The sequence below is a fragment of the Oceanobacter antarcticus genome, from assembly GCF_044962685.1.
In the GTDB taxonomy this organism is placed as follows: Bacteria; Pseudomonadota; Gammaproteobacteria; order Pseudomonadales; family Oceanobacteraceae; genus Oceanobacter; species Oceanobacter antarcticus.
Genome location: NZ_JBBKTX010000008.1, coordinates 57,672 through 115,342, shown reverse-complemented (window position 1 = coordinate 115,342; position 57,671 = coordinate 57,672). Strand labels below are relative to the sequence as shown.

At 55.3% G+C, this 57,671-nt stretch carries 51 protein-coding genes, 1 tRNA gene, 1 pseudogene and 1 riboswitch (1 of these 54 only partly in view); of the genes and pseudogenes, 32 read left to right on the top strand and 21 right to left on the bottom strand.

Going from position 1 to position 57,671, the window contains the following annotated elements; translation table 11 throughout:
* Positions 1-24: 24 nt before the first annotated feature.
* The 3 genes and pseudogenes from WG929_RS08270 to WG929_RS08260 form a co-directional block, all read right to left on the bottom strand.
* A pseudogene (locus WG929_RS08270) lies at positions 25-153 on the bottom strand (IS630 family transposase); the annotation flags it as partial.
* Positions 154-359: 206 nt separating this feature from the next.
* The gene (locus tag WG929_RS08265; RefSeq protein ID WP_416205674.1) at positions 360-1,718 is read right to left on the bottom strand and encodes an ATP-binding protein; all 1,359 of its coding nucleotides are present in this window, start codon (positions 1,716-1,718) and stop codon (positions 360-362) included.
* Positions 1,715-2,440 carry a response regulator gene (locus WG929_RS08260; protein WP_416205673.1) on the bottom strand — a complete coding sequence of 242 codons (726 nt, stop codon included), beginning with the start codon at positions 2,438-2,440 and terminating at the stop codon, positions 1,715-1,717. The genes WG929_RS08265 and WG929_RS08260 overlap by 4 nt, the downstream gene beginning before the upstream one ends.
* Positions 2,441-2,679: 239 nt before the next feature.
* On the opposite strand from WG929_RS08260, the gene WG929_RS08255 reads away from it, so the two are divergent.
* Genes WG929_RS08255 through WG929_RS08240 form a run of 4 tightly spaced genes read left to right on the top strand, consistent with a single transcriptional unit; the run spans position 2,680 to position 5,937 of the window.
* Positions 2,680-2,964, top strand: a complete 285-nt coding sequence (locus tag WG929_RS08255) for an EF-hand domain-containing protein (protein ID WP_416205672.1) — start codon at positions 2,680-2,682, stop codon at positions 2,962-2,964.
* 14 nt (positions 2,965-2,978) lie between these two features.
* Positions 2,979-4,022: an efflux RND transporter periplasmic adaptor subunit gene (locus WG929_RS08250; RefSeq protein WP_416205671.1), complete on the top strand. Its 1,044-nt coding sequence runs from the start codon at positions 2,979-2,981 to the stop codon at positions 4,020-4,022.
* Complete coding sequence (locus WG929_RS08245) at positions 4,019-5,158, top strand: ABC transporter permease (protein ID WP_416205670.1); 1,140 nt, start codon at positions 4,019-4,021, stop codon at positions 5,156-5,158. Before WG929_RS08250 ends, WG929_RS08245 begins: the two co-directional genes overlap by 4 nt.
* Entirely contained in the window at positions 5,155-5,937 is a 783-nt protein-coding gene (locus WG929_RS08240; RefSeq protein WP_416205669.1) for an ABC transporter ATP-binding protein, read from the top strand. The genes WG929_RS08245 and WG929_RS08240 overlap by 4 nt, the downstream gene beginning before the upstream one ends.
* Positions 5,938-6,435: 498 nt before the next feature.
* Here WG929_RS08240 and WG929_RS08235 read toward each other — a convergent pair.
* Positions 6,436-6,520: transfer RNA gene (locus WG929_RS08235), tRNA-Leu, on the bottom strand.
* Positions 6,521-6,657: 137 nt separating this feature from the next.
* Between WG929_RS08235 and WG929_RS08230 the strand changes: the two genes are divergently transcribed.
* From WG929_RS08230 to WG929_RS08215, 4 genes are all read left to right on the top strand, one after another.
* Positions 6,658-7,674, top strand: a complete 1,017-nt coding sequence (locus tag WG929_RS08230) for an AI-2E family transporter (protein WP_416205668.1) — start codon at positions 6,658-6,660, stop codon at positions 7,672-7,674.
* Between the two features lie 106 nt (positions 7,675-7,780).
* A complete protein-coding gene (locus tag WG929_RS08225; RefSeq protein ID WP_416205667.1) occupies positions 7,781-8,476 on the top strand; it encodes a response regulator in 696 nt (231 codons plus the stop codon).
* A gap of 3 nt (positions 8,477-8,479) precedes the next feature.
* Positions 8,480-9,856, top strand: a complete 1,377-nt coding sequence (locus tag WG929_RS08220) for a sensor histidine kinase (RefSeq protein ID WP_416205666.1) — start codon at positions 8,480-8,482, stop codon at positions 9,854-9,856.
* A 211-nt stretch (positions 9,857-10,067) separates the two neighbouring features.
* Positions 10,068-11,330: a malic enzyme-like NAD(P)-binding protein gene (locus tag WG929_RS08215; protein WP_416205665.1), complete on the top strand. Its 1,263-nt coding sequence runs from the start codon at positions 10,068-10,070 to the stop codon at positions 11,328-11,330.
* Positions 11,331-11,432: 102 nt separating this feature from the next.
* Here WG929_RS08215 and htpX read toward each other — a convergent pair whose 3' ends face one another.
* A complete protein-coding gene (gene htpX / locus WG929_RS08210) occupies positions 11,433-12,314 on the bottom strand; it encodes a protease HtpX (RefSeq protein ID WP_416205664.1) in 882 nt (293 codons plus the stop codon).
* Positions 12,315-12,469: 155 nt separating this feature from the next.
* Positions 12,470-12,575: riboswitch (TPP riboswitch) on the top strand.
* 114 nt (positions 12,576-12,689) lie between these two features.
* Between htpX and WG929_RS08205 the strand changes: the two genes are divergently transcribed.
* The 4 genes from WG929_RS08205 (at position 12,690) to WG929_RS08190 (ending at position 16,764) form a co-directional block, all read left to right on the top strand.
* Complete coding sequence (locus tag WG929_RS08205) at positions 12,690-14,834, top strand: TonB-dependent receptor (protein WP_416205663.1); 2,145 nt, start codon at positions 12,690-12,692, stop codon at positions 14,832-14,834.
* Positions 14,835-14,900: 66 nt separating this feature from the next.
* Positions 14,901-15,170: a hypothetical protein gene (locus WG929_RS08200; RefSeq protein WP_369856053.1), complete on the top strand. Its 270-nt coding sequence runs from the start codon at positions 14,901-14,903 to the stop codon at positions 15,168-15,170.
* A 32-nt stretch (positions 15,171-15,202) separates the two neighbouring features.
* The gene (gene pnuC / locus WG929_RS08195) at positions 15,203-15,874 is read left to right on the top strand and encodes a nicotinamide riboside transporter PnuC (protein ID WP_416205662.1); all 672 of its coding nucleotides are present in this window, start codon (positions 15,203-15,205) and stop codon (positions 15,872-15,874) included.
* A 2-nt stretch (positions 15,875-15,876) separates the two neighbouring features.
* Positions 15,877-16,764, top strand: a complete 888-nt coding sequence (locus WG929_RS08190; protein WP_416205661.1) for a phosphotransferase — start codon at positions 15,877-15,879, stop codon at positions 16,762-16,764.
* Here the strand turns inward: WG929_RS08190 and WG929_RS08185 are convergent.
* Entirely contained in the window at positions 16,727-17,755 is a 1,029-nt protein-coding gene (locus tag WG929_RS08185) for a homoserine kinase (protein WP_416205660.1), read from the bottom strand. The genes WG929_RS08190 and WG929_RS08185 overlap by 38 nt on opposite strands.
* Positions 17,756-17,778: 23 nt before the next feature.
* Entirely contained in the window at positions 17,779-18,081 is a 303-nt protein-coding gene (locus tag WG929_RS08180) for a DUF2782 domain-containing protein (RefSeq protein ID WP_416205659.1), read from the bottom strand.
* Between the two features lie 103 nt (positions 18,082-18,184).
* Between WG929_RS08180 and polA the strand changes: the two genes are divergently transcribed.
* Positions 18,185-20,983, top strand: coding sequence for a DNA polymerase I (gene polA, locus WG929_RS08175; protein ID WP_416205658.1), 2,799 nt, complete (start codon positions 18,185-18,187; stop codon positions 20,981-20,983).
* 224 nt (positions 20,984-21,207) lie between these two features.
* On the opposite strand, the gene yihA is transcribed toward polA, so the two are convergent.
* Complete coding sequence (yihA, locus tag WG929_RS08170) at positions 21,208-21,897, bottom strand: ribosome biogenesis GTP-binding protein YihA/YsxC (protein WP_416205657.1); 690 nt, start codon at positions 21,895-21,897, stop codon at positions 21,208-21,210.
* Between the two features lie 170 nt (positions 21,898-22,067).
* Here yihA and WG929_RS08165 point away from each other — a divergent pair, with 170 nt between their 5' ends.
* The 15 genes from WG929_RS08165 to WG929_RS08095 all read left to right on the top strand — a co-directional run bounded on the left by WG929_RS08165 (position 22,068) and on the right by WG929_RS08095 (position 38,264).
* Positions 22,068-22,376: a c-type cytochrome gene (locus WG929_RS08165; protein ID WP_416205656.1), complete on the top strand. Its 309-nt coding sequence runs from the start codon at positions 22,068-22,070 to the stop codon at positions 22,374-22,376.
* Between the two features lie 60 nt (positions 22,377-22,436).
* Entirely contained in the window at positions 22,437-23,063 is a 627-nt protein-coding gene (locus WG929_RS08160; protein ID WP_416205655.1) for a c-type cytochrome, read from the top strand.
* Positions 23,064-23,242: 179 nt separating this feature from the next.
* Complete coding sequence (locus WG929_RS08155) at positions 23,243-23,875, top strand: thiol:disulfide interchange protein DsbA/DsbL (RefSeq protein ID WP_416205654.1); 633 nt, start codon at positions 23,243-23,245, stop codon at positions 23,873-23,875.
* Positions 23,876-24,130: 255 nt separating this feature from the next.
* Positions 24,131-25,954, top strand: coding sequence for a glutamine--fructose-6-phosphate transaminase (isomerizing) (gene glmS, locus WG929_RS08150; protein ID WP_416205653.1), 1,824 nt, complete (start codon positions 24,131-24,133; stop codon positions 25,952-25,954).
* Positions 25,955-26,290: 336 nt separating this feature from the next.
* Positions 26,291-26,554 (top strand): hypothetical protein, encoded by a 264-nt coding sequence (locus WG929_RS08145; RefSeq protein WP_416205652.1) that lies wholly within the window; start codon positions 26,291-26,293, stop codon positions 26,552-26,554.
* Complete coding sequence (locus tag WG929_RS08140) at positions 26,548-26,958, top strand: hypothetical protein (protein WP_416205651.1); 411 nt, start codon at positions 26,548-26,550, stop codon at positions 26,956-26,958. Before WG929_RS08145 ends, WG929_RS08140 begins: the two co-directional genes overlap by 7 nt.
* Entirely contained in the window at positions 26,945-27,574 is a 630-nt protein-coding gene (locus tag WG929_RS08135) for a restriction endonuclease subunit S (RefSeq protein WP_416205650.1), read from the top strand. The genes WG929_RS08140 and WG929_RS08135 overlap by 14 nt, the downstream gene beginning before the upstream one ends.
* Before the next feature lie 2 nt (positions 27,575-27,576).
* Entirely contained in the window at positions 27,577-29,130 is a 1,554-nt protein-coding gene (locus tag WG929_RS08130) for a type I restriction-modification system subunit M (RefSeq protein ID WP_416205649.1), read from the top strand.
* A 12-nt stretch (positions 29,131-29,142) separates the two neighbouring features.
* Positions 29,143-30,003: a DNA damage-inducible protein D gene (gene dinD / locus WG929_RS08125; RefSeq protein WP_416205648.1), complete on the top strand. Its 861-nt coding sequence runs from the start codon at positions 29,143-29,145 to the stop codon at positions 30,001-30,003.
* 80 nt (positions 30,004-30,083) lie between these two features.
* Positions 30,084-31,322: a restriction endonuclease subunit S gene (locus WG929_RS08120; protein WP_416205647.1), complete on the top strand. Its 1,239-nt coding sequence runs from the start codon at positions 30,084-30,086 to the stop codon at positions 31,320-31,322.
* Positions 31,316-32,611, top strand: coding sequence for an AAA family ATPase (locus WG929_RS08115; protein ID WP_416205646.1), 1,296 nt, complete (start codon positions 31,316-31,318; stop codon positions 32,609-32,611). The genes WG929_RS08120 and WG929_RS08115 overlap by 7 nt, the downstream gene beginning before the upstream one ends.
* Positions 32,608-33,093, top strand: a complete 486-nt coding sequence (locus WG929_RS08110; RefSeq protein ID WP_416205645.1) for a hypothetical protein — start codon at positions 32,608-32,610, stop codon at positions 33,091-33,093. Before WG929_RS08115 ends, WG929_RS08110 begins: the two co-directional genes overlap by 4 nt.
* Before the next feature lie 13 nt (positions 33,094-33,106).
* The gene (locus WG929_RS08105; protein ID WP_416205644.1) at positions 33,107-34,111 is read left to right on the top strand and encodes a virulence RhuM family protein; all 1,005 of its coding nucleotides are present in this window, start codon (positions 33,107-33,109) and stop codon (positions 34,109-34,111) included.
* Complete coding sequence (locus WG929_RS08100; RefSeq protein WP_416205643.1) at positions 34,108-37,428, top strand: type I restriction endonuclease subunit R; 3,321 nt, start codon at positions 34,108-34,110, stop codon at positions 37,426-37,428. The genes WG929_RS08105 and WG929_RS08100 overlap by 4 nt, the downstream gene beginning before the upstream one ends.
* 83 nt (positions 37,429-37,511) lie before the next feature.
* Positions 37,512-38,264, top strand: a complete 753-nt coding sequence (locus WG929_RS08095; RefSeq protein ID WP_416205642.1) for a M48 family metallopeptidase — start codon at positions 37,512-37,514, stop codon at positions 38,262-38,264.
* 171 nt (positions 38,265-38,435) lie between these two features.
* Here WG929_RS08095 and WG929_RS08090 read toward each other — a convergent pair whose 3' ends face one another.
* The 3 genes from WG929_RS08090 to WG929_RS08080 form a co-directional block, all read right to left on the bottom strand.
* Complete coding sequence (locus WG929_RS08090) at positions 38,436-38,672, bottom strand: thioredoxin family protein (protein ID WP_416205641.1); 237 nt, start codon at positions 38,670-38,672, stop codon at positions 38,436-38,438.
* A gap of 12 nt (positions 38,673-38,684) precedes the next feature.
* The gene (locus tag WG929_RS08085; RefSeq protein WP_416205640.1) at positions 38,685-39,680 is read right to left on the bottom strand and encodes a permease; all 996 of its coding nucleotides are present in this window, start codon (positions 39,678-39,680) and stop codon (positions 38,685-38,687) included.
* Positions 39,681-39,821: 141 nt separating this feature from the next.
* Positions 39,822-40,367, bottom strand: coding sequence for a sigma-70 family RNA polymerase sigma factor (locus WG929_RS08080; protein WP_416205639.1), 546 nt, complete (start codon positions 40,365-40,367; stop codon positions 39,822-39,824).
* Between the two features lie 286 nt (positions 40,368-40,653).
* Here WG929_RS08080 and WG929_RS08075 point away from each other — a divergent pair, with 286 nt between their 5' ends.
* Positions 40,654-41,211, top strand: coding sequence for a LysE family translocator (locus WG929_RS08075; protein WP_416205638.1), 558 nt, complete (start codon positions 40,654-40,656; stop codon positions 41,209-41,211).
* Positions 41,212-41,214: 3 nt separating this feature from the next.
* Here WG929_RS08075 and WG929_RS08070 read toward each other — a convergent pair whose 3' ends face one another.
* Together WG929_RS08070 and WG929_RS08065 are read right to left on the bottom strand one after the other, a co-directional pair.
* Positions 41,215-42,276, bottom strand: coding sequence for an alkene reductase (locus tag WG929_RS08070; protein WP_416205637.1), 1,062 nt, complete (start codon positions 42,274-42,276; stop codon positions 41,215-41,217).
* Positions 42,277-42,505: 229 nt separating this feature from the next.
* Entirely contained in the window at positions 42,506-43,975 is a 1,470-nt protein-coding gene (locus tag WG929_RS08065; protein ID WP_416205636.1) for an MFS transporter, read from the bottom strand.
* A gap of 696 nt (positions 43,976-44,671) precedes the next feature.
* Between WG929_RS08065 and WG929_RS08060 the strand changes: the two genes are divergently transcribed.
* Positions 44,672-45,724, top strand: coding sequence for an NAD(P)-dependent alcohol dehydrogenase (locus WG929_RS08060; protein ID WP_416205635.1), 1,053 nt, complete (start codon positions 44,672-44,674; stop codon positions 45,722-45,724).
* A gap of 195 nt (positions 45,725-45,919) precedes the next feature.
* On the opposite strand, the gene WG929_RS08055 is transcribed toward WG929_RS08060, so the two are convergent.
* The 7 genes from WG929_RS08055 to WG929_RS08025 all read right to left on the bottom strand — a co-directional run bounded on the left by WG929_RS08055 (position 45,920) and on the right by WG929_RS08025 (position 53,294).
* The gene (locus WG929_RS08055) at positions 45,920-46,819 is read right to left on the bottom strand and encodes a LysR family transcriptional regulator (RefSeq protein ID WP_416205634.1); all 900 of its coding nucleotides are present in this window, start codon (positions 46,817-46,819) and stop codon (positions 45,920-45,922) included.
* 78 nt (positions 46,820-46,897) lie between these two features.
* Positions 46,898-47,539 (bottom strand): nucleotidyltransferase family protein, encoded by a 642-nt coding sequence (locus WG929_RS08050; protein ID WP_416205633.1) that lies wholly within the window; start codon positions 47,537-47,539, stop codon positions 46,898-46,900.
* A complete protein-coding gene (locus tag WG929_RS08045) occupies positions 47,526-48,587 on the bottom strand; it encodes an XdhC family protein (RefSeq protein ID WP_416205632.1) in 1,062 nt (353 codons plus the stop codon). The genes WG929_RS08050 and WG929_RS08045 overlap by 14 nt, the downstream gene beginning before the upstream one ends.
* Entirely contained in the window at positions 48,574-50,976 is a 2,403-nt protein-coding gene (locus tag WG929_RS08040) for a xanthine dehydrogenase family protein molybdopterin-binding subunit (RefSeq protein ID WP_416205631.1), read from the bottom strand. The genes WG929_RS08045 and WG929_RS08040 overlap by 14 nt, the downstream gene beginning before the upstream one ends.
* A complete protein-coding gene (locus WG929_RS08035; protein WP_416205630.1) occupies positions 50,973-51,440 on the bottom strand; it encodes a (2Fe-2S)-binding protein in 468 nt (155 codons plus the stop codon). The genes WG929_RS08040 and WG929_RS08035 overlap by 4 nt, the downstream gene beginning before the upstream one ends.
* Before the next feature lie 289 nt (positions 51,441-51,729).
* Positions 51,730-52,857, bottom strand: a complete 1,128-nt coding sequence (locus tag WG929_RS08030; protein ID WP_416205629.1) for an asparaginase domain-containing protein — start codon at positions 52,855-52,857, stop codon at positions 51,730-51,732.
* The gene (locus WG929_RS08025) at positions 52,854-53,294 is read right to left on the bottom strand and encodes a winged helix-turn-helix transcriptional regulator (RefSeq protein WP_416205628.1); all 441 of its coding nucleotides are present in this window, start codon (positions 53,292-53,294) and stop codon (positions 52,854-52,856) included. The genes WG929_RS08030 and WG929_RS08025 overlap by 4 nt, the downstream gene beginning before the upstream one ends.
* A gap of 107 nt (positions 53,295-53,401) precedes the next feature.
* On the opposite strand from WG929_RS08025, the gene WG929_RS08020 reads away from it, so the two are divergent.
* Positions 53,402-54,259, top strand: coding sequence for an SDR family oxidoreductase (locus tag WG929_RS08020; protein ID WP_416205627.1), 858 nt, complete (start codon positions 53,402-53,404; stop codon positions 54,257-54,259).
* Between the two features lie 122 nt (positions 54,260-54,381).
* Here WG929_RS08020 and WG929_RS08015 read toward each other — a convergent pair whose 3' ends face one another.
* On the bottom strand, positions 54,382-57,078 hold the full coding sequence (locus tag WG929_RS08015) for a S8 family peptidase (RefSeq protein ID WP_416205626.1): 2,697 nt from the start codon (positions 57,076-57,078) through the stop codon (positions 54,382-54,384).
* A gap of 232 nt (positions 57,079-57,310) precedes the next feature.
* Between WG929_RS08015 and WG929_RS08010 the strand changes: the two genes are divergently transcribed.
* Positions 57,311-57,671, top strand: the start of a protein-coding gene (locus tag WG929_RS08010; protein ID WP_416205625.1) for a YifB family Mg chelatase-like AAA ATPase. 1,163 nt of this gene lie beyond the right edge of the window; the window shows 361 of its 1,524 coding nt (coding positions 1-361); it begins with the start codon at positions 57,311-57,313; its stop codon lies off the right edge, out of view.

Here is a 57,671-nt window from a genome sequence, read left to right as displayed (position 1 = left end):
TAAGGTGGTTGACTAGTGGTTGCGTTAGCGGGTTTGGTTGGCAATGTTTTTGATCACTGCGGTGACTTTGTCATCATAAATGCTGCGAGGGCGTCCACTGCGCTGGGCATCCGTTAAGCCAGCAACGCGATACTGTTCAAAACGACGCCGCCATTTGCTGACGGTTTCTGTGGTAACGCACGGCTACTCGTTTTCCTTTTCTGACAGGCCTTCAGTGCTTAAAGCACTGTGAAAGTTAATTGAGAATGCCCCATGGCAATTATCAAACCGGGCTTGCTGACGCTCTGACAGTCGGCGGTAATAGATTTTTATTTGCCGATGGCCACACAGATTCAGAGGGGTCAGTGATAGAAAAGCGGTTATTTCCCTGCTGTATGGCTGTCATTATCGTTTCTGTTGTTGAATGTGGCGCTGGCTGCCAGAGGCAGCCAGAGACGGGCACAGAGGCCGCCGCCCGGGGCGGGTTGCAGTAACAGTTGGCCATTGTGCAGCCGGGCGATACGCTCGGCGATGGCCAGACCCAGGCCGGTGCCGGGGACACCGCTGCGGGCGGCTTCACCGCGTACAAAGGGCTGGCACAGGCGTTTGGCATCTGCTGCAGCAATGCCGGGCCCGCGGTCGCGCACTTCGATCCATACTCCGCCATCACCAAGCCCTGTGTGCAGGGACACCGGCGCTTGTCCGTGTCGCCAGGCGTTGATTAACAGGTTGCCAACGGCACGCCGCAAGGCTCGTGGCCGTCCCGGCACAACCGGTACTGGTGCCAGGTCGAGTGTAACGGCTTGTGACGGGTCGGTCAGGTTGGCGGCGACGGTTTGACCCAATTCGTGCAGTAGCAGCGGCTGCTCCGGTTCGGCACTGCCGGGGTTGGCAAAGTCGAGGAACTGGCCCACGGCCTCGTCAATCTGGTCGATACCCCGCACCATACCATCGCGCAGTTCGGCTTCCGTATCCTCTGGCAACAGCTCCACATATAAGCGCAGTTTGGTTAGTGGTGTACGCAGGTCGTGGGAGATGCCTGCCAGCATCAGGCTGCGCTCCTGTTCGGCGCTCGACAGGCTGCAGACCAGCAGGTTGAAGCTGCGGCCGAGGGTGGCAATTTCCAGCGGGCCGTTCTCGGGCAGTGGGGAGGGGCGTTCGTCACGCACCACGGCTTCGGCGGCGGCCACCACTCTGGCCAGAGGCCGGTGCAGGCGGCGCTGCAGCCACAGCGCGCTGGCCAGCGCCAGCAGTACGCCAAGGCTGGTCATGGTCACCAGAGCTCCACGGGGGCTGCGATCGGGGATTACTTCCGACAATATGATCGGATAGGTCTGTCCGCTAATCGGCATACTGACCAGCAGGTTGCCGGGGCGGTTATTCCAGGACTGAACCGTCATCTGCTGGTTGGTCAGGCGCGCGCTCAGAGCGGTCAGGATTTCGGCGTCCAGCTGTTGGCGCAACGGCATCCAGAGGGCGTCTGGCAAGGTCGTCCGCTGCGTTGCCGTCAGGGCATTCCGGTTGAATCGGGTGACAAAGGCCTGGCGCTGGGCCTCCGGCAGTTCGGCAAGGCCAGCCTGCATTGCTTCCAGCTGGCGAGCCGTCAGTTCGGCCAGGTGCTCGGCGCGTGGCAGAAACACCAGGCGGTTTATGAGGATGACGCCCAGCAGCTGTCCGATCAGTACCACGCCTGTCAGCATCAGGGCATGACGCCCCACCAGGGTACGAGGCCAGTTCATCCGGGGCGACCTTCGCCGTCGGGAACAAATACATACCCCAGGCCCCAGACTGTCTGGATAAAACGCGGGGCGGAAGGTTCTGTTTCGATGAGTTTGCGCAGACGCATGATCTGGGAATCGATGGCGCGGTCGGTCACTACATGATCACGACCATCGGCCAGCTCGATCAGACGATCCCGTCCCAGTGGCCGACGAGGGTGCAGGGCCAGAGTTCGGAGTAACCGAAACTCACCGCTGGTCAGAGGGACGACCTCACCGTTCCGTTCCAGACGATGCCCTTCCAGATACAGGGTGTAAGGGCCGAAGTGCAGTACGGTGTCTTGTGTCGGGCCGATATGCGCGCCCAGTACTTGCTGGCGACGCACCAGCGCCTGGATACGTGCCAGCAGTTCGCGTGGATGAAAAGGTTTCACCAGATAGTCGTCTGCGCCCATTTCCAGACCGACCACCCGGTCTACCGGATCTCCACGGGCTGTCAACATCAGGATGGGAATGTTCTCGCCTTCGTGGCGCAGGCGTCGGCACAGGCTCAGACCATCTTCGCCAGGCATCATCAAATCCAGCACCAGTACGTCGAAGCGTTCGCGCGCCAGCAATGCAGGCACGGTTGCAGCACCGGGTTCGGCCCGCACCTGGCAGCCCTGATCGCTGAGGTAGCGTCGCAGTAGGCCGCGCAGTTCGGCCTCGTCGTCCACCACCAGTATCTTGATTGGATCAGTCATGGGCATCTTCATCGTAACCGTCATGATGGAATTCTAGAGAGCGGCTCTGGCGGGAACCAGCCGCAAATGTGGCAAATGATGGCAGCGCCCCAGCTCTGCCACAAGTCGCCACACACACCTCACCAATCGCCATGGTGGCACCATATTACGTGCCTACCATGAATGGCGTAACGGTCTGGAACGGCAAGTTGATGGGCAATCTGCATCATTCCGGCCGACTTCACACAAGGAGATTACCAATGACTCGACGTCTTTTCCCATTATCTCTGGGTTTGCTGCTGGCCTCCGTGGCGACCACTACCCAGGCCATGGAGGACTCCCGCCTGCAGCGCATACAGGAAGAGCTGCAGCAGCGTTTTACCAAAGCGGATACTAATCATGACGGTTTGCTCAGTCGTGAGGAAGCCAAGGACGGTATGCCCAGGGTTTACAAGCGTTACGACGACATTGATAGCCAGCAGAGCGGCTCTCTGAGTCTGGAAGATATTACCCGCTACCTGGTGCAACAGCGCGACAAACACTGAACGGGAGGATGATCTTGAGTGGCAGGAGCGAGGGCGGCGTGTGGCCGCAACGGCCAATCGGCGGGTTGATGGCCAGTCTGCTGCTGATCGCCGGACTGGTACTGTTGCTGTATGCAGGTCTGGGCCGTCAGCGTGTCGCTGAACCCTCGGTATCGACCAGCAGTCCGGCACCAACCCCGGCGGCCTTGCCCTTTCGGGGAGCTGGTGAGCTGGTGGCCAGGGAGGAGGTGACTCTGGTCAGCCGCAGCAGCTTGCGGGTGACATCGGTGTTGGCCGATGTGGGTGACCAGGTTGTGCGTGGCCAGGTACTGCTGGCGCTTGATGCTGCAGAGCTGGAGGCCAATCTGGCTGCTGCTCGGGCTGGATGGGATAACGCCCGTGAAGCAGAGGTTGTGGCACGGCTGGCACTGCAGCGTGCCACCGTCTTGCATCAGCAGACCCGGCTCGATAGCGAGCGGGCGGAGCAGTTGTCACGGCTGTCTCCGGGTGCGCTGGCTGTCAGTGAACTGGACGCCCGTCAGACCGCTGCCCGCACGGCGGCTCTGGATGCCCGCGCCGGACAGTCGCAATGGCGCGCTGCCGAAGCGGCCCTGACTCAGGCAGAGGCCAACTGGCAGGCAGCCAGTGCCCGTCTGGAGGAAGCCACTGTGCGAGCCCCTTTTGATGGTGTGGTCACCACACGCGCTTGCAGTGTTGGTGATGTGATTGCACCGGGCCAGCCCGGACTGACACTGGTGGCGATGGACTCGCTGCGGGTTCAGGCCCGGTTTGATGAGTCGCTGCTGAGCCTGATCCGGCCAGGTGATACGGCCAGAGTGTGGTTGAAGTCGCAGCCATTGACCCCGATTGTGGCGCAGGTTGTGCGCCTGAATCGGGCGGTGGATAACGACACACGAGAGTTTTCGGTTGATCTGCAGTTGGTGTCATTACCACCAAACTGGGCACTGGGTGAGCGGGCCATGGTGGAAATGCAACCCGTCCTTGCCGGGTCGCCGGAGGGGTGCTCCGGGCCATCCTGTGCAGGCATGCCGACTCTGGCGGCGGAGGTGGCTCCGTGAACCTGGCTGTCAAGGACATTCGAGCCAACCTGGCGCGATTCCTGTTAACGGGGCTGGGTGTTGGCCTGACCCTGCTGGCAGCGATGTCAATGACAGGGCTTTATCACGGAATTGTGAGTGACGCGCTGGCCATTATCGATGATTCCGGTGCCGACCTGTGGGTGATTCAGGCTGGCACCGAAGGGCCATTCGCCGAAGGCTCTTCGATTGACCGCCGTACACTGGCACGCACGCTGTCAGTGCCGGGGGTACGGACGGCACGTCAGTTTACACTGCAGTCGCGGCGTTTTGATATTCATGGCAACACCGTGCGTGGCTCGCTGATCGGGCTGGATTTTCCGGCCGATCGCGGCGAGTGGATTCCGCTGCTGGCCGGACGCCCGCTGGCAGCCGGACGCGGCGAGGCCATCGCCGATGAATCCACAGGTCTGCGCCTCGGTGATGAGCTGCGTCTGGACGGTACTCGCTGTGTGGTCGTTGGTCTGGCACGTCATTATCTGGATTCCAGCGGCAATCCGGTGGTGGCGCTGGGCATCAACGATGCTCTGGACGTTCAGACTCACCGTCCGGCGGATGCGGTGGCGATTGCCCGCGCTGCCAGGCGGTCGCTGCCAAGTGGCCGCGGTGCCAATGTCGCCGCTATCATGCTGGAGCTGGAGGACTCTGCCGATGTCGCGGAGGTACGTCGCACCATTGACCGCTGGGGCGATGTAACGGTTTTGAGTGCCGAGGAGCAACGCACCGTGTTTCTCTACGGGCGGCTGGGTCGTTTGCGCGGACAGATCCTGATGTTCACTGCGGTACTGTTGCTGGTGAGTGCGGTGGTGATTGCGGTGACCATCTACACCATGACACTGGAGAAGCAACACGAGATTGCCCTGCTGAAACTGATTGGCAGCCCTAACGGACCGATTGTCTCCATGATCCTGCAGCAGGCGCTGGCATTGGGCGCACTGGGCTACGGTATCGCGGTGCTGCTGGGGCCGCTGATCTGGCCCTTGTTTCCACGGCGGTTGGTACAGCCACCGCAGGATTTTCTGATGTTCGCGGCCATTGTGCTGGTGCTTTGTGGTGTGGGGGCGTTGCTGGGTATCTGGAAGGCCATGCAGGTCGAGGCTCGGGAGGTGTTGTCATGACGGCTGTTTTACCGCTTCCGGAACCGGTATTGGTAGTTCCCGCGCTGGAGTTGCGCGGGGTGAGCAAGGTGTATGGTAGCGGAGACATGGCCGTGGCTGCCCTGTCGCAGGTTAACGTGCAACTGCAGGCCGGTCAGATGGCGGGTTTGCTGGGACCCAGTGGAGCAGGGAAGTCAACGTTATTGATGATGGCAGGTCTGCTGGATGAACCGACCGAGGGTGAAGTGTGGCTGCATGGCCAACTGGCCAGCGGTGCCCGCGCCACGATTGGCGACCACCGGGCCTTTCGCCGCGCCTGCATTGGTTTTGTGTTCCAGAAACCCAACCTGATTCCCTTCCTGACCGGCCTTGAAAACGTCCTGCTGGCGCTGGACATCAACGGCCAGCGGGGAGCGCCTGCCAGCGCCCGGGCGATGGAACTGCTGAACTATCTGGAAGTCGCCCATCGGCGTGACAACCTGCCCAGTCAGCTCTCTGGCGGTGAACAGCAGCGAATCGCCATCGCTCGCGCACTGGCCAACCGCCCGCCACTGCTGCTGGCCGACGAACCCACCGCCGCACTCGACAGTCAGCGTGGCCGTCAGGTCATGACCCTGTTCCAGCGTGTGGCCAAAGATACCGGGGCAGCGGTGCTGGTGGTCACCCACGACCACCGCAGCCTCGATCTTTTTGACCGCATATTTGAAATGGATGACGGCTGTCTGACGGAACGTCCCGGCGGATCATCCCGCACTGGAACAGAAGCCGGTGCAATGGAATGGAATGCAACCTTCCCGTGAGAGACTCCAGTTATGAGTGGCGCTCACACAAAGGGTTTTGGATCATCGTTATAAATCGTCAAATATTCCCGGATAGACGCTTCCAGCTCACGGATACTCCGATGAGAGTTTCATTTGGCGGCGGCGTAGCCACTTCTGTAACGCTATTTTTCCTGATCAGTGATTGTTAATACTTTGATAGGGCGTCCCATAACAGGGATAGGGCGTCCCATAACAGGCTCCTTGCGTATTTGGCATACTAACAGATAGGCCATGGAAACTCCAATTAATTCGATTATCTTTTGTTAAAAGGCACTTGGAGACATTTCTCGAACTTCTTTGGATTTTCTGGCAAACCCGCATAGGATCTGGGCGTCTGACAGACTGGAAGACAAAAGGGCAGTGCTTAAATTGGTGTTTTCAGAGCCGTTAGCGTACGACCGGGAGAAAGGTTCTCGAACACCCCAATTTCCCTACCTTTCAAGGGGTTAGGGGAGGTTTTAGAGCAAAAAGAAAAGATGGTGCGGAAGGAGAGACTCGAACTCTCACACCTTGCGGCGCTGGAACCTAAATCCAGTGCGTCTACCAATTTCGCCACTTCCGCAAAACAGCCGCAGATAATACAGAACTCTCAAGCGGTTGCCAAGCACAGCGCACGGCCGTATCAGGATGGATGCGTCCCGGCGCTGGCTGGTGTAAGTTGGCAGTATTCAGCCTCCATAGACGTTCAGGGAAGGATTTATGTCGACCAATAGCCATGTGACCAGCAATTTGTTAGTGACACTGGCGGCGGCCATTATTGTTATCGCCGGTGTCCGTAGTGCAGCCGATATGATGGTGCCCTTTTTGCTGGCTGTTTTTATTGCGGTGCTCAGTGCGCCGATCATGCACTGGCTCTCGCGCCGTGGTATCCCGGATGTGCTGGCGGTCTTGATGATGATGCTGGGTTTTCTGATTATTGGTTCCGGGTTGACGCTGTTTCTTGGTGGCACGGTGAATGCGTTTTATCAGGACATACCGCTGTACGAAACAAAATTGCAAAATCTGATGCAAGGGGTTGTGACCTGGCTGAATGCTCAGGGCGTTGAGGTGCCTGCCAATCTGCTACGTGAATACGTGGATCCTGGCGTTGTCATGAGTATGGTCGCCAGTGTGTTTAACGGCCTTGGCGGTGTCTTGACCAATGCCTTTCTGATTTTATTTACTGTGGTGTTTATCTTGCTGGAAGCGTCGGGCATGCCGGAAAAACTGAAGCGTGCTTTTGGCGAGCAAACCAGCGCCTTTGCCCATTTTGAGCGCTTCAGTGATCTGGTACAGCGCTACCTGGCAATCAAGACTCTGATGAGCTTGGGCACTGGCGTCAGTATTGGTCTGGTGCTGTGGGTGATCGGTGTCGATTATGCGCCGGTATGGGCGTTGGTCGCCTTCTTGCTGAATTATATTCCCAACATCGGCTCTATTATTGCGGCGGTTCCGGCAGTGCTGATTGCCTTGATTCAGCTGGGGCCTGGCTCGGCGTTGGCGACGGCCATTACCTACGTGGTGGTGAATACGCTGTTTGGTAATGTACTGGAGCCGCGCATGATGGGCCGGACGCTGGGATTGTCGACCCTGGTGGTGTTCCTGTCGTTGGTTTTTTGGGGATGGGTGCTGGGGCCTGTCGGGATGCTGTTGTCGATTCCCCTGACCATGGTCGTCAAGATTGCACTGGAAACCCGCCCACAAACCCGCTGGATGGCGACCTTGCTGGATCATTGAGCGTTTTGGTGTTGGCTCTGTCAAGATCCAACACCTGTTGCAAAAAACCGTAAACCCGTTAGAGCGCAATCCATGGACTATCTAGACTGAGAGCGGGAGGAACCGAATGAAATCAATATTGCTGATCGACGACGATACCGAGCTGGGCGAACTACTGCAGGAATACCTGGCGCTGGAAGGATTTGAACTAACCCCCGTGCATAATGGAGAAAGTGGTCTGGAGCAGGCGTTGAAAGGTCACTACGACCTGATATTACTGGACGTTATGCTGCCCAAAATTAATGGGTTTGAGGTCTTGCGCCGTATTCGTGCCGAGTCGCAGGTGCCAGTGATTATGCTGACGGCGCGGGGAGAAAGTGTTGATCGGGTGCTGGGTCTGGAGCATGGCGCAGACGACTACATTGCCAAGCCCTACCATCACCATGAGCTGGTGGCTCGTATAAGGGCACTGTTCCGTCGTATCGACATGACGGGCGACAGCACCACGACGGCTGCAGAAGGCGCGATCCAGGTCGGCACTCTGGTATTAACACCGAGTGATCGTGGCGTCTGCCTGGATGGCGAAAACCTGGTGCTGACTGGTGCAGAATTTGGTGTGCTGCAATGCATGATGGAACACGCGGGCGAGCTGGTGAGTAAGGATACTTTGTCTATGTCAGCACTGGGTCGTTCGCTGATGGCTTACGACCGTTCGATTGATATGCACGTCAGCAACTTGCGTAAAAAACTCGGCCGCCGTGAGGACGGCAATGACTGGATCAAGACAGTGCGCAGTCGTGGCTATTTGCTGGTGAAATCCTGAGCCATGGCCAGATACCCCGCTGTCACTCGGGTAAGCTGGTATCGCTCACTGTATTTCAAGGTGTTTGTCTGGTTCTGGCTGGTCATTTTCCTCGCCATGGGGCTGGCGGTGACTACCAGTGACTGGGTCGATAATGACTTTATGAGGACGGCGGATCTGGCCGATTCCCGTTTGCTGTTGAGCTTGATGGAACGTCAACCGCCAATTGTCGCCGAGGGACGGATGCTCTGGCGTGAGCTGCAGCCGGGCTGGAATCTGGTATCGGTTCCCGTCGACCGGGTGGATGAATTACCCCACGACCTTGAAGAGTTTGCCGACCGCGCCGGTGATCTCGGGGTATCGCTGTATGGCCAGAACGATGGCTGGCTGATGCTTGGGCCGGTACAAAGTGGTGATTATCTTTATATTGGCGTGTCTCGCCAGGCCTGGGAAAATTTTCTGGACGATAATCGCCGCTGGGTCATACCGCTGGTCATTGTGGTGGTAGTGACGCTGCTGTGTTTTTTACTGGTATGGAACCTGACCTTGCCAATGCGACGCTTGCAGCGGGTCGTGCGGCAAATGGCTGAGGGTAACTTTGATGTGACCGCGCTTGCTGCCGATATCAGCCGCAAGGATGAAATCGGGGTGCTGGTGGCGGAGGTTGCGAGTATGGCCGGTGCAACCCAGGGTTTGTTGCACAGCCATCGGCAACTGTTGCATGACGTCTCCCATGAGCTGCGTTCACCACTGACCCGTCTGCAGATAGCGCTGGGTATCGCCCGTAAAAAAGATCAGCAGGGGGTGGTTGCCGCAGAACACAACCGGATTGAACGGGCTGCCTTCCAGGTGGAGAACCTGATCAGTCAGATCCTCGATCTGGCTCGTTTGTCACAACTGAGTTCCGGGCAATTACAGCTGGAAACACGGAGTCCCTGCCAACAACTGGATATCTGGTTACAGGATGCTGAGCTGGAGCTGGCAGCCCGATACATTGTCGTGCGTCGAGACTATGCCGGGGCACCACAGCAGTGCTGTTGGGACTGGGTGCTGATCGAACGGGCTGTCGATAATCTGCTGCGTAACGCCATCCGTTATTCTCCGGACGCCGGGCGCTTGACGATTCGTGTGATGGAGGTTGACCAGCGGGTGGATATATCGGTCACGGACCAAGGGCCGGGTGTTCCCGACGACATGCTGGAACGTATCTTTTCTCCTTTTACCCAGGTTGATCACGCTCGCAGTCCTGGTGCTGCTGATATGGGCTATGGGTTAGGACTGGCGTTGGTCAGGCGGGTCGTGGAGTTGCACGGCGGCAAAGTGATTGCTGAGAATGTTTATCCGGGGTTGCGGGTGGTTCTGCAGCTGCCGACGGTCAATATCCCTACAACTTTTGTCTGAATGCATTGGTCTGAAATTGCTGCATGTCAGGACAGATAAAATCAACGCAAAAGAACTGCAGCCGCTGAGCCTATTTCAAGGATATAGTGGAAAAACCTCAGGCTTTTTGCTATTAAAGACGCCCCTTTCGCGGATGTTGTCTTGTCAGGCAATAGCGTTACGCGTCGAGCCCAGGGATATTTACAATACAAAAAACGACTGGATGAGCACTATGTCAGAAGATCTCAAGCAAGCAGCTCTGGATTATCATCAATTTCCCAAGCCCGGCAAGATCAGTGTCGAACTGACCAAGCCTGCCGCAACTTCTCGCGATTTGTCGCTGGCGTATAGCCCTGGTGTGGCTGAGCCGGTCAAAGAAATCGCTGCCGATCCAGAAAACGCTTATAAATATACCGCCAAGGGCAACCTGGTCGCCGTGATTACAGACGGGACCGCCATTCTGGGACTGGGCAATCTGGGGCCGTTGGCATCCAAGCCGGTTATGGAAGGCAAATCCTTGTTGTTCAAGCGTTTCGCCGGTGTTGATTCGATCGATCTGGAAGTGGAAAGCGAGAGCCCACAAGCCTTCATCGATACTGTACGCCGCATTGCAATCACCTTTGGTGGTATCAATCTGGAAGACATCAAGGCACCAGAGTGTTTCGAAATTGAACGCACCCTGATCGAGCAATGTGATATTCCGGTATTCCACGATGACCAGCACGGTACAGCAATCGTCACGGTTGCTGGTGCCATGAACGCACTGGAAGTTGTCGGCAAGAAAATCGAAGACGCCAAAATGTGCGTATTGGGTGCCGGTGCCGCTGCAATTTCGTGCTCCAAACTGATGATCCTGGCGGGCATGAAGCCTGAAAACATCTTTATGTGTGACCGTAAAGGTGTGATTCACAGTGGTCGTGATGACCTGAACCAGTACAAGGCCATGTTTGCTGTCGAAACTGACAAGCGTACGGTGGATGATGCACTGGACGGCGCTGATATTTTCCTGGGACTGTCTGGTCCCAATATGGTGACTGGCGAACAGATCAAGGCGATGGCGGCCAACCCGATCATCTTTGCCTGTGCTAACCCAACTCCAGAAATCATGCCGGAAATCGTGGCGGAAGCACGTCCTGATGCCATCATGGCAACCGGTCGTTCTGACTACCCGAACCAGGTAAACAACGTACTGGGCTTCCCGTTCATTTTCCGTGGTGCTCTGGACGTCCGTGCCAAGCGTATCAACGAAGAAATGAAACTGGCTGCAGCCAAGGCGTTGGCTGGTCTGGCGAAAGAGCCGGTTACCCAGGAAGTTCTGGATGCCTACGGTCTGGAATCGCTGTCTTTTGGCCGTGAGTACATTATTCCAAAGGCGGTTGATACTCGTCTGCTGGGTGTTGTCTCTCTCGCGGTTGCACAGTCCGCGATCGATACCGGTGCCGCCACTGGCCCACTGCCTGCCAACTATCCGCTGAAGTCTATCGCTGATATCTGATCAGTCGACTGATGTTCGGTATAAAAAAACCGCTAACTCGCGAGAGTGGCGGTTTTTTTTATGGTTGCTGTTTGGCTGCTGTTTGGCTGCTGTTACTGGCTATCAGACACCGTAACGCTGACGCAGGGCCTGGATGCGATCACCCAATGGAGGGTGAGAGGCAGCCAGAGCCGATAACTTGCCTTCGCCACCAATACCAAACGCCACCAGTTCACCATTCAGTTCGGACGGCTGGTCATAACTTTCTTGCAGTCGCGCCAACGCATTAATCATCGATAGCGGGCTGACCAGCTCGGCACCGGCGATATCGGCGCGATATTCACGACGACGACTGAACCAGGCAACGATAAACGAAGCCAGAATGCCGAGGATAATTTCCGACACCAAGGTAGCGATAAAAAAGCCGATACCAGGGCCGTTCTCGTTTTTCAGAATGGCCTTGTCGACAAAGTTGCCGATGATACGGGCGAAGAACATCACAAAGGCGTTGACCACCCCCTGTATCAGCGCCAGCGTGACCATGTCGCCGTTGGCGACGTGGCCGATTTCGTGGCCCAGTACGGCTTTGACTTCGTCCTTGCTCATCCGCTGCAGCAGACCGGTTGATACCGCCACCAGCGCATTGTTACGGTTCCAGCCGGTGGCAAAGGCATTGGGCTGATGAGAGGCAAAAATACCGACTTCCGGCATGCCGATACCGGCTTTTTCTGCCAGTTCCTGCACTGTGCTGACCAGCCATTGCTCGCCAGAGTTATGCGGTGAGTCGATCACCTGAACGTTCATGCTGCGTTTGGCCATCCACTTGGAGATCAGCAAGGACACCAGTGAACCGGCCATACCAAAGACCAGACAGAACACCAGCAGGTTGCCGAAATCCAGCCCTTGTTGGGTAACATAGCTGCCGACTCCCAGAATCGACAGGGTGATACTGGCAACCAGAATCACGGCCAGGTTAGTGGCCAGAAACAGGATAATGCGCAACATGATATTCCTCCTGTGGAATGAGTTGGGCGCAAAGATTGAACTCGCTATATGACCACAAGATTGAGGCAATTACGGCGTATTTCAAGCAAAAGAGTTGGGAAAGCGGATGAAACCCGGTCTCGCGATTGGTATCCGACTGAATATACGTATAATGGCCAAGTCCCAGGGGGTGGCTCCAAGAGCCTGAGAATTGCCAGTCGGCATAAACTCCTAGAACCTGATCCGGTTAGTACCGGCGTAGGAATGGGCGAGTGCCTCGGGTTATTCACCAGCATATCGACAGTCTTCTTGTTGCTGATCTGATCAGCGACCTACGCACTATCCTGTACACCAAGCCGGGTCTCCTTTTTGAATTATTTAAGAGGACAGACCCAGATGTCATTCCGCAAAACTCCGTTATCTCTGGCCGTGTTGACGATGGCAGTTGCCATACCAGCGCATGCCGACAGTGTCAGTCAGGTGCCAACCGAAGAAGTGATCGTGACGGCTGATTTTCGTCAGTCCGATGTGCAGTCCATTGCCGAAGCCGCTACCGTGGTTGGCGCGGCCGCCATCGAACAGCGTGCCGCCGATCATCTGGAAAGCCTGCTGGCGCTGGCTCCGAACGTCAACTTCGCTTCCGGCGCTTCCCGTGGTCGTTATTTCCAGATTCGCGGTATTGGTGAGCGCTCCCAGTTTATCGATCCGGTGAACCCATCGGTGGGGTTGCGGGTGGATGGCATCGATATGACCGGACTGGGCGGTGGCGCGGGTTTGTTTGATGTGCAGCAAGTCGAAGTGCTGCGTGGCCCACAAGGCACCCGCTTTGGTGCCAATGCGCTGGCGGGCATGATCAATATCGAAAGTAATGATCCGACCGCAGACTTTGAAGGCATGGTGTCGGGCAAGATGGGAAACTACAACACCAAGGCTCTGGGTGTGGTGGTATCTGGCGAAGTAGGGCCGGGCCTGAACATGCGCTTGTCTGCGCATCAGAACCGCTCCGATGGCTACATCCACAACGCCTATTCCGGCCGGGACGACACCAATAATATTGATGAACAACTGCTGCGCCTGAAAGGTAATCTGGAGCTGGACGAGCGTAACACGCTGGCCTTCACCGGGTTGTATATCGACGTTGACAATGGCTATGACGGCTTCTCGCTCGACAACACCCGCACCACCTATTCCAACTATCCTGGTCAGGACAAACAAAACACCCGCGCCGCCGCGCTGACCTGGACATCGGAAGTATCTGCTGCCTTCGACTTGCGGGTACACGCTTCCGGCAGCAACAGCAAAACCGACTACGGCTTTGATGAAGACTGGGCGTACGGTGAATACGACGATTCCACGGGAACCTGTGTTACGCCGGGCACCTGTCTGGCCAATCAGGAGGGTGCCTGGGGCTATAGCTCGACCGACCAGTACTTGCGTGAGTATCGCCGTCGCGAGCTGGACGTGCGGTTGACGTCGACCGCCGCCGGTCGTTTGTTTGCAGACTCCACCGACTGGGCAGTCGGTGTGTATTCCATGACCCGTGCAGAAGATATGACACGCTTCTATACCTGGAATGCCGACACCTTCTATAGCGACCTGCATACAGAGTCCAAGGCTGTCTACGGTGAATTATCGGTGCAGGCCAGCAATGACCTGACCATTACCACAGGCCTGCGCCGCGAACAGTGGCATACGGACTACGACGACAGCAACGCCATTGCCAACGACCGCACGGAAGACTTGTGGGGTGGCAAGATTGCACTGGAGTATCTGCTCAATGATAACCAGCTGGCTTATGCCTCATTGGCACGAGGCTACAAGGCGGGTGGGGTGAATACCGACCCGGACATCAGCGAAGACAACCGCACCTTCGATACCGAATTCAACAACGCGCTGGAAGCGGGGCTGAAATCCAGCTTGCTGAATGATGCCCTGCAAACCCGTGTGGCGGCGTTTTTTATTCAGCGCAAAAACCAGCAGGTCAAGAGCTCCTATGCCGTTTCCAATGGCGCGGGTCAAGGCTTTACCTTTCAGGATTATCTGGCTAATGCCGCCGAGGGTCAGAACTACGGGCTGGAACTGGAAACCGAATGGGCACTGACAGAACAGCTGAACTGGATGTTCAGTGGCGGCTGGCTGCAAACCAAATTTATCGACTACCAGTACGACACCGCCGCTGGCAACGTCAGCATGAACGGTCGTGAGCAAGCCCAGGCCCCGGCCTACAGCTTTGCCAACAGCCTGACGTATGCCGTGGGTAACGGCCTGACGCTGGTACTGGAAAACGAAGCCAAGGACAGCTTCTACTTTTCCGACAGCCACTATGAAGAATCCAGAGCCTACGTTATGTGGCATGCCCGCGTGGCCTACGACGGCAGCAACTATCAACTGGCGTTGTACGGTCGCAACCTGACGGATGTGGATCAGGAGGTGCGTGGTTTCCACTTCGGCAACGACCCCCGTGATGGCTACGCCAACGAACGCTGGGTGCAGTACGGTGACCCGCGTTTAATCGGCGTGGAAGGTAAATTCTACTTTTGATCAAACCCCGTTCAGACCGGCCACTGGTGACTGGTCTGAAGCTAACCCTAACTCCAGGAGCAGGTTATGGAACTCTCAGTTGATATCAGCGCATACCCCTTGGCCGATGACTACATCCCGGCCATCAAGATGTTTATCGAGCGCCTGCAAGGCACCGCTGGCCTGACCGTGGTGTGCAACACCATGAGCACTCAGATATTTGGTGAGTACGATCTGGTCATGAACACCATCGCTACCGAAATGAAACACTCGTTCGCAACCTATGGCAAAGCCATTTTTGTCTACAAAATGATTCCCGGCGTGAACCTGGATCCGGCGCTCAAGCCACACGGCTGAAGACGATTCGGTATCAATAGCGAGGTGTCCTGATGGACGAAATACTCAGTAGTGTTGTCAGTGCGTTTGTTGCACAAAGTATCCCTGAAGTGATCGCCGTGGTACTGGGGGTCGCCTACCTGGTGCTGGCCATGCGCCAGAGTAATGGGTGCTGGTATGCCGCTTTTGGCAGTACCGCGATTTTCAGCTGGTTGTTCTGGGATGTCAGCCTGCTGATGGAATCGGCATTAAACGTCTATTACCTGGTGATGGCCGTGTATGGCTGGTGGGCCTGGCAACAGGGCAACGGCAGTCATGGTTCCGCTGACAAGAGTGAACAAGAATTGCCAATACAGCGCTGGGGGCTAAAACAGCATCTGTTGACGCTGGTGGCCATTGCACTGCTGACGCTGATCAGCGGCACCTTGCTGCATGGAAATACCACTGCGGTGATGCCGTATCTGGATTCCTTTACCACCTGGGGCGCGGTGATTACCACCTGGATGGTAACCCGCAAGGTACTGGAAAACTGGCTCTACTGGATCGTGATTGATGCCGTGGCTATCTTTTTGTACATCGACCGTGAGCTGTATCTGACCGCCCTATTGATGGCGATTTATGTTGTGCTGGCTGTGGCTGGCTGGTTTCTCTGGCAGCGCGACTACCGTGCCCACTGTGCCCGGCAGGCCGATAGCCTTGAGTCATCCGACTGGCAGCAGGCCTGATCGTGCTGTTTCGGCGGCGGGCACAACAGCCGTTAGGGCAAGAATGCCAGCGCATGCTGGCAGACTGGCAAAGCTGGGGTCTGTGTGAGCATCCGCCTGGGCCGCATCGTATGGCCGCACTCGAAGGCGGGCTGACCAATCGCAGTTGGTCGCTGACGCTGGATTCCGGCAAGTACGTGGTGCGTGCCAGTGCCACCAACAGTGAGACTCTGGATATTCGCCGAGAGGCCGAATTCCGCATTCAGCAACGGGCCGCGCAGGCTGGACTGGCACCGCGAGTGCGTTATCGCAGCCCGGATGACAGCTACTGGATTATTGATCGGGCGAATGGGCCTGAACTGGCGGAATGCATCAGTGCCGGTCTGGACACCGGCACCATGATCGCGCTGGCGCAACAACTCAAACAGCTGCACCAATTGCCGTTTGGGCCGGACTTGCCCGAGTTGCATGTTGCGGTCAAGGCCGATCACTACTGGCGAGGCATCGAAGCCCGCTGGCCCTGCGACTGGAGCCAGCAGAAACTACCGTTGCAGCATTGGTTGGCAGAGGCACCGGGGCCAGAACGATCGCTCTGCCATATGGATCCGAATCCACATAACTGGCGGCTGCATCAAGAGCGCTGGTTATTAATCGACTGGGAATATGCCGCTATCGGCCATCGTTACTGGGATATCGCCGGGCTGGCCGTGTCAGTCAATATGAATGCGGCCCAGCAACGGCAATGGTGCGCGCTGTTTGGTATTGATGTGATGGATCGGGGCTGGCAAAAGGCGCTGCTGCAAGAGCACTATTTTGGCGTGCTCTGGTACGGCGTACAGGGGTTGATGGATCGAACCCGGCTGCTGGCGGAACTCAGCGAGTTGCATCGGGCTGCCCGCCAGTTGGGGTGATCTGTCTTATCGCTGACTGTCGCCTGTGACACAACTTGTTGCGGTATTCATTCGGGTCTTTGGAAATCGCCATCTGCCCGTCTGCCGACGTCAGCTGCGCGGCTTGCAGTTGCCGGGTCAATATCCGGCTGAGCCAGAACCTCAGTGCTGCTGCACGTAACGCCATTGGCCAGAGGTTTTGCTCTGACATAGTGAATGGCCGTACCGATTGATAGCCATCCAGTAACGCCGTCAACAAGGTTTCGTCCCAGTGGCCATCAACATCGCAACACCAGTCGTTGGCGACAATGGCGAGGTCAAAAATCCATGCATCCTGACAAGCGTTATATAAATCCAGAATGGCCCCCAGTTTCGGGCCAGCGGCGGTATTCTCAAACAGAACATTGTCGTGGAAGAGGTCGCCATGAATCCATCCGTGTGGCAAGGCCAGCCAGTCACTGTGAATCAGACGTTGCTGCTCAATTTCATCGCGCAACAGCGCCATATCGCTGTCATCCAGCGCCGCTGTCAGCGTTCCCGCCATCGTGATCCACCAGTCCAGGCCGCGAGCGTTCGGGCGTTGGACCTTCAGATCGGCAGCGGCCAGATGCAATTGGGCCAGCGCGGCAGCGGCCTGACAGGTATGACTGGCAGTGGGAAGCTCAACATGTTCGCCAGCCAGGCGCGGACACAGAATGGCCGGTTTATGTTCCAGACAAAACAGCCATTGGCCGTCACGATTAGAGACAGGCGCGGGTACCGGTAACGACAACTGGGGATGACGCCGATTGGCCATACCCAGATGGTTGGCCAATGCCACAAACTGCTCGACTTCATCGGCGGCATGGTGCTCAAACAGCGTCAGCACAAACTCACCGGCCGTGGTGGTGACAAAATAGTTGGTATTTTCAATCCCCCCGGCGATGCCACGAAAAGACAGCAGCGGGCCAAGCTCGAACTGTTCAAGCCAGCTTGCCAGGGATGATTGCGGAACCGGGGTATAGACAGACATAGAATGGTTATATCGAATCCGCTTTACCAGCGGAAGATCACCCACTTGGGTACGACGATATCCGGGTTGTCCTTGCGGACAAAGTCCTCGCCCTGAGCTTCTGGCACCAGGTAGTAAGGCTTGCCAACTTTAGGCTCGACCTTGATTTCGACCAACTTGCCGTTGACGCGGAACTCGTAGAAGGTTTTGTCGCCATCATTCCGAATCGTGACCGATTCAGCGCTCGGGTCGGCAGCAAAGCCAGAGGTTGAAAACAGCGCTGAAGCCAGAGTGACGCCAAGCGCGGCGGCAATACGACGGAGGTTCAGACGAGTCGGGGTCTTCATGTTAGGATGCCTTCCAATTTTAGTTCTTCCTCATTGTATGCCGACCCGGACGCGAACCCCAGCGCTAGCGTCCGGGTTTTGCCGAGTCTACAGGAATTCTGTTATGTCCAAGTCTGTTGTTCTTATCGACGGATCTTCCTATCTGTTCCGCGCCTTTCACGCCATTCCGTTGCTGACCAACTCCCGAGGCGTTCACACTAATGCGGTGAAAGGCGTGATCAGCATGATCAAACGACTGCAAAAAGACTATCCAGACGCTCAGATGGTGGCGGTGTTTGATGCCAAAGGCAAAACCTTTCGCAACGACATGTACCCAGAGTACAAGGCCCATCGTCCACCGATGCCGGATGAGCTGCGTGAACAGATTGAGCCGATCCATAACATCATTCACGCCATGGGCTTGCCGTTGCTGATTATCGACGGCGTTGAAGCCGACGATGTGATTGGCACCCTGGCGGTGCAGGCAGAATCGAGCGGCTGTCAGGTGATTGTCTCCACCGGCGACAAGGACATGGCGCAGCTGGTGGATTCTCATGTCTCGCTGATCAACACCATGACCAACACCTTTTTGGACGTGGAAGGGGTGAAAGAGAAATTTGGCGTACCGCCTGAGCATATCATCGACTACCTGGCGCTGATGGGCGACAAGGTCGATAACATTCCCGGCGTGCCCAAGGTCGGAGAAAAAACCGCCGTCGGGCTGGTGGCCGGGCTGGGCTCTCTGGAAGATATTTACGCCAACCTCGACAAGGTCAAAGACCTGGCGTTTCGCGGTGCCAAAACCATGGCCGTAAAGCTGGAAGAGCACCAGGAACAGGCGTTTTTGTCAAAACAACTGGCGACCATCAAATGCGATGTCGCGCTGGAACAGCCCCTCGGCGAGCTGAAAAGCACAGCGACCGACAAGACCGCGTTGCTGGAACTGTACCGCAATATGGAATTCAAGGCCTGGATTGCCGAGCTGACGGACGAGACGACGAGCCGTGCTGCTAACACCAGTGCTGCCACCAGCTCCGAGACAGCCAGCTCCAAGACAAGCAGTACGATGGCAGGCGCGGAAGCTGACGAAGAAGTGACCGTCAGTGCCGAACCCGGCCAGTACGACATGGTACTGACGCAAGATGCCCTGGACGGCTGGATTGCACAACTCCAGGCCAGCAAGCTGTTTGCCTTTGATACCGAAACCACCTCGCTCAACTACAAGGATGCCCGTATCGTCGGCGTCTCGTTTGCGGTGGCCGTCGGCAAGGCCGCCTACGTGCCACTGGCGCACGACTACGAAGGCGCACCAGTACAGCTCGACCGCGAGGCGGTATTGGCGCAACTGAAGCCGCTGCTGGAAGACAACAAACTGAAAAAAGTTGGCCAGCACATGAAATACGACGCCCACGTACTGGCCAATCACGGCATTAGCCTGCAAGGAGTCCAGTTCGACACCCAGTTGGAAAGCTACGTGCTGGATTCCGTGGCGACCCGTCACGATATGGACAGCCTGGCGTTAAAATATCTGGGTTACAAAACCACGAGTTTTGAAGACGTGGCTGGCAAGGGCGTCAAACAGAAAACGTTCAATCAGGTGGAACTGGACGTCGCTGGGCCATACGCAGCCGAAGATGCCGACATCACCCTGCGACTGCACCAGACGTTATGGCCAAAACTGCAACAACAGGGCGTGCTGGCCAAGGTGTTTACCGACATCGAAATGCCCGCCATGCCGATATTAACCGCGATGGAGTCTCTCGGGGCCTTGATCGACGCGGATAAACTGCATGAGCAAAGTGCCGAGCTGGAGCAAAAGCTGCAACAGCTGGAACAGCAGGCCCACGACGTTGCCGGACAGGTCTTTAACCTCGGTTCACCGAAACAGCTGGGAGAAATTCTCTACCAGAAACTCGGGTTACCGGTAAAAAAGAAAACCCCCAAAGGCGCGCCGTCTACCGCTGAAGAAGTGCTGGTCGAGTTGGCGGACGAAGGTCATGAGCTGCCCAAAATCATTCTCGAAAACCGCAGCTTATCGAAGTTAAAAAGCACCTACACCGACAAACTGCCGACCATGATTGCCGGTTCCACCGGTCGGGTGCACACCTCCTACCATCAGGCTGTGGCGGCCACCGGGCGCTTGTCCTCTAGTGATCCGAACTTGCAAAACATCCCGATTCGCTCCGAAGAAGGACGCCGGATTCGCCAGGCCTTTATCGCTCCTCCAGGCTACAAGCTGGTGGCGGCTGACTACTCTCAAATTGAATTGCGCATCATGGCACACCTGTCCGGTGATGCCGGGTTGCTGAAAGCCTTCAGCGAAGGGCGCGACGTACACCGCGCCACCGCAGCGGAAGTGTTTGGCATTAGCGAAGCTGACGTCACCGACAACCAGCGCCGCAGCGCCAAGGCAATCAACTTTGGCCTGATCTATGGTATGTCGGCGTTTGGACTGGCCAAGCAGCTGGGCATTGGTCGTGGCGAAGCCCAGGATTACGTCAATCTCTACTTCGAACGTTACCCCGGTGTCCGTGATTATATGGACAATACCCGCGAACACGCCAAAGACCTGGGCTATGTCGAAACCATCTTTGGTCGCCGCCTGTACCTGCCAGAAATCAAATCCCGCAACGCTCCCCGTCGCCAGCACGCTGAGCGCACTGCGATCAACGCGCCGATGCAGGGCAGTGCCGCCGACATCATCAAGCGCGCCATGATCCGGGTAGCCAACTGGTTGCCGGATTCCGGTTTTGATGCTCGCATGATCATGCAGGTACACGATGAACTGGTGCTGGAGGTAAAAGAGGATCAGGCCGAGGGGTTTGCCGAAGCGCTGAAGCAGCAGATGCAGGACGCCGCCGAGTTACGCGTCCCCTTGCTGGTTGAAGCCGGTATTGGCGACAACTGGGACGAGGCACACTGAGTCAGGCCGATAAAAAAAGACCCGGACGCAGTGGAGATGACGTCCGGGTCAACTTCGGATTCTGGGGGAATGACCGAAGGATAGAACTGTTTGTGCCGCAGCTGTCTGCGTCACCATTCCGTGCGGGGAATTGTTTCACTATAGAAGAGGGAAACGCTGACAAAGTTCCTGTGGGCAGAAATTCTGTAGCGTTTTGTAATAAGATGCGACGCTGTTCGCAGCCGTCAGGGATCGGGGGACTGATCAGCGATAGCCTGGCTGACAGGCGTAGCCTCAGGGTCTGAATCAACAGGGGTGTTGGTTTCTGGCAAGAACCAGCTGTTCAGACGCTGTTTTAGCTCATCCAGACCATCGCCATTCAGTGACGAGAACATCTGTACCGAGACGGCAGTCGAGCTGTTACGAATCGCCTGAGAAACCTGCAACAGCGCACTTTTGGCAGCGCCACGCTTGAGTTTATCGGACTTTGTCAGTACCAGATGCAGTGGCATACCGTTATCATTGGCCCATTCAAGCATGCGCTTGTCATAATCGGTCAGTGGATGACGTATATCCATTAGTAGTACCAGACCCGCTAGCGCATCGCGTTTTTGCAGGTAATTGCCGAGCTCTTTCTGCCAGGCATTTTTGACACCGATAGGGACTTTGGCGTAGCCGTAGCCCGGTAAGTCGACCAGTGCCAGCGGCAGTTCGCCGAGCTGGAAATAGTTGATCAGCTGCGTACGGCCAGGCGTTTTACTGGTTCTGGCCAGTTTTTTCTGACCCGTAAGCCGATTGAGTGCGCTGGATTTCCCCGCGTTGGAGCGGCCGGCAAAGGCGACTTCACGGGTAATTTCGCCAGGACATTGGCTCAATGTGGCGGCACTACGAAGGTAGTGGGTCTTGGTGTAAGTCAATGAATCCTGGTTTGGCATAGGGTAAACGTAATGACCGTCCGGTTTTTGATGATATATAATGCTTGGCCTTTAAAAGGCGTCGCCAGTCTACCACAGGGTGTAACATTCCGGGCGGAGTCTCTGGTGCAAGCCGAGTATAGTGAAAAATTAGCCTGATCTTATAACGACCGATGAGAGAGAACTTCACAATGACCAAACTTCTGGCCCTGCTTGCGGTGTCTGCCGCCGCGATGTCTGCCAACGTTAACGCATTTGATGCGGAAGCCAAATACAATACCTCTTGTGGTGCGTGCCATGCCCCACAAGTTGCGCCGATGATCGGCTCCCCCACCGCTTTTGATGCAGCAGCCTGGGCACCTCGGCTGGAAAAAGGTATGGACACACTGGTAAGCCACGTAACCAACGGTTTTAATGCCATGCCTCCACGCGGACTCTGCATGGATTGTTCCGCAGAAGACTATAAAGCGCTGATTACTTACATGTCGACGCCCAAGTAAAGCAGCAGCGACGAACGTCGACTGCGACGACAAGAATTAACTTACTAACTGGATCTGACGATGAAAAACCTGTTGATTGGCCTGATTGTTTCAGCCGGACTGATGTCCGCGGCCCACGCTGGTGAAGCGGCCTCCGCCTACCAGGGCGATGCCGATGCCGGCAAAGCAAAGTCTGCTACCTGTGCTGCTTGCCACGGTGCAGACGGTAACAGCATGGTGCCAACATTCCCCAAACTGGCTGGCCAAGGCGAGGTTTACCTGGCCAAGCAGCTCAAGGATATACGTGATGGTCGTCGTCAGGTGCTTGAAATGACCGCTTTTGTTGCTGGACTGACCGACAATGATATCGCCGACCTGGCCGCTTACTTCGATGCTCAGGCACCAACTGGTGCAGGTGCAAAAGAGGAGCTGGTTGAGTTGGGCGAAAAAATCTACCGCGCAGGTATCGAAGAAAAAGGAGTACCGGCTTGTATGGCGTGTCATGGGCCGAGTGGCAAGGGCATCGAACTGGCTGCCTTCCCTATGCTGTCGGGCCAGCATGAAGCGTATATTGCCAAACAGCTGCATGATTTCAGCTCCGGTGCCCGTACCAACGACGGTGACAGCCGCATGATGCGTGACACCGCCTACCGTTTGCACGATTCCGAGATCGCGGCAGTTGCGTCTTACATTCAGGGTTTGCGTTAATCGCAGCCTGACAAAAAAAGCGGCATTGGCCGCTTTTTTTCTGTATTTTTTTGGCTGAATGATCTGACACTAAACGGAATACATGGCCGCTGGCCGGGTAGGTGATTTGGAACCTTTGTGTGAAAATGCACCTAACTGGCCAATCTGACTGGCGACTTTAACTCTGAATGGAGATGTTTATGCTTATGCTGATCAAACGATGGATGGCAGTCCCGCTGCTGTTGATTAGCTCTCTCACCCTGGCGGCAGAATACCAAGCCGGTGTGAATTACGATGTTCTGGCCGATCCTGTACCGGTCATGGCAGATGGCAAAGTGCATGTGGAAGAAGCCTTCTGGTATGGCTGTCCACACTGTTTTCACCTCGATGAATCATTAAGCCAATGGGTAAGCAGCTTACCCGCTGATGTCGAATTTACCCGCGTCCCCGCGATGTTTGGTCGTGCCTGGGTATCCCATGCGCAATTATATTACGTTGCCGATGTGCTGGGCATTCTCGACCAGGTACATACCCCGATTTTCCGCGCCATTCATCTGGAAAAGCAGCGCTTGCTCGACAAGGATGACCAACGTGATTTTCTGGTCAAGCATGGTGGCATTACGGCGGAACAATTTGACAAGGCGTATGACAATTTTGCCGTCAAATCCCGCATGAGCCAGGCTGACAAACGTATTCGTTCGTTCAAAATCAGCGGTGTACCGGCGCTGATTGTTGACGGTAAATACGTGGTCTCTGCCAGCACCGCAGGTGGTCAGGATAAAATGACCGCCGTGGTGGATTTCCTCATCGAAAAAGAACGCGCCGCCAAATAGTGGCACAAACAAAATAGTGACACAGAGGGGTTGGCCGGAGACATTGGGCCAATCCCTTGCCTTCCTTCCGGTTCTACCCTCACCATGCCGCTGCATGGCCTCATCACGACCCCTGCATGGCCTCAGATCACCAGAGGGTGCGTACTGCACACTATCTAGCGCGATTCCACAGATCCCTGCGCATCGAAAATAGCGGATTGTGGTAACCTCTCGCCTTCCAATTCAGTGTGTCGGGTTATCTTCAGGAGTATTGGTATGTGTGGCATTGTCGGAGCCGTGGCCCAGCGGGATGTTGTCGAAATATTGCTGGAAGGCCTGCGCCGCCTCGAATACCGGGGCTACGATTCCGCCGGAGTCGCTATTATTGATGCCACCGCTGCCAACCCCCAGCTAACCCGAGTACGGCGTCTGGGCAAGGTACAGGCATTGGCCGACGCCGTGGCGGAAAACGGTCTTCCCGGTGGTTTGGGTATCGCCCATACTCGTTGGGCCACCCACGGCGAACCTTCGGAAGCCAACGCCCATCCCCATGTCTCCGGCGACATTGCCGTGGTACACAACGGCATCATTGAAAACCACGCCAGCCTGCGTCGTGAACTGCAGGCTGACGGCTACCACTTCCAATCCCAGACCGACACCGAAGTGATCGCCCACCTGATTGCCCGCGAAGTAAACACCGGTGCCTCGCTGCTGGATGCCGTGAAAAACACCCGCCAGCGCCTTGACGGTGCTTACGGAATGGTCGCCATCAACCGTGCCAGCCCAGACCGGATGGTCGTTGCCCGCTCCGGCAGCCCGCTGGTGATTGGTTACGGTATCGGCGAACACTTCATCGCCTCCGACCAGCTCGCACTGCTGCCCGTGACCCGCAAATTTGCCTTCCTGGAAGAAGGCGACGTGGCAGAAATTACCCGTCAGAGCGTACAGATATTCAATATCGACAACGAACGGGTTGAGCGCGAAACCCGCGAAACCTCCGTCGAACACGATGCCGGTGACAAAGGCGAATATCGCCACTACATGCTCAAGGAAATCCACGAACAGCCCCAGGCCATCACCAATACCCTCGAAGGCCGCCTGCACAATGGCCAGCTCAACCTCGCCGCCCTGGGTGACCTCAGCGGTATCGACAACGTCCAGATCATCGCCTGCGGCACCAGCTACCATGCTGGCGTCACCGCCCGCTACTGGATCGAAGCACTGGCCGGAATCAGCTGTAACGTCGAAATTGCCTCCGAATTCCGCTATCGCAAACCCGTTGTCAAACCCAACACCCTGCTGGTGACCATCTCCCAGAGTGGCGAAACCGCCGACACCCTGGCGGCCTTGAAACTGGCCAAACAACTGGGCTTTCGCAAAACCCTGACCATCTGCAACGTCCCCGGCTCATCATTGGTGCGGGAATCCGATATGGCGCTGATGACCCGCGCCGGGGCAGAAATTGGCGTGGCCTCGACCAAAGCCTTCACCACCCAGCTCACCGCACTGTTACTGCTTACTGCCGGGCTGGCGCAACAACAGCCGGATGCCAGCGGCATTCAACAGCGTATTGCCACCGCCCTGGAACAACTGCCAGGGTTGATCCAGCAAGCGCTGGAAATGAACGACCAAATAGAACAACTGGCCGAACGTTTTGCCGACAAACACAACGCCCTGTTCCTTGGCCGTGGCGACCAGTACCCCATTGCCATGGAAGGTGCGCTCAAACTCAAGGAAATCTCCTACATCCACGCCGAAGCCTACGCCGCCGGAGAACTCAAACACGGCCCACTGGCGCTGATTGATGCCGAAATGCCCATCGTCGTCGTGGCACCCCACAACGACCTGGTGGAAAAACTCAAATCCAACATCGAAGAAGTCCGCGCCCGTGGCGGTGAACTCTACGTCTTTGCCGGACAAGCCACCGAAATCACCCCCGCCGACAACATGATCGTGCTGTCGATGCCCCACTGCGACGACCTCATCGCCCCGATCGTCTACACCCTGCCGCTGCAATTGCTGAGCTACCACGTCGCCATTATCAAAGGCACCGACGTCGACCAGCCGAGGAACCTGGCCAAAAGCGTGACGGTGGAGTGATAGGGGTGGTCAGGGAGAGTTCCAGCAGTGGTATCGATAGAACCCCTCCTGGCTTGTCCGAAAACAAAGCCCTGGTGGACTCGGCCTTGAGTACAAAGTGGCTGCCCGAACGCTACTTGATTTGCAGTAGATTAATATTAGTAAAATAAAATTTGACTTGTGTGTAAATATTGAGCTATTGTGGCCTTGTTAATATTATCGTAGAAGGATATTAGCGGTTTTTTTTAATGAGATTGGAGCTGAAAAGCTCGAACCAAAAGAAGAGTCCAGCAGCAAGTTATCAGCTTGCTGCTGGGTTTGAACTCACAATGCAATGCCAGTAACACAGGAGATTCAATGACCCAAAACTATCAGAACTATTCACTTTCACAACACATCACTTTGCCCACCGGGCACTGCCTGAAGTTCATCAAGAGCTATTCCAAAGGCACACTCCAGCAAGATGATTACAAAGAGTTTTATGAGCTGGGCCAGAACGGTGACCCGGTTGCTCATTATCTCTATTGGGAGCGCACGTCGATCAAGCCACCTTTCCGAACCTCCACGGGTTACTGCAAGAGCGATCTTGCGGGAAAGACACTGGAGGAGGTTCAATGTTGATGAGGAGCTGCCTTCAGGGCAGCCCAGCGATTCAGTCAGCAACTGCAACTACCAGAGAGAAATTTGTGTTTCCAACACCAGATAAGCTAGTTCATGGCACTCGACTGGCTTTTTGCTCTAAAAGCAGAATTCTGCAGCTGTTTAATAAGTACAAAAGGAGTAGCCAGAAAAAGCTTACCAAGCCTGTCAAGGACTGGTTTATAGGCGAAGCATTGCGAATGGGATGGGCTAATGCGATCGAAACCCCAGCCGATCAGGCAGGTACGGATGAAGGAATCACACTGCTGGCTCCAAACAATGAATTGGTCAAGAAGCGGCTCACTCTGGATGTTGCTGCGGATAAACACTGCACAAAGGTCGATGTAAGTGAGGCCTCTCCAAGGAGTCGGTATGGCAAACACTGATTGCTTACTCGGCCAAGTTGCCGATATCAGTATTGGTTACACCTTCAGAGAAAAGGTCGAAGAAGTGAAACCCGAGCGTGGCAACGCTAGGGTTGCCCAGGTCAAAGACCTGCGCAAACGCTGGGATGAAACAGGAAGTCGTTTGGTATCAACAGAGAACTTCCCAGCCATTCAGTGGCAGGGTAAATCCCGCCTGTTTGCTGACCCCGGCTGTGTTTTGCTGCCTTCCCGAGGCGAGTTTCTGAAAGCCTTCTACTGGCCTGAGTCCGTGACCGTGACCGGTGCAGGGGCACTCCCCATCGTGGTAAGTAGCCAGTTAATGGTTATACGCTCGATTGATGACAGGATTTTAACCGAGTTTGTTGGCTGGTTACTCAATCAAACAGCGGCGCAAAATTTTCTCCGTTCAGGTAGCTTGGGCACCAGCATGCCCATGCTGAAAAAAAAGGATTTGCTCGAGCTGCCTTTGCAGATCCCAAGATTGGAAACCCAACACAAAATCCTGCGCCTTGATCGGTTGTGGGAACAGGAACAACTGCTGACTCAAGCCTTGTTGAAAAATCGTGAAGCCATGCTGCAAGGCATGTATCAGCAACTGCTGAAGGAGAACAATTGACCATGAGCATCACCGATAAAATCAGCCAGGACGCCATCAACAAAGCCCTGTGGAATGCCTGCGATACCTTCCGGGGCACCATCAGCGCCGATACCTACAAAGACTTCATCCTGACCATGCTGTTCCTCAAGTACATCTCCGACGTATGGCAGGATCACTACGATGGCTACAAGGCCGAATACGGCGACGAGCCAGAACTCATCGAAGAGATGATGAAAAACGAACGTTTTGTTCTACCCAAGGCGGCCAGCTTCTATGCCCTGTACGAGCGCCGCCACGAACCCGGCAATGGCGAGCGTATCGATCAGGCGCTACACGCCATTGAAGAAGCCAACGGCACCAAACTGAAAGACGCCGGAAAAAGCGTGTTTCAGGATATTTCCTTCAACACCGACCGTTTGGGTGAAGAGAAGCAGAAAAACACCATCTTGCGTCACCTGCTGGAAGACTTTGCCAAACCCGAGTTAAGCCTAAAACCCAGCCGAGTCGGCACGCTGGACGTGATCGGTAACGCCTACGAATACCTGATCAAAAACTTCGCTGCCAGCGGTGGTCAGAAAGCCGGTGAGTTTTATACCCCGCCAGAAATCAGTGACCTGATCGCCGAGTTGTTAGACCCGCAACCAGGTGACAGCATCTGCGATCCGGCCTGCGGTTCCGCCTCGCTGTTAATGAAATGCGGTAGCAAAGTTCGCAAAAATCACGACAGTAAAAACTATGCCCTGTATGGACAGGAAGCCATTGGCTCCACTTGGTCGCTGGCCAAAATGAACATGTTCCTGCATAGCGAAGACAACCACAAAATCGAATGGGGCGACACCATCCGTAACCCCAAGTTGCTGGATAAAAATGGCGACTTAATGCTGTTTGATATTGTCACCGCCAACCCGCCATTCAGCCTGGATAAATGGGGCCACGACGAAGCCGAACATGATAAGTTCAGCCGCTTCCGCCGGGGCGTACCACCAAAAACCAAAGGCGATTACGCCTTTATCCTGCATATGATCGAAACGCTAAAACCTGCTTCTCAAGGTAAACTCGGGGGCCGTATGGGGGTCGTCGTGCCACACGGCGTTTTGTTCCGTGGTTCCAGCGAAGGCAAAATCCGCAAACAACTGATTGAAGAAAACCTGCTCGATGCCGTGATTGGCCTGCCAGAGAAACTGTTTTATGGCACCGGTATTCCCGCCGCGATTCTGATTTTCAAGAAGAACAAGAGCGACGACAACGTTATGTTTATCGACGCCAGCCGCGACTTCAAAGCCGGTAAAAACCAGAACCTGCTGACGGAAGAGAATATCGCCAAGATTGTGGCCACTTACCACGCTGGCAACGATGTCGATAAATACGCCTACGTTGCCAGTCTCGAAGAGATCAAAGAGAACGATTACAACCTGAACATCCCGCGTTATGTCGATACCTTTGAAGAAGAGGAAGAAATCGACCTGATGGCCGTGCGTGCCGAGCGTGAACAACTGAAAGCGCAACTCAGCCGTTTGGAAGACGAAATGCAGGGCTACCTGGCCGAGTTGGGTTATTCGGATAACGCGGAATAGGAGGTTTCGAGTATGGAACAACAGCAAATTCAATCGCTTACCATCACCTTTGAAGGGCATGCCCAACAGACCGAAAACGGAGTTGAGTACTGGTTGGCGCGAGACCTTCAGCACCTGCTGGGTTATGGCAAGTGGGATAACTTTGTCAGCGTGATATCCAAAGCCAAAACCGCCTGTGAAGTCAGTGGTCACGGCGTTTCTGATCATTTTGCCGACGTCGGGAAAATGATCGAGCTCGGCAAGGGCGGTCAGCGTGAAATCGACGATGTGATGCTCACCCGCTACGCCTGCTACCTGATTGCTCAGAATGGTGATTCCCGTAAGCAAGAGATTGCCTTCGCCCAAACCTACTTTGCCATGCAAACCCGCAAAGCCGAGTTAATCGAGCAGCGCCTTCTTGAAACAGAACGCGTACAAGCACGGCAGAAGCTATCAACTACAGAGAAAGAGCTCTCCAATGTCATTTTTGAGCAAGCCGGGGGTAATCAAAACTTTGCCCTGATCCGCAGTAAAGGTGATACCGCTCTGTTTGGCCGTAACACCAAAGCCATGAAAGCCCAATGGCAAGTGCCCGATAACCAGCCACTGGCTGATTTTGCGCCAACCATCATCCTCAAGGCCAAGGACTTTGCTACCGAGATCACCATTCACAATGCCCGCGCTCAACAAATGACACGGGAACAGCAAATCTCCAGCGAGCACGTTACCAATAACCAGGCTGTACGAGATACTTTGCTGAGCCGAGGCATACGGCCGGAAAGCCTCCCGCCCGCTGAAGATGTAAAGAAGGTCGAGCGCCGGCTGGTATCCGCTGATAAGAAGTCGCTTAAGAACCCTGATACGTTGGGCGATCAGGACGGTAGCGATGAATAATTTTTCAGGGGATGAACAACTGAAAGCGTGGTTGACTGAGCTTGCAACCGAGATGGCTAATTATCTGGAGGAGTTGAGGTATGGTGCCTGAGGGGTGGAAGTTAAGCACCATTGAGGAAATATCCAATGTTTCTTCTGGTGGGACTCCCAGCAGAAAAAATGACGCATATTGGAATGGCAACATTCCTTGGGTAACAACTTCTGAGGTTCAATATAAGATTATAGAAGACACCTCTGAAAAGATTACGGAAGAAGGCCTTGCAAACTCGTCTGCCAAGTTATTTCCTGTGGATACCATTCTTATGGCGATGTACGGGCAAGGGAAAACGAGAGGGCAAGTTGCCAAGTTAGGTATTGAGGCCTCAACCAATCAGGCATGTGCAGCGATAGTTTTAAACCCCGGTTATGAAGTTGATTACTACTATCAATTTCTCGTAAGCCAATATGAAAACATACGGGAAATGGCAAATAGTGGAGGCCAAGAAAACTTGAGTAGTGGAATCGTCAAGTCGATACAAGTTCCTGTTCCCCCACTCCCCGAACAAAAGAAAATCGCCCAAATCCTTTCTACATGGGATAAGGCCATCACCACCACAGAGCAGCTGCTCGCCAACAGCCAGCAGCAGAAAAAAGCCCTGATGCAGCAGCTACTGACGGGTAAGAAACGCCTGCTGGATGAGAATGGAGAGAGGTTTAGTGGGGAGTGGTCTGAGGTCAAGTTGTCCTCGATTTTTGATCGGGTTACAGAGAAAAATAATGGTCAAAGTACCAACGTTGTGACCATCTCCGGCGTTCACGGCCTGATTCGACAAGAAGATTTTTTCAAGAAAACGGTAGCCTCTGATACTCTCGACGGTTACTTCTTGCTGAGAAAAAGCCAGTTTGCTTACAACAAAAGCTACTCAAACGGCTATCCGATGGGGGCGATTAAACGCCTGAACCGGTATGACGATGGCGTTGTGACCACCTTGTATATCTGCTTTGAACTGTCGGACGTGAGCAAGGCTGATAGTGACTACTGGGAGCATTACTTTGGGTCTGGCCTTATGAACAAAGGCCTGTCTCAGGTTGCTCATGAAGGCGGCCGAGCACACGGGCTTCTAAACGTGAAGCCTACTGACTTTTTCTCGCTGAGAGCGCCTCTTCCAATACTGGAGGAGCAACAAAAAATCGCTGCTGTTCTCTCCACCGCCGACCAAGAAATCACCACCCTGCAACAGCAGCTCGATCACCTGAAACAAGAGAAAAAAGCCCTGATGCAGCAGCTGCTGACGGGTAAACGGCGAGTTAAAGTCGATGAACAGGAGTCCATATGCTGACGGCCATTCACCTTAGTCAGTTCAAAAGCTATCAGCAAGAATCCCTGCTTCTATCCCCCTTGACGTTGATGATCGGAGCCAATGCCTCTGGCAAAAGCAATGCCATTGAAGCCTTTCGTTTTCTCTGCTGGCTGGCGCAAGGGCAGAAGCTGGATGTCCTTCGCCATCAGGTGCAGGATTCCGAGCAGGTCGTGCGGGGGAGGGTGCGGGATCTGGGCTATCTGGGCAGCGATAGCTTTAAACTGGGGTGTTCAACGGATGATAACGACTGGAATCGCCTGGAGATCGAACTGGCGCTGCGGGATGACGAGCTGCATATCGCCCAAGAAAGCATCCGTTCACCGTCGGAGAACTTCCCCCTGTACCGAATTGAACAGGCCTCGCAGGGGCTGACCAATACGATTCGGGTGGCTTACAACAATTTTGCGCGGGGAGGGAAAAAACCTCAGCTCAGCTGTACCGACCAAATCACCGTACTGAACCAGCTGGCCTCTTCAGCATTGTTTGAGGCGGGTCATAAAAAAGCTCAGGAAGTCATTCCTGAAGTAACCGGCCGTTATCAGAAGTTGCTGGCGAATACGCTGTTTCTTGACCCTGTGCCCTCTCAGATGCGGGAAGCCAGCTACCCGGATAAACGCCTGAAAGGGGATTGTTCCAACCTGTCTGGCGTTTTGTATCGCCTGTGCCAAGACTCGGCAACCAAAGACCAAGTGATTGCATTTATTCGCAGCCTGCCCGAGCAGGATGTAACAACCCTCAATTTTCAAGAGGGGTTACGGGGGGCTCGGTTGGTTGAATTGGTAGAAAGTTTTGGGGGCCAACAGCGTCGCTGGACGGCCGATTTGCTTTCCGATGGCACCTTGCGCGTGCTGGCCATTGCGGCGGCTTTGTTGTCTGCCGAGCCCGGCAGCACCGTGGTGATTGAAGAAGTGGACAACGGTATTCATCCCTCTCGTGCTCGCCAGTTGCTAAATACCATGCGTGAGCAAGCCCAACAACGGGGCGTGCGATTGCTGCTATCAACACACAATCCTGCACTGATGGATGCCTTGCCAGATGCGGCTTTGGGTGATGTGGTGTTTTGTTATCGCTGTCCGGAAACCGGTGCCAGCAAACTGATCCGTCTGATGGATTTACATGACTTTCCTGGTTTGCTAGCTCAAGGCCCGCTGGGTGAATTGGTTACGAGCGGCACCGTTGACCGTTTTGTCAAATCCCCAGAAACGCCGGAACAGAAAAAACAGAAGGCACTGGCCTGGCTGGCAAGGATGCAAGGGGATGATGAATGAGCAGCGTCATTATTCTGGATACCAGCGTGTTTCTGAATATATTGAATGTACCCGGTAGAAATCAGCAAAAGAATCAGGTTTTTCAGGATTTTGCCCAGTATATCGAGATGGCATGCACCTTTATTTTACCGATGGCCACGGTGTTGGAGACCGGTAATCATATCGCCCAGAATGGCGATGGCAGAACGCGCCGTCAGGTGGCGCAGAAGTTCTGCGAGGCGGTGTCCGAATCCTTTCATGGCAATGCCCCCTATCAAACCAGTGACTTCCCCAAAAATAAGGAAGTGATGGAATGGCTGAACAAGTTCCCTGATCTGGCGGGACAGAACAAGTCGGAGACTCGCCGGGGAGAAGGCACCAGCTTGGGTGATTTGAGCATTATTGAAGAATTTAATACCTGTAAAAGCCGATTCCCCATGACGGAAATTTTCATCTGGTCACTGGATGCAGACTTGACTGCTTATCACTACCAACCGAATTGATCGGGACATTCGAATGGATAACGACCTAATCCTCTACACCACCGACGATGGTCAATCCCAGTTCGTATTACGCGAGTTGGGAGACCAGATCTGGCTGACCCAGCTGGAAATGGCTGACCTGTATCAGACCAGCAAGCAGAATATCAGCAAGCATGTAAAAGCCGTATTGTCAGATGGTGAGCTGGCTGAAGGGGCAGTTGTAAACCAAAAGTTTACAACTGCCGATGACGGTAAAGAGTACCTAACGAAGCTTTATGCTCTGCCCATGATCATCGCGGTGGGCTACCGGGTTCGTTCAACCCGTGGGACTCAGTTCCGCCAGTGGGCCACTCGTACTCTGGGGGAATATCTGACCAAAGGCTTCGCTATGGATGACGAACGCCTGAAAGACCCCAAATGGGACTATTTTGATGAGCTGCTTGAACGCATTCGTGACATACGTTCGTCCGAAAAGCGTTTCTATCAAAAAGTCCGTGATCTTCTGGCGCTGTCTGAAGACTACCGAGCCAATGAAAAAGAGACTGGGCAGCTTTTTGCTGAAGTGCAGAACAAATTATTCTTCGCTGTAACCGGACATACAGCAGCAGAGCTGGTTGTACAGCGGGCAGATTCAAGTCAGCCAAATATGAATCTGACCAGCTTTTCAGGCCTGCGTGTTCGCAAGGCGGATGTTGTGATTGCCAAAAACTATCTGCAAGCGGATGAGCTGGAGCAACTGAATCGCCTGGTCAGCATGTTTCTCGAATTTGCTGAGTTCCGGGCAAACAGCAAACAACACCTTAAGCTCGATGACTGGCGCAAGTATGTCGACAACTTTATGGCGTTCAACGAACAGCCACTACTGAATAACGCCGGGCATATCAGTCGCTCCCGGATGGAACAGATTGCCAACCAGCGTTATCAGCAGTTTGACCAACAGCGAAAATCAGCAGAAGCAAAGGCAACCGACGCCGCAGAAATAGCTGAACTAGAGAAGCTGCAACAGCGTTTGCAGCAGCAGAAAAAGGCCAAGGAATGACCACTTACACCGTCCCCAAATTCCAGGAAGAATACAGCGCCAAACTGCCTGCGTTGGCGTTGCTGACCAATCTTGGCTGGTCGTTTCTGTCGCCGGGTCAGGCGCTGGCCACCCGTGGTGGCAAGTGCGATCAGGTTGTGTTGCACGATGTGCTACGGGCAGAGCTGCAAAAGCGCCGCTTTACCTATGCTGGTCAGCAGTACCCCCTGTCGCAACAATCCATTGATAATCTGATTGCCGAGGTTTGCAGCCCTGCGCTGAATGAAGGGCTGCTGAGTGCCAACGAAAAGATCTACAACCATCTGCTTTACGGTATCTCGGTAACGGAATTTGTAGAGGGTAAAAAGGTCAGCCCCACCATTCCTCTGATCGATTGGCAGAGTATCACCAATAACAGTTTTACCTTTACCGAAGAGTTTTCCGTGAGTCGCTCCGGTGGTGCCGGTTCATCTCATCAGGATAAGCGCCGCCCGGATATCGTCTGTTTTGTGAACGGTATTCCGCTGGTGGTGATTGAGGCCAAGCGGCCAGACGGAAAAAAAGGGCCAACCATGGCGGAAGGAGTTTCGCAATGTTTGCGTAATCAGCGCCATGATGAGATCCCAATGCTGTTCGCCTACAGCCAGCTATTGCTATCGATCAACGGCAATGAGGGACGCTACGGCACTTGTGGTACACCGGCCAAGTTCTGGTCGACCTGGCGTGAGGAGGCTATTTCTGAGCCTGAAAAGTTCGCCATCAAGAACTGCACACTGACTGCACCACAACTGGATCAGTTATTTGGTCATCGAAAAGCCGATGACCGCCAATGGTATGAAGGCCTCATCGCCGCTGGCGAGTTGGCGGTTACCGGCCAGGACGAATTGCTGATCAGCCTGCTGAGCCCCCAGCGCCTGTTCGAAATGGTGCGCTACTTCACCTTGTTTGATAAAAAAGTTGGCAAGGTGGTAGCGCGCTACCATCAGGTGTTTGGTATCAAGGCGCTGATTGAGCGTATCAATACCCGTAAGTCATCTGGAGCGCGTCGGGGTGGTGTGATTTGGCATACCACCGGATCGGGAAAATCGATGACCATGGTCTTCCTGAGTAAGACCCTGATTCTGCATAACGACCTGAGGCAATGCCGGATTGTGGTGATCACTGACCGGGTAGATCTGGAAAACCAGCTCAGTACGACTTTTTCATCCAGTGGTGAGCTGGCGGACAAGAAAGACAAAGCCGCTGCCATGGCGACTTCTGGCCGCCGCTTGGCAGATCAAATCGGTACGGGTAACGAGCGAATTATTTTCTCGCTGATCCAGAAGTTTAATAGCGCGACCAAATTGCCCGAATGCGTGAATACCAGCCCGGACATTATCGTGCTTATCGATGAAGGTCACCGCAGTCAGGGGGGTGAAAACAGCATTCGTATGCGTCAGGCGCTGCCCAACGCTGCGTTTGTTGCCTTTACTGGCACACCGCTACTGAAAGACGACAAGACCGAAAACAAATTCGGCAAGATCGTACATGCCTATACCATGCAACGTGCAGTAGAAGATAAAACCGTTACGCCGCTGCTGTACGAAGAACGTATCCCGGATATGGATATTAACGAACGGGCGATAGATGCCGGGTTCGAGCGTATAGCGACGACGCTGACCGATGCACAAAAAACCGACCTGAAACGCAAGTACGCCAAAAAAGGTGAGTTGTATCAGGCCTCTGATCGTATTCAGCTGATTGCCAACGACATAGCCCAGCATTTTGCCAACAATCTGGATGCCGAGCTGAATGGTCAGCTGGCGTGTGATAGTAAGGCTTCGGCTATCCGGTACAAAAAATACCTGGATGAAGCTCAGGGCTTGCTGCCTGCAGACAGCCGCTTTGAATCGGCGGTGATCATGAGCCCACCGGATACCCGCGAAGGCAACACCTCGGTGGATGAGTCTGCCATGCCAGCAGTAACACAGTGGTGGCAAGACAATGTTGGTTCGGAAGATGAGCAGGACTACACCCAATGTATGATCAAGCGCTTCGGTGACGATAAAGATCCGCTGAAACTGCTGATCGTGGTCGACAAGCTGCTGACCGGCTTTGATGAACCGAAAAACGCGGTGCTGTACATCGACAAGCCACTGAAAGAACACAACCTGATTCAGGCGATTGCTCGTGTGAACCGCCTGCACGCTAAAAAGCAGTTTGGTTTGCTGATCGACTATCGCGGCATTCTGGCTGAGCTGGATACTACCATCCAGAAGTATCAGGACTTGGCTTCCCGCACGCAGGGCGGATATGACATCGACGATATCAAGGGCCTGTACGAGCAGATGAGCACCGAGTACAAGCGCCTGCCACATCTGTACAAGCAGCTATGGGCGATCTTTGATGGCGTTAAGAACAAAAATGATATTGAGCAGTTGCGCCAGGTGCTGGTCCCCAAGATTGAAGACAGAGATGGAGAGCTGGTGGATGTGCATCTGAAGGTACGGGAGGACTTCTATGAAGCCCTGACCGCCTTTGCCAGCTGCTTGAAGGTTGCATTGCAGTCGGCCACTTTCTTTGAGGACAAGAGCTTCAGTGACGATGATCGCCGTCACTACAAGGAAACCGTCAAACAGCTATCCAGCCTGCGCCAGCTGGTGAAACAGGATAACGGGGAGCAGGTGGACTACGATGATTATGCGGATCAGGTGAAGAAGCTGCTGGATAAGCATGTGGTTGGCGTGGAAGTGCGTGAACCCGATGGTGTTTACGAGGTTGGCAAGATGGGACAGCAGAAACAAGAAGACTGGACGGAACAAAAGACTCGCAACGAAACCGACATCATTAAAACCCGCGTCACCCGGATGATCGAGCAGGAATTGCAAGATGACCCTTATGCGCAGGAGACGTTTTCAACGCTGCTGCGCAAGGTGCTTGAAGAAGCCGAACAGCTGTTTGATCATCCGATGAAACAGTACCTGCTATTTCAGGAGTTTACCGAGCAAGTGGCGCAGCGCCAGCTGGACGATATTCCTGATCTTTTTGCGGGTCATCGTCACGCTCAGGCCTACTTTGGTTTGTTCAAGCAGGTGCTGCCGGAAGTATTCATCGTGATGGATCAGCAGGTTCAGGATAAGTGGGTGAAGCTGGCCTTTGAAATGGATGAAGCGGTTACTCAATCCGTTGCTGAAAACTCCATTAATCCACAGAACATCGAGGCGGATATTCGCAAGAAACTGCTGCCGTTATTGTTCAGGGAAGCCAAAGGGGTGGGTGCCGGTATGGATCAGGCCAAGAAGCTGGTGGAGAAGGTCGTACAAATTACCCGTGTCGGTTTGAGCCAGGCTGAGTCCTGAGTGATGTGGAGAGACGATGGTTTCATGCGTTGGGTTTCGATGCGATGGCCAGAAGCCATGTGTCGATATGAAGTGCTGCAAACATGAGTGTGATGATCTATCCGCAGGGGCGCACATTGAGCTTTGTCTATGGCGATGAACGCATCCTGGTTTGCCGGGAAGACCGGCCCAAAGTCACCAGTCGGGTGCAGATCAAGGTGTACCCTGATGGTCGAGTAGTGGCGGCGGCTCCCTCAGATATCGATGATCATGCTGTGCTGGTGGCCGTTAAAAAACGGGCGCGCTGGATTCACCAGCAGTTGCGTGACTTCCGCCAGCAATATGAGCACCTGATTCCACGCCAGTACATCAGTGGAGAAAGCCACTTGTACTTGGGCAAACAGTACATGCTGAAAGTGATTGAATCGGAGGATCACACTCCGCAGGTAAAGCTGCTGCGCGGCAGTCTGGAGGTGTCCGTTCGACAGCGCCACTCCGGCAATGTCAAGACTCTGCTGGCGGAGTGGTACAAGGACAAGGCCCGCGATGTTTTCGCTCGCAGACTGGATGCCATGCTGGAGCACACGCTTTGGGTATCTGAGCGGCCACAGTTCAGAACTCGGGTGATGCAAACCCGCTGGGGCAGTTGTTCACCCAAGGGCTGTCTGACCCTCAACCCTTATCTGGTGAAAGCCTCACGCGAATGCATCGACTATGTGCTGCTGCATGAGCTGTGTCATCTGGCGGAACACAATCATAGTGAACGGTTTTACCGTTTGATGAACCAGATTATGCCTGGTTGGCAGTCAGTGAAAGAAAAGCTGGATGGCATGGCACATCGTTTGCTTCTGAATTAAAGGCAACGTAACACGTCTTCGTCGATGAGATGCCAAACAGCCAGGGAGCCGCAGCAAACGATGCAAACGACTGCAGGTCAGTCACCGTGCCGAAGCCACGCTCAAGGCCGTTAATCTGGGGTTGGTGAACCCATCAGATAGGCTGTGATGCGTGGCAGGCCTTGATGGCGGTTAGCCCTGCAGCCACTGGGTGGCCTGGTCTTGAGTGGGTACGCCACCTTTGTGTACGACTGTTTCGTCGATAACGACCGCAGGGGTCGACATAACGCCATAAGCCATAATCTGTGGCAGGTCTTCAATTTTCTCAATCTTGACCTCTATTCCCAGCGCCTGGGCGCTGTCTGCCAGCACTTGTACGGTGTTTTTGCATTTGGCACAGCCGGTGCCCAGTACTTTGATGGTTTTCATCGACAACCTCTTTTATAAAAGAAATAACACACTGTTAAAAATCCAGCCAATGACAGTAAAAGACACCAGCAACATAGCGAACAGAATCGCCAGCAAGCGCCACTGCATGACCTGTTTGAGTAATACAAATTCGGGGAAACTGGCAGCCACGGTGCTCATGCAAAACGCCAGGGTTGTGCCAATCGGCAAGCCGTTGGTGATCAGGCTTTCCATCACCGGAATGACGCCGGTGGCGTTGGAATATAATGGAATGCCAACCAGCACGGCGGCAGGCACTGTCCACCATTGGCCAGCGCCGAGGTGCTGTTCGATCCAGCCATCGGGGACAAAACCGTGCAGCGCAGCGCCCAGACCGACACCGATAATCACCCATTTCCAGACTCGGGCAAAAATCTCCAGGGTCTCGGTTTTGGCGAACAGGTGGCGGTCATGGAATGACATGGCTTGAACTTCAGCTGAGTTGTCGTTGCCGGTTTGCTGGGCGCGGCCATTTGCCAGCGCTTTGGCAGCAAAGGACTGCAGCCAGCGTTCGGCGCGGATACTGTCGAGAAACAGCCCGCCGAGCATACCCACAATCATGCCGACCACGACGTAAAGGACGGTGAATTTCCAGCCCAGCAGGCTGAGCAGTAACAGAACCGCGACTTCGTTGATCAGCGGGGAGGTAATCAGAAACGACATGGTAATCCCGACCGGAATACCGGCGGAGGTAAAGCCGAGAAACACGGGAATACTGGAACAGGAGCAGAACGGAGTAATCGCTCCAAAGCCGGAACCCAACAGATAGCCAATGCCGCGATTTTTGCCCGCCAGATAATCACGCACTTGCTCGACATTCAGCGAGGCGCGTAACAGGGCGATGATGTAAATAAGCACCAGCAAGAGTGCAAAGATCTTGCTGACGTCTTCGACAAAGAAATGTAACGCATCCCCGAGTTTGGTCTCGGGCAGGAAGCCCAGCAGGTCGTAGATCAACCAGCTGGCGAAATCGGTGAATATCTGGAACATCGTGCGCTCTCTTACGTGTGTCTGTTACTGAAGACGCATGGGCCAGCAAAAGGATGCAGGTTTTTTTATAACTGTTTATGGTTGATATCTTATGGATCATGCCGCAGTCGGATTGTGGCTTCTGGCTCAAGCCGGATGCCGTCAGTTGGAGGACGACGGCCGACGATGGCTGTAGACCTTGCCCTGTTCATCAAACTGGACATGACAGTGTTCAACCAGCGAGTGACGCAGCCGCTGGCGTGCGCGTAACAGGCGGGCCTTGGCTGCCGACAGGCTGATCCCTGCGCTGGTGGAGTAGGATTTCACCGTCTGGTTATTGAGGTCGCAATATTCCAGTATCTCTCTGTCTGTGGTATTCAGACGGGCAAGATTACGGCTCAGACATTCCGAGAGCAGATCGATATCATCCAGCTCCGGGGTCGAGTCCGGCTGTGGTATATCTATATCTTCCGGCAACTCGCTCAGTGGATGTTGTCGGCGATGATTATCAATAATGACGTTGCGGGCAACACGAAACATCCAGGCACGGGGCTGTTGTACGGCGCAGAACCTGGCACCTTGTTGCAGTGTACGCAGCAGTACTTCTTGCAGCAGGTCATCTGCGATCGTTTTGTCGGTGACTCGTTGCTGTAAAAAAGCCCTGAGTTCTGCTTCGTGCTGTCGTATTGCCTGTAAAAGACATTCCAATGATGGTTACCCTGTGCAATAAGCCGTGTCAGCGGGGGGTTGCGGGCGCTGGCGCGTGTTGTTCCGGGACGGGATATGCTACCACTCGACGATCGTTGGCGTCATCATCCTGCACCCCGTGGGTTGTCTTGTCACCTGGGCAGAGACTCTGTGTCTGGGCTGGCTATTTTGCTTGTTATTCTGTTTGAGAGGTTAGAGGTTGTTATGGCACTGGATATTTGGCTAACGTTTTTTAACTGCCTGTTGGGTGATCAGTTTTTCTCCTGGCGCCGGAGCGGTGGCGTCGATGTCGAGCGGCTTGCAGTATGGGTTTCGTCACGGTTACTGGAATGTGATTGGGTTACAGCTGGCGCTGGTTGTACAAATCGGGGTGGTAGTGGCTGGCGTTGGTGCGGTGCTGGCGACGTCTGCCTGGGCCTTTGAGGTCATCAAGTGGTTTGGGGTGGGCTATCTGGTCTATCTGGGCTGGCTGCAATGGCACGCCACTCCGGCAAATCTGGATGACGAGGTGGAGCACGCTCGGGACACCCGGCGTGAATCACCAGCCAGACTGGTTCTGAAAGGTTTTTTGGTGAATATGAGTAACCCCAAAGCCATCGTATTTATACTGGCGGTGTTGCCGCAGTTCCTGAATACAGAGGTGGCTTTACCACTTCAGTATGGCGTTATGCTGATCACCATGGTGGCGGTAGATCTGGTGGTGATGGTGATTTACACCGGCCTGGCTGCGAAAGTATTACGTTACTTGCAATCACCGCGTCAGCAGCGTTTGTTAAATCGCAGCTTTGCGGTGATGTTTGTGGGGGCTGCGTCGTTATTATCGACCGTGCATCGGGCCGGTTAATCGTCAGTCCGCGGTATCCAGTGTCGGGTAATCGGTATAACCGGCACTGCCGGGGCTGTAATAGGTGTTGTGGTCCCCTTCGTTCAAGGCGCTGCCGTTGCGTAACCGCTCCACCAGATCCGGGGTAGCAATGTAGTCACGGCCAAAGGCGACAGCATCAACCGTGTTGTCGGCCAGTAATTGGCTGGCGCTATCCGGGCTGAGGTTCATATTGCCAATCCAGGTGCCGTTGAAGCGTTTGCGTAGTTGGGGAGTCAGAGCATCGGTCTGGTTGAGGTCTTCGCGGCTGAAAATAAAAGCAATATCCCGCTGGTTGAGGGCATCAACCAGATAACCAAAAGTGGCTGCCGGGTCGTCATCGCCCATATCCTGGGTGTCGCAAGCGGGCGACAGGTGGACGCCGACGCGGCTGGCTCCCCACACAGCAATCAGGGCATCGGTGGCTTCGAGCATAAAGCGGGCGCGGTTTTCAATCGGGCCACCGTAGGCATCGGTACGCTGGTTGGTGCTGGTTTGCAGGAACTGGTCGGGCAGGTAGCCATTGGCTCCGTGTAATTCGACGCCATCAAAACCGGCGGCTTTGGCGTTTTCAGCCGCTTGCCGATAAGCCTCAATAATGGCGGGTATTTCATCGGCTGCCAGTGCGCGTGGTACCGGGTACTCGACCTGGGGGCGCAGTAGCCGGACATGGCTGCGCAGGGCAACAGCGCTGGAGGATACCGGTGTTGCTCCGTCCAGGTAGTGCGGGTGCGAGACCCGGCCGACATGCCACAGCTGGCAAACTATTTTGCCGCCTGCTTGATGCACTGCCTCGGTGATGAGTTGCCAGCCTTTGACTTGCTCATCCGACCAGATGCCTGGTGTATCCGGGTAGCCAACTCCCATTGGCATGATGGCGGTGGCTTCGCTGATGATCAGTCCGGCGCTGGCCCGCTGGCGGTAGTACTCAACCATCAGGGTATTGGGAATACGGCCGGGTGCCCGACAGCGGGTCAAGGGAGACATAACGATGCGGTTGGCTAATTCCAGATCACCCATCTGGATGGAATCGAACAGGCTGGGCATGGCGGGAGTGCTCCTGAGGTGGTGGCTGTCGGGCATCACTATGCAACATCAGAAAGTGGGAAAACAACCGTACGGGGGGCGCGGCAATAGGACGGTATATTCCGTCTGGAGTCTTATTTTGTGTCAGACAGCCATGCTGCTGTGGCATGTGCATGAACCGGCAGTTTAATGTAAACCGGCTTGGCGGTCTCTCCCCGGTTTTTTTTGATGAGTAATAAAGATGGGCGGCTCAAACCGTTTGCGCTACGGGTTTGCGGTTAAGGGTTGTCATGATCACACCGGCCAGAATCACAAACACCAGGCAACCTTCGAAGCCGACGGTCAGCTGATGAGCGAGTTGCGCTTCATCGGTCAGCGCTGAGCTGCTACCCGCTTCGGTTGCAGCAACAATGACTACCAGAATGCTCAGACCCAGGGTGCCACCAAGCTGGTGGGCAACATTAACCATACCGGAGGCTGCGCCGGAATCTTCTTCCCTGATACCAGCTACGCCGGCGATTGTCAGTGGCCCAAGTACCGCACCGTTACCCAAACCGATCAGCAACATGGGTAAACCAATGGCCAGCCAGTAGTCGCTCCTGCCATCACTCATCGCCAGCCAGGCCATACCAATACCCAGGATAACCAGCGCCAACAATGCCACGTTGTGGTTGCCGAGTTTACGCGTCAGGCGCGGTACTTGAGTGGAGGCAACAAAAGTCAGTACGGTGAACGGCAGAAAGGCAATACCAGCCTCAACCGGAGAAAAGCCAAGAATCCGTTGCAATAATTGAGTGGCGAAAAACAGGAAACCAACCATGGCGCCTAAAAACATCATACGGGCCAGATAAGCACTGACTCGTTCACGGCTTTTGAACAAACGCATGGGGAGTAGCGGGGTGGGGTGGCGAGATTCGATACGCAGAAACCAGCCCAGAAAAAGCACGGCTGTGGCGAGACTTGCCAGAGTTGTCGCATCTGTCCAGCCTGCCTGGGTGGAATGTACGGTGCCGAACACCAGAGCGCTCATTCCCAGCGTTGAAGTGATGGCTCCGGTGATATCGTAATCGGCCAGCGATTTTTTACCAGCGGGAGGCTGGGCACTCTGGTCGCGCAATATTTTCCAGGTCGCTAGCATCAATAACAGGCCTACGGGGGCATTCACCCAAAAACCAACGCGCCAGCTTAACAATCCGGCAAACAACCCTCCAAGTACCAACCCCAAACTGGCTCCGATACCGGCGGTAGCGGCATACCAGGCCAGCGCTTTGATGCGCTTGGGGCCTTCTGGAAAGTAGGATGACAGCAAGGCCAGTGTGGAGGGCGCAAGAATGGCTGCACCAAAACCTTGCAGGGCGCGTCCCCCCAACAAGACCAGCGGAGATTGAGCCATGGCAATCAGCACTGATGAAAGGGCAAACAAGGCCAGCCCGATCATTAACATACGCTGACGACCCAGCAGATCACCACTGCGTGCGCCCAGTAATAACAGACTGCCGAAGGTCAGGGTGTAGGCATTCTGAACCCAGGACAGCATGGCATTGGAAAACTCCAGCTCGGCCTGAATTTCCGGCAGGCCGGTAATCACAATGGAGATGTCCAGAATAATCATCACATAACAGGCCAGTACCAGTGCAAGTACCTGATTGGGGTTGGTGGTGTTCTTGGTGTTTGTGTTGTTTGTGTTGTTTGTAGTGTGGGTGTTGTTGGAGTTCGACAAGCTTGTCTTTGATGCCTGCATCTTCATCGCGGTTTGATCCAAAAGAGTGTATGGCTATATGGAAGCGTTAGCTGAAAAAGTTGGGTGAACGGCCATGCTAAGAGATTTATATCTATCAATATACTGGGGTAAACCGCTTGAGCTTGTGTGAGTAATTCATGAATTATGGCCGATGAAGTCTGAGCGGATATAGTCAGCGCAGCATCTCTACGACTTACTGAGATAAAAAATCTGTTTGTTTCATGAGCTGAATGCATTAATGCAACCCAGCTGCCCTGCCTAATCAATAACGCGGATTCCCCTTACTATTATTCGATTACTCGATCGTTGCTTGGCGTCATTGCGGATCGGTGTTTGCCGTTCGGATGTCCAGCACATTGTGTCTGCCTTGATATGACGGCTGATACGCCGAACCATTGCCCCACAGGAGAATCCACTCATGATTTCCGTGATCAAAAATGCTTCGCAGCCGTCCTGGCGTGATCCATCCGACTGGTTTACCGGCACGGTGCTGCCCCAGACGTTGCCATGACACATATTGCCATGCAGGAAGCGCTGGATGGCGAAGTGGTGGAATGGCTGGAACAGATGACGGATCAGCAATACCCATCCGTAGAATAATCCGTATAAGGCACCGCAGTGGTGCCCACAACGTACCGCTCGCTTTTATCAAATGACATCGAAGAGAGAATTGTTATGAAAACTGCAAGTTATGCTGCCCAAGCTGCAGAATCCCTGCTCGCCCCCATGACCATTGAACGTCGTGAACCTCATGCCAATGATGTGTCGATTGATATTCTGTATTGCGGTGTCTGCCACTCGGATTTACACACCGCTCGTAACGACTGGGGCTGGACGGTATACCCGGCAGTACCGGGTCATGAAATTGTTGGTCGGGTGTCGGCGGTGGGTAGCGAGGTGGCCAAATACAACATTGGTGACCTGGTTGCAGTGGGCTGTATGGTCGACAGCTGCCAGCATTGCAAACCCTGCCATGCCGGAGAAGAGCAATACTGTGGCCACCGGGTGGATACCTACAATACGCCGGATGGCAGCGCCATGGGTCATACCATGGGGGGGTATTCCAACCATGTGGTGGTACGTGAAGAATTCGTTCTGAGCGTGCCCGAAAATCTTGATACCGCCCGTGTCGCACCGCTGGTGTGTGCCGGTATCACCACTTATTCACCGCTGCGTACCTGGAACGTGGGGCCAGGCAGTCAGGTCGCGGTGATTGGCCTCGGTGGTCTTGGCCATATGGCGGTGAAGCTGGCGGCGGCGATGGGCGCACACGTAACGGCCATCACCCGCAGTGCGTCGAAAGCCGACGAAGCGAAGGCTTTGGGGGCCGATGCCGTGCTGATCAGCACCGATACGGCTGCCATGAAGCATGCCGCTGATCGTTTTGAATTGATCATTGATACCGTACCGGTAAAACACGATATCAACCCGTATATGCCGTTATTGGAACTGGATGGCACGCTGGTGATTGTTGGTCAGGTGGGGTTAATGCAGGAATTGCACACAGCCCCGATGATTCTGGGCCGCCGCCGGGTGGCTGGTTCGCTGATTGGCGGTGTTGCCGAGACCCAGGAAATGCTCGATTTTTGTGGCAAAACCGGTGTCTTGCCAGAGGTGGAAATGATCCGTATGGATCAAATCAACGAAGCCTACGAGCGACTGGAAAAGTCCGATGTGCGTTATCGTTTTGTGATTGATATGTCATCGATGCCAGCCTTCGAAGGCTGATGGCCGTCGCCTGTTTGAGCGTCTGGCTGCCGCCAGCATCAACCAGCCTTATCGGCTGCTGATGCCCGTGATCGGTGAGCGGGTTAAACCGGCAAATACCGAGCAAGCGTTTACCCGCTGGTGGGAAGCGGTGAAGTAGCCTCATTTGGTTTACGGCTGCCAATACCAACCAATACCAACGGATGGGCATCATCGTCAGAAACGCTGTGGCCAACGTAAGGCTTCCACCACAATCTGGAAAGCCGGGGTTGGTTCGCGGCGGTTGGGGTAGTACAGGTGATAGCCGGAAAAGGGTGGGCACCAGTCTTCCAGTACGCGTATCAACTTCCCTTCACGGAGGAATTGGATGGCGGTGTCTTCAGTCAGAAAACCGATGCCGGTGCCATCTAATGCTGCCGCAACGACCTGTTGGCTGGTGTTGCAGGTGAGCTGTCCCTTGACCTGAATATTCAATTCCCGGCCATCTTTCTCAAACTCCCAGGCGTACAAGCCGCCGTAAGTCGGCAGGCGGAAATTGATGCAATTATGCGCCAGTAAATCTTGTGGAACCTGGGGAATCGGGTTGCGCTGGAAGTAGCCGGGGCTGGCAATCGCGGCCATGCGTACCGCCGGGCTGATAGGCACCGCAATCATGTCTTTTTCTAGCTGCTCTCCCAGGCGAACACCGGCATCCAGACGTCGCTCGACAATATTGGTGAGGGCAAAATCGATATTGATTTCCAGCTGGATGTCGGGGTATTGGCGCAGTACCGGTGCCAGTCGGGGCCAGAGGAGGCTTTGAGCGACATTGTCGCTGGCGGAAATTCGCACACTGCCAGCAGGCTTGTCGCGCAGGGCGCTGATAGCGGCAATTTCAGCATCAATATCATTAAAATGAGGCGCTATACGCTCAAGCAACCGCTGTCCCGCATCGGTGGGCGATACGCTACGAGTGGTGCGGTGTAACAGGCGAATTCCCAGATGGGCTTCCAATCCTCGAATGGTATGGCTCAGAGCCGATTGGGAAACGCCCAGCAGCGCGGCAGCCTTGGTAAAGCTGCCTTCACGGGCAACGTTGAGGAAGGCTTGTAGTTCGCCATAGCGGTCGCGGGACATAAAATCGTTACCTGTGCTTGGAGCTGGTTGAAAATGGGAAGGCGATGTGGGTCTTGACGTTAAAGCTGAAGTCGCCCGTCAGACTGATCGACGTGATGCCGCTGTCAGGGCTTCAAGCGTATCGATGTCCTGCACCACACCAGGGTCATCAACCGCAATGTGCAGAACGTGACTCAGGTGTTGTTGAATCACCTGCCGGGCGCCGCTGCTGGCTGCTGGTAATTGTTGCAGCGCCGGCCAGTATGTCCTACCAAATACCACCGGATGGCCAGGCCTGCCCTGATAAGTAGGACGTACAATGTGTTGCCTGCTGGCACGCTGTAATAACTGGCGCACAGAGGTCGGCTGAATGGTGGGCATATCTCCCAGCATCAGGGCAAGGCTGTGCCGTTGGCTCCATGTGGCAGACGCCTGAATGGCGCCAAGGGCATCGGCAATACTGGCCCCCAGACCTTGCTCGGCATGGCGTGCGCGGATGATATCGCTGTCGTCGGGTATCCCCAGAGACTGAGGCTGATCGTCAGGCCTAATTACCACCACCACGTCAGCCAAGACTTGTCGGAGCTGATGAATCGTTTCACCCAGCAGTGTTCGGCCAGTCGCGGGCCAGCGTGCCATACGCTTGTCACCCGCGCCAAACCGGCTGGAGTAACCGGCTGCCATAACCACTCCGAGTATCTGACGGTGAGGGCTTTCGACGGTTGCTTCAGAGTTGGTCACGGGGTTGGCCTTTTTGTACGCGTACGACATCGGCCATTACCGCCAAAGCAATTTCTGCCGGTGTCTTACTGCCCAGTGCCAGACCAATGGGCATATGCAGGCGTTCGACCTGCTCGGCAGTCAAACCGCCAGACCTCATCAAGCGTGCGGCGCGGGCGTCCGAGGTGCGGCGCGACCCCATCACGCCAATATAAAACGCAGCGGTTTTGACCGCTGCCATCATCGCCAGATCATCAATGCGGGGATCGTGCGTCATGGCCACCACTGCGGTAGCCGCATGACAATGGCCCGCCTGGCGGATAAACGACGATGGCATCTGGGTCTCGAGCCTAATGCCCGGCAGGTTAAAACCGAGGCGTTCTTCTTCGCGTGGTTCACACACAATCACCTCATAGCCCAGCGCCACGGCAAATTCTGCACAGGCTCTGGCAACGGTAGATAAGCCAGCAATGATTAATCGACAGGCCGGGCCTATGAGTATTCGAACTCTGCCGTCGAGTCGTTGCACCCGCCCTGTTTTATTCTGGTGGATCGGGATGTCATGAGGTGAGGTTAAAGCGGAATGGGCCGGGGTCAGTTGACGTTTGCTGACGGCCCCGACGATATTGTTCAGGGTCACTTCCCGAATTGCCGGTTGGCTGCCCGTCAGGCAATCAAGCATGGCCTGAGCATGTTGAAGGGAGTCCGCATTGGGTGGCCAGCGTTCAATCAATACGTCCAGAGTCCCCCCGCAAGGCAGCTGGATTTTGCTGTTGGCACCCGTCGTCGACAGCGCGTCAAAAGTGGCACCGTAGCGCAGGATCTCGGCCGGTTTTGCAAACTCACCGGCTAACAGCCGATCGAGAAAATCGTCTTCAACACAACCACCCGACAACGAGCCGATATGCTCAGTCTGTTGCGTCCGAGGGTTAATACGAGCCACCATCATCGAACCGGGTTCGCGCGGGGACGAGCCAAAGGTCGACAAGACAGTACAGAGCCAGACCGGTTGCCCGCTGCGCAGCCAGGCTAATGCCTGTTCGACAACCTGCTGGTCAAGATACTGCATGGCCATTATCTCTGCTGTTGACTGTCGCTCCGGCGGTTTGCAATTGATCGGCGACAGGCAAGGTGCGAATACGCTGGCCGGTGGCGGCAAAAATGGCATTACACAAGGCCGGTGCTACGGGTGGCAGCCCTGGCTCACCGGCCCCGCCGATCGGGACATTAAGCTGGTCATTGACGGGGTGTATGTGGATTTCAATGGGTGCCTGGCTGTTGCGCGGCACCAGGTAGTTATGAAAGTTATCCTGTTGCACTTTACCTTCGGCGGTGGTTATTTGCGTCATCAAGGCGATGCCTATACCCATGAGGCAAGCGCCTTCCAGCTGCGAACGAATCCGCTCTGGATTAACCTGAGGGCCGCAATCAAATGCAATGTCGACCCGGTGAATCGTTACCTCGCCCCGGTTACTGACGGCGACGTCCATCACCACCGCCGCGTACGACATAAAGCTGTGGTGTACCGCCAGGCCAAGACCCCGGCGTGGGCCGCGCTGGCTGCCGCTGGACGAGTGCCAGCCCGCTGCGTGGGTAGCACGTTCAATCACGCCCCGATAGCGAGCAGTGTCGATCGGATAGTGTTTGGGGTCTTCCCGGTAATTCCAGCTTTCGTTCTGGCTGCGGGGATCAATTTGCCGATCTGGCCCCAGCAGCTCCAGCAGAAATTCACGATGATCCCGACCGGCAGCAGCGGCCAGCTCGGCAACAAAACTCTGAATCGCAAAGGCGTGAGGAATGTTGTACACCGAACGGAACCAACCAATCCGCAGATGAGCCATGGCTTCGCCGGATTCTTGTTGAATGGCGGGTATATCAAACGGCATGTTGCGGATGCCCTGGGCGAGTTCCATATCTGACATATGACCGGAGTCTGGCGCAAACAGGGACATGATACTGGGAGACAGCGACCGATGACGCCAGCCCGTGACTTTGCCCGCGTCGTTCAAGGCCGCTTCCAGGCGGTCGAGGGACACGGTATGGAAAAAGCCATGGTGCAAGTCGTCTTCTCGGCTCCACTGCACCCGTACAGGGCGTCCCGCCATGATGCGGGATAGGTCTGCGGCTTCAAAGACAAAGTCCGGCTTGGCTTTGCGGCCAAAACCGCCGCCCAGCAAGGTTGAGTGAACCGTTACGTTTTCGGGTTTGAGAGACAGCCTTCCGGCGATGCCGGCACGGGTCGCTTGCGGGTTTTGGACCGGTGCCCAGGCTTCGGCACGGTCGCCTTCGATTTGCACAATCGCCACCGGTGGCTCCATGGGAGCTTGAGCCATGTGGGGAGCATAATAACTGGCGACCAGACGGCGATCTGCATGCTCCAGCGCGTGTTCAATATTGCCGGTTGAACGCGCCACCTTGCCAGGTTTTAACGACTCGGCTTCCATGGCCGCCTTGAACGCGACAGAATCGTAGTGGGCATTGTCTCCGGCGCTACGGTTGTCCCACTCGATCGACAGGGCGTTGCGGCCCTTCATTGCCGCCCAGGTGCTGTCTGCCACAACAGCAACACCGCCCAGAGGAGCAAATGCAGATGGCATGCTGGCGGTTGGCAGTTGCACGACTTTAACGACACCGGTAACTTTTAATGCTGCGCTAGCGTCGACCGATTGGAGGCTGGCACCGTACACCGGGGGGCGGGCAATCACGGCGAACAGCATGTTATCAAGTATGATATCTGCCCCATAAACGGCCTTGCCAGAGACGATGTCGCGGCCATCAATAGCCATGGGCTGACCGGTTTTTTCTGTGGTGCCTTGCGGAAATTGCTCAGGCTGTTTGTTGATGTAACGCCACTGATCCGGGGTTTTTAACGTCAGCGCCTGTCGCTCTGGCACGGCCAGTTCCGACGCCCGCGTGGCCAGCTCACCAAACGATAAAGTGCGACCGGTTGGGGTGTGAACAACCTGGTGAACGGTGGTTTTACAGTCGGTGACGGCAACTTGCCACTGCTGTGCTGCAGCTTGCTCCAGCATGGTTCGGGCAGCAGCACCACAGCGTCGTAGCGGCTCGAAGAAGTGCCGCATGGAGCGCGAGCCGTCGGTGTTCTGATTGCCATAGCGGGCTTCGTCGGCAAGCGCTTGCTTGACTTTTACCTCTGACCAATCCGCTCCCATCTCATCGGCAATGACCATCACGATACTGGTACGGATGCCCTGACCCATTTCGGCACGATGGTTCACAATGGTGACCTTGCCATCGGTGGCAAGGCTGATAAATACATTCGGGTTGTCTACCCAGCCATTCGGCATGGCATCCGCACCGTATTTTGGCACGTCAGCCGCGACCAGATCCCAGCGGGCCGCAAGCACCAGAGCACCTGCAGCCCCAAGGCCTTTTAACAGGCCCCGACGGCTGACATTGGCCAGTAATAGCGTATCCGTCTTGGATGAAGAGTTCATGCCTTCACCTCCTTATATAAAGCCGCACGATGAATGGCCTTGCGGATGCGGGTATAGGTGCCACAGCGACAGATATTGCCGTTCATGGCGTTACTAATATCGGCTTCTGTCGGATTGGGATTGGACTTCAGCAGGGCAACCGCACTCATGATCTGACCGCTCTGACAATAACCACACTGGGCGACAGCTTCATCCATCCAGGCATCCTGAACGTGTCGACCAACAGTGTCATTTGCCATGGCTTCAATGGTGGTAAGGTGTTTTCCGTTGGCGAAGCTGATTGGTGTCGAGCAGGAACGAATCGACTGACCATCCATATGCACGGTGCAAGCGCCACACAGTGCCATGCCGCAACCGAAGCGGGTGCCCGTCATTTTTAAGGTATCGCGCAGCACCCAGAGGATCGGGGTGTCTTCAGGCACGGTTAGCTGATGCGGTGTGCCGTTGATCGTGAGTGAAATCATGAGCTTTCCCTTATGACGTGGTATTGGCTAGCACGGCTGAACAGGACTGGCTGTTGCATCGCCAGTGCAGCACACCTTGTGGATATCCGACACTGCCTGTTGGTGGAACGGCGTGTTTTGATGAGTGAGCCTGCCAGCGATTCAGCATTGGAGCTTCTGGTCGTGCTGCAAACGGGGAGTTGATCATGCAAAAAACAGGCGTTGAGAAGCTCTGCATCAACGCCTGATTCGGCCATCATTCTCACAGGCTGTTTTTGTCGATGATATAGATGGAATTCGCTAGCGCTTATTAGCCTGTCTCATGAATCCTCGGGCTGCATTCCCCGCAGATCGGAGTGGCGATCTGTTGTCGAATAACTTCGGTGCTGCCCCCTGTCGCTAGCAGCCAGTGCAGTTTGGCGAAGGCGGCTTCCAGGGTCAGATCGACTCCGCTGATTACGCCAATGCGGTTTAACGTTGCGCCGGTGGCGTAGGTTCCCTGAATCACTCGGCCGTGTTGGCACTGACTCAGGTTCAGAATCACCACGCCGCGTTGGCTGGCGTGTTCCAGTGCCGTGATCAGTGCCTGGTTGTTATCCGGTGGGTTGCCAACGCCATAGCTGCGCAGGATCATTGCCCGAACGGGTGTTGCATTCAGCATGGCCTTGACGATGTCGGCGCTGATGCCAGGGTACAGGGTCAGTACGGTGACAGCGTCAGGCTGAAACTCTGGCAGGTTAAACGCCGGGAGGTTAACCCCCGCCGCAGTGTCCAAGTGTGGTTTTACTGAGACCGTGGTTGCTGGTGCTGGAGTCGGGATCGGAGTGGTTGGTGAAGATGTCGACGGCAAGCGGCGTTGTGTCTGCGGGAGTTGGCAGCCGTGGTTACTATTGACCGTCCCTAGCCAGGGATAATTGGGAGAGTCGAAGGCGTCCCGCTGGTTGGCGTTGACCTTGACGCTGCGATTACCGCGTAATACCCGGCCATAAAAGCAGAGATACACTTCTGGCAAGGCATCTGATGACGCCAGTAGCAGGCTGTGGAGCAGGTTGTCTACGGCGTCGCTATTGGCTTCGACCAGAGGAATCTGCGAGCCGGTAATCACCACGGGTTTGTTGATGGCTCCCAGTATAAAAGACAGTGCCGAAGCGGTGTAGGCCATGGTGTCGGTGCCGTGCAGCACGATAAAGCCATCATAGTGGTGCCAATGCTGTTGCAGTGGCCGGGCAATTCTTGGCCAGTCTGCGGGCGTCAGGTTGGCGCTGTCGATCAGGGTTTCAAGCTCCAGCACATCAAATTCGGGCAGTGCCGGGTAGCGGGTTGTTGGCAGATACTGCGCCAGTTGTTCGCCAAAGCCACTCACTGGGGCGTAACCCTGAGCACTTTGGGCCATACCGATGGTGCCGCCGGTATACACAATGAGCAGGCGTTTGTTCATCGTGAACTCTCGCCAGCGCTGATCTGGCTGCTCTGGTGTTGGTGTTGTGCTGCGGCAATTTGCGACATATTCACTTCGATCCAGTCGGCCAGAGTGGCCACCAGGCGTGCGACTTCTTCGCCGCTGGTTGTCAGGCTGTATTCAACATGAGGCGGTACCACCGGATAGGCAATCCGTTCAACAAAGCCATCCTGCTCCAGTGCTTGCAGGCTCTGGGCCAGCATTTTTTCACTGACGCCCCCGATGCGTTTACGGAGTTCGCTGAATCGGTGTGTTCCATCACGCAGGGAGATCAGTATCAGCACTCCCCAGCGGCTACACACGTGTTTGAGTACATCCCTTGAAGGGCAAGGAACAGCGAACAGGTTGCCGGTTCTTAACCGTTCGGTAAGGGGGAGATCCTGGTCGAGAGTGGTGCTCGGTTCTGTATTCGTCATGATGTATTTCCATACTTACCTTTTTGTTGGTACTTACTTAAAGTTAGCATTAGAGCTAGCCTGTTGTCATTCGATGAATACTCGCCAACCAAAAAAGAGGAATGATCATGATTGTTGTAACAGGTGCATCCGGCCAGCTGGGCCGTCTGGTGATCGACGCATTGCTGCAAACACTGCCTGCGGCAGAGATTGTGGCGGCGGTACGCAACCCTGAAAAAGTGGCCGACCTGGCGGCTCTGGGGGTGGTCGTGAGAGCGGCGGATTATAGCCAGCCAGAGACACTGGCAGCGGCGTTTGAAGGCGCTGACAAGGTACTGCTGATTTCTTCCAGCGAAGTGGGGCAGCGTTTCCCCCAGCACCAGAATGTGATTGCTGCTGCGCAGACGGCAGGGGTTGGATTACTGGCGTACACCAGTATTCTGCATGCTGCCGAGTCACCGTTACCGCTGGCTCTGGAGCACCAGCAAACCGAGCAGGCGTTGGCCGAGTCCAGTGTGCCGTATGTGTTACTGCGTAATGGCTGGTACACCGAAAACTATACCGCCAGCGTGCCGGTGGCACTGGAGCACGGCATGGTTTTTGGGTGCGCCGGGGAAGGTCGTATCGCCTCGGCAGCACGGGCGGATTACGCTGCCGCTGCCGCTGCGGTGCTGACATCCACTGCGCCGCAGGCGGGCAAGGTCTATGAATTGGCGGGTGATGACGCCTACACGCTGACCGCGCTGGCAGCCGAGATTGCAGGCCAGACTGGTAAGGCCATTGTGTATCAGAATATGCCCGAAGCAGACTACGCTGCGGCCTTGATGGGGGCTGGTTTGCCCGATTATATCGCGACCCTGCTGGCGGAGTCGGATACCGGCGCATCAAAAGGCGGGTTGTTTGATGACAGCAAGACCCTGAGTCAACTGATCGGACGCCCGACCACACCGTTGGCGGAGATGGTCAAGATAGCGTTGGCTGTGTAGTCGATCTCGCGTTGCCACGTTCTGGTGTGGAAACGCTGGCAGTACCGGTGGTTACTGAAATACCGCAACCGCTATAAAACTTGCTAACCGCAGAGGACGGAGCCTCTGCGGTTGTTCTGGTCTCACGGGAGCGTGAGGGATCGCTGTCGGGCCAGGCTGCCACTGCGTTGCAGCAGCGCGGATGCCGAGCTGCTGGTGTCGGTGTCGGTTACCGTCGGGGTCTGAATCGATACGGTCATGGCCAGTCCGCTCACCGGGCTATCACTCACGGTCACGGTTTCCGGGTTGTTGAGCGTCGGGTAAGCACCGCAGGTCTCACCATCGGTACAAATCACGTAGTCGACATCAATATCCGAACCCACGTACAGCACGTAGTCTCCGGCTGTTACGCTTGCCGTAAAGCTGCCGTCGCTGTTGGTGACGGCTTCCTCAACCACATCGCCGTTGCTGTCCATAAACAGAACGTATTGTATGGTCAGTTCACCGTCTCCGGTGATGGTGCCCACGGTCATATTGACGCTTAACGTCACGCTGTTGCCCGTGTCGCTGGTGATGGTGATTTTATCGCTGTAGTAACCATCGGCGAGGTCTGTCCGTGTCACGCTGACCAGATAACTGCCAAAGCCCTGCGCGTCGATCGTCTCGGGAGTCACGCTCAACCAGCTGGCGGTTGCGCTGACACTGGTGATGGCGGGTTCGCCGCCGCCCGCATTGGTAAGGGTAAAGCGGGCGCTGTCAGTGCTGCCAATCGACATCAGCGAGGGGCTGGTTTGCAGCAAGACCGGCAGCACCACGGTGCCGGTGGTGGCCAGCTCCAGTGCGGCGTTAACGGCTTTCAGAGCGTTGATCCGGCCATAGCCAAAGTCGTTGTCGTGGCCGCTATCGCCGAGGTCATCACTGATACTGCCACTGGCAATCAGGCTGTCCAGGTTGTCGGGGGTCAGTTCCGGATAGACTGCTTTCATCAGGGCAATCACACCGGCGACATGAGGCGCGGCCATGGAGGTGCCATTGTAGTAGCCGTAGCTGCTGCGCCGGGTGCCGCTGCTGTCGTTGACCAGGGTGCTGAGAATACCGTCCTGATAGCCGTCGTTGTTGAGGTCGCGGTTGGTATCGCCACCGGGTGCCGCCAGATCGAGGTGACTGCCATAGCTGGAGTAGTAGGCGATATTATCCGCCGCGTCGGTGGCACCAACGGCAATGACATCGGTATAACCGGCGGGATAGTTCACTGTTGAATTACCGTCGTTGCCCGATGCCGCGACGATGATCACCCCCGCATCGTGAATTGCGGTAATGGCATTCTGCTCCGCCTGGGAGCGGCTGGTGCCGCCGAGACTGAGGTTGATAATATCGGCTGGCTGATCCGGTACCGTGCCGCTGTCATTACTGAGTCCCGCCGCGTAATACATGCCCTGCAAAATGTCGTAGCTGGTGCCACCCTGCAGGCCCAGTACCCGCACCGGCATGATTTTGGCAGCCCAGGCGATACCGGCGACGCCAAGATTGTTATTGGTGCTGGCGGCAATGGTGCCTGCCACGTGGGTACCGTGCCATGAACTGAGTCCGGCGGTGCTGTTGTCGCCGGGATCATCCGGGTTGTTGTCGATGCCATCGCCGTCGTTGGCATTACTGCTGGACGAGATAAAGTCGTAGCCGTCGCTGGTTAACTGACCGGACAGGTCGCTGTGACTGAGAAACACGCCGGTATCGACCACGGCAACAACAACGTCGGTGCCATCACTGCGCTCACCGGTGCTCAACTCCCAGGCCAATGGCAGGTCGATGGCGCTGTAGTGCCATTGTTCGTTGTAACGGCGGTCGTTAGGGGTGGCGAAGGCGGTGCGGAGGTAGTTAGGTTCGGCCAGCAGGACATCATCCTGTTCTGCCACCTGTTTGATCGCCATCAGGGTGGCAAATTTTTGCTGATAGTTACCGCTTTCTGCCGGGAGTTGAGACGTGGTGGTGGCGAGGGCCAGAACGCTGCTGGCAGAGGCATCAAAGCTCAGCAGGGCAGGTCGTTGCTTGCCCATTGTGCTGGTCGATAAGGTCTTGATGCCACTGTTGGTCAGCTTGTTGCTGACCAGATTGCTGGCGGATAGCGAGCTGGTCGGTTTCATCTGGATCAGCATCTGGTTGCTGACAAAATCGTCGCTGATGGCCGTGCCAGTGGTCGTGTTAGTGGCCGCCAGACGGTTGGCTACCGAGCTGCTGGAAGTGGTAATCGACATCACATATTTGCTGGTGCCGTCATAGGCATAGACGCGAATGTAATAGTCACCACTGGTGGGCACCGTCATCGATTCATAAGTGGAGGTGGAAATCGACGAAGCAACGCTGTTGCCGGTGTCATCAATCAGCTGAATATCCACATCGCCGTTGTAGAGCGCATTAGTGTTGCTGCTGTCATCGACGACATGGACGATAATGGTCTGTCCGGCTTGCAGGCTGGCAGCGTAATAATCTTCCTGGTCGGCGCTATCGGCAAACCGTTCCAGTGAGGCTGCTCCCGAAATCCGGCCCCGGGTTCCGGACTTGGTGACAAACCCCTGTACCGTCACCAGGTTGGTAATGGCTTGCGCGGTTGCGAGGGAGTTGTTACTGCTGTAGTCGGCATAAATGTCGTTGATGTCGCTATCGACCAGGGTATTGCTGGCGGCACTGACGGTACCGCTGACGGCATGGGTTTCCGGCTCTGTGCCGCTGCCGTCGTCATCGTCACTGCTGGTAATAGCACTACTGCCACTGCCGCAGCCCTGTAGAGCAACGGCTATAAGGCTCAGGATGATAGGGTTGATGAACCAGCGTCTGGCCGACATAAATTTCTCCGGGGATATTGGGGCGTGTGGTGTCGTACTCAGAAATTCACACGCCGGACAGTCATCACAGATCGTGAATTTACCATAATCGTTACAACAAACCTGCCCTTGCGCGGGCATCTTGATGTTTGTTTACACGCCGGACAAAGGCGTTTTTTAGTCGCTGCGACTGTTCCTTGCGGTGCACTCGCGCTAGTCTTTGACGTCTCTATCTGACAGGCAAGGAACGCGTATGTCATTTGCGTCGGTATTTACCCGCGCCCAGCTGGGCGTAGAGTCTCCCGAAGTTCGGGTCGAAGTGCACCTGTCGGGTGGGCTGCCATCACTCAGTCTGGTCGGCATGCCGGAAGCGGCGGTACGAGAAAGCAAAGACCGTGTCCGCAGCGCGCTGCTCACCTGTGATTACGAATTTCCTTCCAAACGTATCACGATTAATCTGGCACCCGCCGATTTACCCAAAGACGGTGGCCGTTTTGATCTGGCGATTGCGCTGGGCATTCTGGCGGCATCCGGGCAGATTCCCGCCGTCGCACTGGACCATCATGAATTTCTGGGTGAACTGGCACTGAACGGTGAATTGCGGCCGATCAGTG

Coding starts and splice junctions, on each gene's coding strand:
- WG929_RS08265 (WP_416205674.1), bottom strand. CDS start 1,718: ATGAACTGGCCTCGTACCCTGGTGGGGCGTCATGCCCTGATGCTGACA.
- WG929_RS08260 (WP_416205673.1), bottom strand. CDS start 2,440: ATGACTGATCCAATCAAGATACTGGTGGTGGACGACGAGGCCGAACTG.
- WG929_RS08255 (WP_416205672.1), top strand. CDS start 2,680: ATGACTCGACGTCTTTTCCCATTATCTCTGGGTTTGCTGCTGGCCTCC.
- WG929_RS08240 (WP_416205669.1), top strand. CDS start 5,155: ATGACGGCTGTTTTACCGCTTCCGGAACCGGTATTGGTAGTTCCCGCG.
- WG929_RS08230 (WP_416205668.1), top strand. CDS start 6,658: ATGTCGACCAATAGCCATGTGACCAGCAATTTGTTAGTGACACTGGCG.
- WG929_RS08225 (WP_416205667.1), top strand. CDS start 7,781: ATGAAATCAATATTGCTGATCGACGACGATACCGAGCTGGGCGAACTA.
- WG929_RS08220 (WP_416205666.1), top strand. CDS start 8,480: ATGGCCAGATACCCCGCTGTCACTCGGGTAAGCTGGTATCGCTCACTG.
- WG929_RS08215 (WP_416205665.1), top strand. CDS start 10,068: ATGTCAGAAGATCTCAAGCAAGCAGCTCTGGATTATCATCAATTTCCC.
- htpX (WP_416205664.1), bottom strand. CDS start 12,314: ATGTTGCGCATTATCCTGTTTCTGGCCACTAACCTGGCCGTGATTCTG.
- WG929_RS08205 (WP_416205663.1), top strand. CDS start 12,690: ATGTCATTCCGCAAAACTCCGTTATCTCTGGCCGTGTTGACGATGGCA.
- WG929_RS08200 (WP_369856053.1), top strand. CDS start 14,901: ATGGAACTCTCAGTTGATATCAGCGCATACCCCTTGGCCGATGACTAC.
- pnuC (WP_416205662.1), top strand. CDS start 15,203: ATGGACGAAATACTCAGTAGTGTTGTCAGTGCGTTTGTTGCACAAAGT.
- WG929_RS08185 (WP_416205660.1), bottom strand. CDS start 17,755: ATGTCTGTCTATACCCCGGTTCCGCAATCATCCCTGGCAAGCTGGCTT.
- WG929_RS08180 (WP_416205659.1), bottom strand. CDS start 18,081: ATGAAGACCCCGACTCGTCTGAACCTCCGTCGTATTGCCGCCGCGCTT.
- polA (WP_416205658.1), top strand. CDS start 18,185: ATGTCCAAGTCTGTTGTTCTTATCGACGGATCTTCCTATCTGTTCCGC.
- yihA (WP_416205657.1), bottom strand. CDS start 21,897: ATGCCAAACCAGGATTCATTGACTTACACCAAGACCCACTACCTTCGT.
- WG929_RS08165 (WP_416205656.1), top strand. CDS start 22,068: ATGACCAAACTTCTGGCCCTGCTTGCGGTGTCTGCCGCCGCGATGTCT.
- WG929_RS08160 (WP_416205655.1), top strand. CDS start 22,437: ATGAAAAACCTGTTGATTGGCCTGATTGTTTCAGCCGGACTGATGTCC.
- WG929_RS08155 (WP_416205654.1), top strand. CDS start 23,243: ATGCTTATGCTGATCAAACGATGGATGGCAGTCCCGCTGCTGTTGATT.
- glmS (WP_416205653.1), top strand. CDS start 24,131: ATGTGTGGCATTGTCGGAGCCGTGGCCCAGCGGGATGTTGTCGAAATA.
- WG929_RS08145 (WP_416205652.1), top strand. CDS start 26,291: ATGACCCAAAACTATCAGAACTATTCACTTTCACAACACATCACTTTG.
- WG929_RS08140 (WP_416205651.1), top strand. CDS start 26,548: ATGTTGATGAGGAGCTGCCTTCAGGGCAGCCCAGCGATTCAGTCAGCA.
- WG929_RS08135 (WP_416205650.1), top strand. CDS start 26,945: ATGGCAAACACTGATTGCTTACTCGGCCAAGTTGCCGATATCAGTATT.
- WG929_RS08130 (WP_416205649.1), top strand. CDS start 27,577: ATGAGCATCACCGATAAAATCAGCCAGGACGCCATCAACAAAGCCCTG.
- dinD (WP_416205648.1), top strand. CDS start 29,143: ATGGAACAACAGCAAATTCAATCGCTTACCATCACCTTTGAAGGGCAT.
- WG929_RS08120 (WP_416205647.1), top strand. CDS start 30,084: ATGGTGCCTGAGGGGTGGAAGTTAAGCACCATTGAGGAAATATCCAAT.
- WG929_RS08115 (WP_416205646.1), top strand. CDS start 31,316: ATGCTGACGGCCATTCACCTTAGTCAGTTCAAAAGCTATCAGCAAGAA.
- WG929_RS08110 (WP_416205645.1), top strand. CDS start 32,608: ATGAGCAGCGTCATTATTCTGGATACCAGCGTGTTTCTGAATATATTG.
- WG929_RS08105 (WP_416205644.1), top strand. CDS start 33,107: ATGGATAACGACCTAATCCTCTACACCACCGACGATGGTCAATCCCAG.
- WG929_RS08100 (WP_416205643.1), top strand. CDS start 34,108: ATGACCACTTACACCGTCCCCAAATTCCAGGAAGAATACAGCGCCAAA.
- WG929_RS08095 (WP_416205642.1), top strand. CDS start 37,512: ATGAGTGTGATGATCTATCCGCAGGGGCGCACATTGAGCTTTGTCTAT.
- WG929_RS08090 (WP_416205641.1), bottom strand. CDS start 38,672: ATGAAAACCATCAAAGTACTGGGCACCGGCTGTGCCAAATGCAAAAAC.
- WG929_RS08085 (WP_416205640.1), bottom strand. CDS start 39,680: ATGTTCCAGATATTCACCGATTTCGCCAGCTGGTTGATCTACGACCTG.
- WG929_RS08075 (WP_416205638.1), top strand. CDS start 40,654: ATGTCGAGCGGCTTGCAGTATGGGTTTCGTCACGGTTACTGGAATGTG.
- WG929_RS08070 (WP_416205637.1), bottom strand. CDS start 42,276: ATGCCCAGCCTGTTCGATTCCATCCAGATGGGTGATCTGGAATTAGCC.
- WG929_RS08060 (WP_416205635.1), top strand. CDS start 44,672: ATGAAAACTGCAAGTTATGCTGCCCAAGCTGCAGAATCCCTGCTCGCC.
- WG929_RS08055 (WP_416205634.1), bottom strand. CDS start 46,819: ATGTCCCGCGACCGCTATGGCGAACTACAAGCCTTCCTCAACGTTGCC.
- WG929_RS08045 (WP_416205632.1), bottom strand. CDS start 48,587: ATGCAGTATCTTGACCAGCAGGTTGTCGAACAGGCATTAGCCTGGCTG.
- WG929_RS08040 (WP_416205631.1), bottom strand. CDS start 50,976: ATGAACTCTTCATCCAAGACGGATACGCTATTACTGGCCAATGTCAGC.
- WG929_RS08035 (WP_416205630.1), bottom strand. CDS start 51,440: ATGATTTCACTCACGATCAACGGCACACCGCATCAGCTAACCGTGCCT.
- WG929_RS08030 (WP_416205629.1), bottom strand. CDS start 52,857: ATGAACAAACGCCTGCTCATTGTGTATACCGGCGGCACCATCGGTATG.
- WG929_RS08025 (WP_416205628.1), bottom strand. CDS start 53,294: ATGACGAATACAGAACCGAGCACCACTCTCGACCAGGATCTCCCCCTT.
- WG929_RS08020 (WP_416205627.1), top strand. CDS start 53,402: ATGATTGTTGTAACAGGTGCATCCGGCCAGCTGGGCCGTCTGGTGATC.
- WG929_RS08015 (WP_416205626.1), bottom strand. CDS start 57,078: ATGTCGGCCAGACGCTGGTTCATCAACCCTATCATCCTGAGCCTTATA.